General features: G+C 45.1%; 57 protein-coding genes and 1 tRNA gene (2 of these 58 cut by a window edge). 26 read left to right on the top strand and 32 right to left on the bottom strand.

The window, feature by feature from the left end; genetic code table 11:
• The 4 genes in view from ctaD to GMES_RS21680 are tightly spaced (at most 18 nt apart) and all read left to right on the top strand, a layout consistent with a single transcriptional unit that may run on beyond the window.
• Nucleotides 1-1005 carry the 3' portion of a cytochrome c oxidase subunit I gene (ctaD, locus tag GMES_RS21665; RefSeq protein ID WP_006994978.1) on the top strand. 594 nt of this gene lie to the left of the window's left edge, so 1005 of the gene's 1599 nt are visible here — the last part of the coding sequence; its start codon lies beyond the left edge, outside the window; it ends in the stop codon at nt 1003-1005.
• Nucleotides 1006-1023: 18 nt separating this feature from the next.
• On the top strand, nt 1024-1251 hold the full coding sequence (locus GMES_RS21670; RefSeq protein ID WP_006994979.1) for a hypothetical protein: 228 nt from the start codon (nt 1024-1026) through the stop codon (nt 1249-1251).
• Entirely contained in the window at nt 1248-1841 is a 594-nt protein-coding gene (locus GMES_RS21675) for a cytochrome c oxidase assembly protein (protein WP_006994980.1), read from the top strand. Before GMES_RS21670 ends, GMES_RS21675 begins: the two co-directional genes overlap by 4 nt.
• Nucleotides 1842-1852: 11 nt before the next feature.
• Nucleotides 1853-2734: a cytochrome c oxidase subunit 3 gene (locus GMES_RS21680; RefSeq protein WP_006994981.1), complete on the top strand. Its 882-nt coding sequence runs from the start codon at nt 1853-1855 to the stop codon at nt 2732-2734.
• 62 nt (nt 2735-2796) lie between these two features.
• On the opposite strand, the gene GMES_RS21685 is transcribed toward GMES_RS21680, so the two are convergent.
• Nucleotides 2797-3006, bottom strand: a complete 210-nt coding sequence (locus tag GMES_RS21685) for a DUF2909 domain-containing protein (protein WP_033184977.1) — start codon at nt 3004-3006, stop codon at nt 2797-2799.
• Between the two features lie 69 nt (nt 3007-3075).
• On the opposite strand from GMES_RS21685, the gene GMES_RS21690 reads away from it, so the two are divergent.
• Genes GMES_RS21690 through GMES_RS21715 form a run of 6 tightly spaced genes read left to right on the top strand, consistent with a single transcriptional unit; the run spans nt 3076 to nt 7503 of the window.
• Entirely contained in the window at nt 3076-3789 is a 714-nt protein-coding gene (locus tag GMES_RS21690; protein ID WP_006994983.1) for an SURF1 family protein, read from the top strand.
• Nucleotides 3773-4333, top strand: a complete 561-nt coding sequence (locus tag GMES_RS21695) for a redox-active disulfide-containing membrane protein (protein WP_006994984.1) — start codon at nt 3773-3775, stop codon at nt 4331-4333. The genes GMES_RS21690 and GMES_RS21695 overlap by 17 nt, the downstream gene beginning before the upstream one ends.
• A gap of 10 nt (nt 4334-4343) precedes the next feature.
• The gene (locus tag GMES_RS21700) at nt 4344-5321 is read left to right on the top strand and encodes a COX15/CtaA family protein (protein WP_039988021.1); all 978 of its coding nucleotides are present in this window, start codon (nt 4344-4346) and stop codon (nt 5319-5321) included.
• Between the two features lie 9 nt (nt 5322-5330).
• Complete coding sequence (gene cyoE / locus GMES_RS21705) at nt 5331-6248, top strand: heme o synthase (RefSeq protein WP_006994986.1); 918 nt, start codon at nt 5331-5333, stop codon at nt 6246-6248.
• Nucleotides 6245-6883 (top strand): SCO family protein, encoded by a 639-nt coding sequence (locus GMES_RS21710; protein ID WP_006994987.1) that lies wholly within the window; start codon nt 6245-6247, stop codon nt 6881-6883. The genes cyoE and GMES_RS21710 overlap by 4 nt, the downstream gene beginning before the upstream one ends.
• Nucleotides 6884-6885: 2 nt before the next feature.
• The gene (locus GMES_RS21715) at nt 6886-7503 is read left to right on the top strand and encodes a GNAT family N-acetyltransferase (RefSeq protein WP_006994988.1); all 618 of its coding nucleotides are present in this window, start codon (nt 6886-6888) and stop codon (nt 7501-7503) included.
• Here GMES_RS21715 and GMES_RS21720 read toward each other — a convergent pair.
• A complete protein-coding gene (locus tag GMES_RS21720) occupies nt 7500-8549 on the bottom strand; it encodes a polysaccharide deacetylase family protein (protein WP_006994989.1) in 1050 nt (349 codons plus the stop codon). The genes GMES_RS21715 and GMES_RS21720 overlap by 4 nt on opposite strands.
• Before the next feature lie 114 nt (nt 8550-8663).
• On the opposite strand from GMES_RS21720, the gene GMES_RS21725 reads away from it, so the two are divergent.
• Nucleotides 8664-10007, top strand: a complete 1344-nt coding sequence (locus GMES_RS21725; protein WP_006994990.1) for an MATE family efflux transporter — start codon at nt 8664-8666, stop codon at nt 10005-10007.
• On the opposite strand, the gene GMES_RS22565 is transcribed toward GMES_RS21725, so the two are convergent.
• Together GMES_RS22565 and nfuA are read right to left on the bottom strand one after the other, a co-directional pair.
• Nucleotides 9952-10230, bottom strand: a complete 279-nt coding sequence (locus tag GMES_RS22565) for a hypothetical protein (RefSeq protein WP_153811100.1) — start codon at nt 10228-10230, stop codon at nt 9952-9954. The genes GMES_RS21725 and GMES_RS22565 overlap by 56 nt on opposite strands.
• A gap of 12 nt (nt 10231-10242) precedes the next feature.
• Nucleotides 10243-10821 carry a Fe-S biogenesis protein NfuA gene (nfuA, locus tag GMES_RS21730; protein ID WP_006994991.1) on the bottom strand — a complete coding sequence of 193 codons (579 nt, stop codon included), beginning with the start codon at nt 10819-10821 and terminating at the stop codon, nt 10243-10245.
• Nucleotides 10822-10980: 159 nt separating this feature from the next.
• Here nfuA and GMES_RS21735 point away from each other — a divergent pair, with 159 nt between their 5' ends.
• Nucleotides 10981-13539: a M14 metallopeptidase family protein gene (locus tag GMES_RS21735; RefSeq protein WP_006994992.1), complete on the top strand. Its 2559-nt coding sequence runs from the start codon at nt 10981-10983 to the stop codon at nt 13537-13539.
• Here GMES_RS21735 and GMES_RS21740 read toward each other — a convergent pair.
• On the bottom strand, nt 13523-14188 hold the full coding sequence (locus tag GMES_RS21740; protein WP_039988023.1) for a ComF family protein: 666 nt from the start codon (nt 14186-14188) through the stop codon (nt 13523-13525). The genes GMES_RS21735 and GMES_RS21740 overlap by 17 nt on opposite strands.
• A 117-nt stretch (nt 14189-14305) precedes the next feature.
• Here GMES_RS21740 and bioH point away from each other — a divergent pair, with 117 nt between their 5' ends.
• From bioH to GMES_RS21755, 3 genes are all read left to right on the top strand, one after another.
• The gene (gene bioH / locus GMES_RS21745) at nt 14306-15082 is read left to right on the top strand and encodes a pimeloyl-ACP methyl ester esterase BioH (protein WP_006994994.1); all 777 of its coding nucleotides are present in this window, start codon (nt 14306-14308) and stop codon (nt 15080-15082) included.
• Between the two features lie 68 nt (nt 15083-15150).
• Nucleotides 15151-15414 carry a hypothetical protein gene (locus GMES_RS21750; RefSeq protein WP_006994995.1) on the top strand — a complete coding sequence of 88 codons (264 nt, stop codon included), beginning with the start codon at nt 15151-15153 and terminating at the stop codon, nt 15412-15414.
• A 34-nt stretch (nt 15415-15448) separates the two neighbouring features.
• Nucleotides 15449-16441 (top strand): putative metalloprotease CJM1_0395 family protein, encoded by a 993-nt coding sequence (locus GMES_RS21755; protein WP_006994996.1) that lies wholly within the window; start codon nt 15449-15451, stop codon nt 16439-16441.
• 73 nt (nt 16442-16514) lie between these two features.
• On the opposite strand, the gene GMES_RS21760 is transcribed toward GMES_RS21755, so the two are convergent.
• The 3 genes from GMES_RS21760 to GMES_RS21770 form a co-directional block, all read right to left on the bottom strand.
• Entirely contained in the window at nt 16515-16859 is a 345-nt protein-coding gene (locus GMES_RS21760) for a hypothetical protein (protein WP_006994997.1), read from the bottom strand.
• Nucleotides 16860-17149: 290 nt separating this feature from the next.
• Nucleotides 17150-19477, bottom strand: a complete 2328-nt coding sequence (locus GMES_RS21765; protein WP_006994998.1) for a Tex family protein — start codon at nt 19475-19477, stop codon at nt 17150-17152.
• Between the two features lie 356 nt (nt 19478-19833).
• Nucleotides 19834-20736, bottom strand: coding sequence for a LysR family transcriptional regulator (locus tag GMES_RS21770; RefSeq protein ID WP_006994999.1), 903 nt, complete (start codon nt 20734-20736; stop codon nt 19834-19836).
• Between the two features lie 128 nt (nt 20737-20864).
• Here GMES_RS21770 and GMES_RS21775 point away from each other — a divergent pair, with 128 nt between their 5' ends.
• Entirely contained in the window at nt 20865-21209 is a 345-nt protein-coding gene (locus GMES_RS21775) for a cupin domain-containing protein (RefSeq protein ID WP_039988028.1), read from the top strand.
• Nucleotides 21210-21371: 162 nt separating this feature from the next.
• A complete protein-coding gene (locus GMES_RS21780; protein ID WP_006995001.1) occupies nt 21372-22151 on the top strand; it encodes a hypothetical protein in 780 nt (259 codons plus the stop codon).
• Between the two features lie 434 nt (nt 22152-22585).
• On the opposite strand, the gene GMES_RS21785 is transcribed toward GMES_RS21780, so the two are convergent.
• The 5 genes from GMES_RS21785 to trxA form a co-directional block, all read right to left on the bottom strand.
• Nucleotides 22586-22661, bottom strand: a tRNA-Thr gene (locus tag GMES_RS21785).
• Between the two features lie 84 nt (nt 22662-22745).
• A complete protein-coding gene (locus tag GMES_RS21790; RefSeq protein ID WP_006995002.1) occupies nt 22746-23888 on the bottom strand; it encodes a 5-(carboxyamino)imidazole ribonucleotide synthase in 1143 nt (380 codons plus the stop codon).
• The gene (gene purE / locus GMES_RS21795; RefSeq protein ID WP_006995003.1) at nt 23885-24376 is read right to left on the bottom strand and encodes a 5-(carboxyamino)imidazole ribonucleotide mutase; all 492 of its coding nucleotides are present in this window, start codon (nt 24374-24376) and stop codon (nt 23885-23887) included. The genes GMES_RS21790 and purE overlap by 4 nt, the downstream gene beginning before the upstream one ends.
• Before the next feature lie 275 nt (nt 24377-24651).
• Entirely contained in the window at nt 24652-25917 is a 1266-nt protein-coding gene (gene rho, locus GMES_RS21800) for a transcription termination factor Rho (RefSeq protein ID WP_006995004.1), read from the bottom strand.
• 267 nt (nt 25918-26184) lie between these two features.
• Complete coding sequence (trxA, locus tag GMES_RS21805) at nt 26185-26511, bottom strand: thioredoxin TrxA (RefSeq protein ID WP_008303866.1); 327 nt, start codon at nt 26509-26511, stop codon at nt 26185-26187.
• Between the two features lie 101 nt (nt 26512-26612).
• On the opposite strand from trxA, the gene rhlB reads away from it, so the two are divergent.
• Nucleotides 26613-27878: an ATP-dependent RNA helicase RhlB gene (gene rhlB, locus GMES_RS21810; RefSeq protein WP_006995006.1), complete on the top strand. Its 1266-nt coding sequence runs from the start codon at nt 26613-26615 to the stop codon at nt 27876-27878.
• Nucleotides 27875-29386, top strand: a complete 1512-nt coding sequence (locus GMES_RS21815; protein ID WP_006995007.1) for a Ppx/GppA phosphatase family protein — start codon at nt 27875-27877, stop codon at nt 29384-29386. Before rhlB ends, GMES_RS21815 begins: the two co-directional genes overlap by 4 nt.
• A gap of 172 nt (nt 29387-29558) precedes the next feature.
• Here the strand turns inward: GMES_RS21815 and hemB are convergent, their stop codons facing one another.
• From hemB to tatA, 7 genes are read right to left on the bottom strand one after another with little or no spacing between them, the layout of a single operon-like run.
• Nucleotides 29559-30560, bottom strand: coding sequence for a porphobilinogen synthase (gene hemB / locus GMES_RS21820; RefSeq protein ID WP_006995008.1), 1002 nt, complete (start codon nt 30558-30560; stop codon nt 29559-29561).
• 49 nt (nt 30561-30609) lie between these two features.
• Complete coding sequence (locus GMES_RS21825) at nt 30610-32505, bottom strand: sensor domain-containing diguanylate cyclase (protein ID WP_006995009.1); 1896 nt, start codon at nt 32503-32505, stop codon at nt 30610-30612.
• 6 nt (nt 32506-32511) lie between these two features.
• Nucleotides 32512-33300: a TatD family hydrolase gene (locus GMES_RS21830; protein WP_006995010.1), complete on the bottom strand. Its 789-nt coding sequence runs from the start codon at nt 33298-33300 to the stop codon at nt 32512-32514.
• A gap of 1 nt (nt 33301) precedes the next feature.
• The gene (locus GMES_RS21835) at nt 33302-33886 is read right to left on the bottom strand and encodes a hypothetical protein (protein WP_006995011.1); all 585 of its coding nucleotides are present in this window, start codon (nt 33884-33886) and stop codon (nt 33302-33304) included.
• On the bottom strand, nt 33883-34683 hold the full coding sequence (gene tatC / locus GMES_RS21840; protein ID WP_006995012.1) for a twin-arginine translocase subunit TatC: 801 nt from the start codon (nt 34681-34683) through the stop codon (nt 33883-33885). The genes GMES_RS21835 and tatC overlap by 4 nt, the downstream gene beginning before the upstream one ends.
• Before the next feature lie 6 nt (nt 34684-34689).
• Nucleotides 34690-34989 carry a Sec-independent protein translocase protein TatB gene (tatB, locus tag GMES_RS21845; protein WP_006995013.1) on the bottom strand — a complete coding sequence of 100 codons (300 nt, stop codon included), beginning with the start codon at nt 34987-34989 and terminating at the stop codon, nt 34690-34692.
• Nucleotides 34990-35003: 14 nt separating this feature from the next.
• Complete coding sequence (gene tatA / locus GMES_RS21850) at nt 35004-35258, bottom strand: twin-arginine translocase TatA/TatE family subunit (RefSeq protein ID WP_006995014.1); 255 nt, start codon at nt 35256-35258, stop codon at nt 35004-35006.
• 145 nt (nt 35259-35403) lie between these two features.
• Between tatA and GMES_RS21855 the strand changes: the two genes are divergently transcribed.
• On the top strand, nt 35404-36324 hold the full coding sequence (locus GMES_RS21855) for a hypothetical protein (protein ID WP_081974737.1): 921 nt from the start codon (nt 35404-35406) through the stop codon (nt 36322-36324).
• A gap of 62 nt (nt 36325-36386) precedes the next feature.
• Here GMES_RS21855 and ubiB read toward each other — a convergent pair whose 3' ends face one another.
• The 5 genes from ubiB to prlC form a co-directional block, all read right to left on the bottom strand.
• Nucleotides 36387-38021 carry a ubiquinone biosynthesis regulatory protein kinase UbiB gene (gene ubiB, locus GMES_RS21860; protein WP_006995016.1) on the bottom strand — a complete coding sequence of 545 codons (1635 nt, stop codon included), beginning with the start codon at nt 38019-38021 and terminating at the stop codon, nt 36387-36389.
• A 3-nt stretch (nt 38022-38024) separates the two neighbouring features.
• The gene (locus tag GMES_RS21865) at nt 38025-38666 is read right to left on the bottom strand and encodes a ubiquinone biosynthesis accessory factor UbiJ (protein ID WP_006995017.1); all 642 of its coding nucleotides are present in this window, start codon (nt 38664-38666) and stop codon (nt 38025-38027) included.
• A complete protein-coding gene (gene ubiE, locus GMES_RS21870; protein ID WP_006995018.1) occupies nt 38667-39467 on the bottom strand; it encodes a bifunctional demethylmenaquinone methyltransferase/2-methoxy-6-polyprenyl-1,4-benzoquinol methylase UbiE in 801 nt (266 codons plus the stop codon).
• Between the two features lie 145 nt (nt 39468-39612).
• The gene (locus tag GMES_RS21875; RefSeq protein WP_006995019.1) at nt 39613-40320 is read right to left on the bottom strand and encodes a DNA-3-methyladenine glycosylase I; all 708 of its coding nucleotides are present in this window, start codon (nt 40318-40320) and stop codon (nt 39613-39615) included.
• Nucleotides 40321-40350: 30 nt separating this feature from the next.
• The gene (gene prlC, locus GMES_RS21880; protein ID WP_006995020.1) at nt 40351-42393 is read right to left on the bottom strand and encodes an oligopeptidase A; all 2043 of its coding nucleotides are present in this window, start codon (nt 42391-42393) and stop codon (nt 40351-40353) included.
• 266 nt (nt 42394-42659) lie between these two features.
• Between prlC and gorA the strand changes: the two genes are divergently transcribed.
• Both gorA and GMES_RS21890 read left to right on the top strand, forming a co-directional pair.
• Nucleotides 42660-44009, top strand: coding sequence for a glutathione-disulfide reductase (gene gorA / locus GMES_RS21885; RefSeq protein WP_006995021.1), 1350 nt, complete (start codon nt 42660-42662; stop codon nt 44007-44009).
• A 328-nt stretch (nt 44010-44337) separates the two neighbouring features.
• On the top strand, nt 44338-45138 hold the full coding sequence (locus GMES_RS21890) for an RMD1 family protein (RefSeq protein WP_006995022.1): 801 nt from the start codon (nt 44338-44340) through the stop codon (nt 45136-45138).
• 115 nt (nt 45139-45253) lie between these two features.
• Here the strand turns inward: GMES_RS21890 and secF are convergent, their stop codons facing one another.
• The 7 genes from secF to GMES_RS21925 all read right to left on the bottom strand — a co-directional run bounded on the left by secF (nt 45254) and on the right by GMES_RS21925 (nt 54625).
• Complete coding sequence (gene secF, locus GMES_RS21895; protein WP_006995023.1) at nt 45254-46240, bottom strand: protein translocase subunit SecF; 987 nt, start codon at nt 46238-46240, stop codon at nt 45254-45256.
• Nucleotides 46237-48063 carry a protein translocase subunit SecD gene (secD, locus tag GMES_RS21900; protein ID WP_006995024.1) on the bottom strand — a complete coding sequence of 609 codons (1827 nt, stop codon included), beginning with the start codon at nt 48061-48063 and terminating at the stop codon, nt 46237-46239. The genes secF and secD overlap by 4 nt, the downstream gene beginning before the upstream one ends.
• A 171-nt stretch (nt 48064-48234) precedes the next feature.
• A complete protein-coding gene (locus tag GMES_RS21905; protein ID WP_006995025.1) occupies nt 48235-48816 on the bottom strand; it encodes a hypothetical protein in 582 nt (193 codons plus the stop codon).
• Nucleotides 48817-49013: 197 nt separating this feature from the next.
• Nucleotides 49014-51188, bottom strand: a complete 2175-nt coding sequence (locus GMES_RS21910) for a glutamine synthetase III family protein (protein ID WP_006995026.1) — start codon at nt 51186-51188, stop codon at nt 49014-49016.
• Between the two features lie 472 nt (nt 51189-51660).
• Nucleotides 51661-52092: a 3TM-type holin gene (locus GMES_RS21915; protein ID WP_006995027.1), complete on the bottom strand. Its 432-nt coding sequence runs from the start codon at nt 52090-52092 to the stop codon at nt 51661-51663.
• A 47-nt stretch (nt 52093-52139) separates the two neighbouring features.
• Nucleotides 52140-53516, bottom strand: a complete 1377-nt coding sequence (locus tag GMES_RS21920; protein ID WP_006995028.1) for an N-acetylmuramidase domain-containing protein — start codon at nt 53514-53516, stop codon at nt 52140-52142.
• A gap of 221 nt (nt 53517-53737) precedes the next feature.
• A complete protein-coding gene (locus GMES_RS21925) occupies nt 53738-54625 on the bottom strand; it encodes a LysR substrate-binding domain-containing protein (RefSeq protein ID WP_006995029.1) in 888 nt (295 codons plus the stop codon).
• A 121-nt stretch (nt 54626-54746) separates the two neighbouring features.
• On the opposite strand from GMES_RS21925, the gene nhaA reads away from it, so the two are divergent.
• The 4 genes from nhaA to GMES_RS21945 all read left to right on the top strand — a co-directional run.
• Nucleotides 54747-55952, top strand: coding sequence for a Na+/H+ antiporter NhaA (gene nhaA / locus GMES_RS21930; protein WP_006995030.1), 1206 nt, complete (start codon nt 54747-54749; stop codon nt 55950-55952).
• Between the two features lie 113 nt (nt 55953-56065).
• Nucleotides 56066-56575 (top strand): hypothetical protein, encoded by a 510-nt coding sequence (locus tag GMES_RS21935; protein ID WP_006995031.1) that lies wholly within the window; start codon nt 56066-56068, stop codon nt 56573-56575.
• Between the two features lie 287 nt (nt 56576-56862).
• Nucleotides 56863-57237 carry a PA2779 family protein gene (locus GMES_RS21940; RefSeq protein WP_006995032.1) on the top strand — a complete coding sequence of 125 codons (375 nt, stop codon included), beginning with the start codon at nt 56863-56865 and terminating at the stop codon, nt 57235-57237.
• A gap of 25 nt (nt 57238-57262) precedes the next feature.
• Nucleotides 57263-57671 carry the 5' portion of a PA2778 family cysteine peptidase gene (locus tag GMES_RS21945; protein WP_006995033.1) on the top strand. 635 nt of this gene lie beyond the right edge of the window, so only the first 409 of its 1044 coding nucleotides appear in the window; its start codon is at nt 57263-57265; the stop codon falls past the right edge of the window.

A 57671-nucleotide genomic window follows, 5' to 3' on the forward strand; every position in this document is an offset into this window, starting at 1 on the left:
AAAATGCCGCTCTTTGTGTGGACGTGGTTAATAACAGCATTTTTGCTAATTGCGGTTATGCCAGTTTTAGCCGGCGCAGTGACTATGGTGCTAACAGATAAGTTTTTTGGTACTAGCTTCTTTGATGCCGCAGGTGGCGGCGACCCCGTGATGTTCCAGCATATTTTCTGGTTCTTTGGGCACCCTGAGGTTTACATCATGATTTTGCCGGCCTTTGGCATTATCTCGCAAATAGTGCCGACCTTTGCGCGCAAACGGTTATTCGGCTATGCCTCTATGGTGTACGCCACGGCATCTATTGCATTGCTGTCGTTTATTGTATGGGCTCACCATATGTTTACGACTGGTATGCCGGTCTTTGCTGAGATGTTTTTCATGCTAGCCACCATGTTGATATCTGTGCCCACCGGTGTGAAGGTATTTAATTGGGTAGCAACCATGTGGCGAGGCTCCATGAGTTTTGAAGTACCTATGTTATTTGCACTTGCGTTTATCGTGCTGTTCACAATAGGTGGTTTATCTGGCTTGATGCTGGCGATAACGCCTGTGGATTTCCAATACCATGATACTTACTTTGTTGTTGCGCATTTTCATTACGTATTAGTGACGGGGGCCATCTTCTCAATTATGGCGGCGGTGTATTACTGGCTACCCAAATGGACAGGAAAAATGTTTGATATTACGTTAGCTAAATGGCATTTCTGGTGTTCATTAATTTCTGTAAACGTATTGTTTTTCCCAATGCATTTTGTTGGTCTAGCGGGTATGCCAAGACGTATTCCTGATTATGCATTGCAGTTCGCTGACTTTAATAAATGGATAAGCTTAGGTGGATTTGCGTTTGGTTTATCTCAATTTATTTTCTTGGCGTTACTTATCAAGGCATGCCGCAAACAAGGCGACCCGGTAAGTGACCAAGTTTGGGAAGGGGCTGAAGGCCTAGAATGGGAAATACCTTCACCTGCTCCATATCATACGTTCGAAACGCCGCCTGTTATTAAATAGGCGGTACAGGAGCATATTATGTTGCCAGTCAAAAAGAGATTTTCCAAGACGCGACTTTTGAAGCGTTCTGTTGCACTTACTTTCGGCTTACTTGCATTTGGCTTTTGCAATAGCTTGCAAAGCGATGCGTATTTTCCTCTAAATGATACCGAGCATTTCGCATTACAAGGTGAATATACCAATGCGCAGTACGCTCAGCAGGGTCTGGCTCAGTCTTACTCAGGGATGTTCTGGCACTCACTATGACAGACAACAGGCAAGAGCCTAATACCACAGGTTCTGAAAAGCCGAGCGGTCATGGCAAGATGGTCATTAAATTACTCGCTATCGTGTTGGGGATGTTTGGCTTCGGTTTTGCACTAGTGCCCCTTTATGATGTGTTTTGTGACTTAACCGGGCTGAATGGTAAAACAGCTAACTCCGCGGCGGTTTATGAGGTTATGGAAATCGATGAGTCCCGCACAATAACCATCGATTTCATCACACGAACCAATACCGGCATGGCGTGGCAGTTTGAAGCAGAAAAACGTCAAGTCCGGGTTCATCCTGGGCAGATGAATGAAATTAATTTTACTGTTAAAAATCCGACTGCTCATCCTGTTGTCGGTCAAGCTGTACCTTCGGTTTCACCTGGTACGGCGGCGTTATTTCTAAACAAAACAGAATGCTTCTGTTTTGAGCAACAGGTTTTGCAAGCAGGTGAATCAGCGGTTATGCCCATGCGGTTTTATGTGGACCCACAGTTACCTGAAGACATTACCTATTTTGCATTGCAATACACCCTGTATGACGTCACGGCGACAGCAGGTGATATTGTAATGAATAGTAGTGAATAGGAGAACGAATAATGGCTCAGCCAGATTATGAAAAGTATTATGTTCCAGATAGCAGTCCTTGGCCGATAGTGGGAGCCGTTGCATTATTTTTAATTGCCGTTGGTGCAGGCAACTTTGTAATTGAACAAACCAAAGGCACGTCTGGTTACGGTGGGTATATTCTTACAGCCGGTTTTGCAACTCTGATATTTATGTTGTTTGGTTGGTTTAGAAATCAAATTCATGAGTCGATGAGTGGCTTGTATAGCGATCAATTAGGGCGCTCATATCGACAAGGGATGGCTTGGTTTATCTTTTCTGAAGTCATGTTTTTTGCAGCATTTTTCGGTGCGCTTTTTTACGCTCGAATGATTTCAATACCTTGGCTGGGTGGCTCTGGCAATAATGCTGCAACAAATGAAGTGTTATGGCCTGCATTTCAAGCAATGTGGCCGCTGGTGCAGACCCCCGGCGGCACAGAAACAGAAGCCATGGGCTGGTATGGCCTACCTCTGATTAACACCGTCATATTATTGATTTCGTCCGTTACTTGTCATTTTGCGCATGTGGCACTTGAAGAGAATAAACGTGGCCGCTTGAAACTTATGCTTGGTATCACAGTGCTGCTTGGGGCGATTTTTATGTCGTTGCAGGTTGAGGAGTATATTCATGCTTATCAAGAAATGGGGCTAACCCTACAATCGGGTGTGTATGGCAATACCTTCTTCTTATTAACCGGCTTTCACGGACTGCATGTGACGTTGGGTGCAATTATACTGTTTATCATGCTGCTCAGGATCTTCAAAGGGCATTTTACCCCTGAAAATCACTTCGCTTTTCAAGCGGGTAGTTGGTATTGGCACTTTGTCGATGTAGTTTGGGTAATGCTATTTTTCTTCGTGTATATATTGTAATTAAGGTGACGTATTCACAGGCTTAAAAAGGGGCTTGTGGATACGTCTTGTAAGGTAAAATATTAATAAGGACGCGGGTTAGGCTCAATAAGACCAGTGGCCACGGCGATAAGTATGACCACTACAATTGCCACCGAGGTTAATACGCGTCTTCCAATATATTTGCTCATATTCGCTTGTTTTGGTTCATTTTTAAGCATCACAGTCATAGCTTTAAATAAGTTATAAATCATAACGATAAGTAGTATTCCGATGATTATCTTGATTAGCACTTTGTTATTTCCTCTCGCTGTTATTTTTATTGTTGATTAAGCATGCTTAGGCTTATTAAGCGATTGCCTATGATTTCTACACTAGTGACTTTGTGCGCAGTTGTCATCATGTTTGCACTGGCTAATTGGCAATTGCACAGAGGGTTAGATAAAGCCCAGAGAATACAAAGTATTGCTTCTGTATCGAGTAACGCGTCATTGTCGCTCGAGAGGGTGCTCACTCTCGATAAGGATATTCAGGATTTACCAGTAAGTTTTACTGGCGCAATTGATCCTCAAAAGATTTTTTTAGTTGATAATCGTATCCATCAAGGACGCCCCGGGTTTGATGTCTATGGTGTAGCACAGGGTCAGACTCAAAACGTGCTGATTAATTTTGGTTGGGTTGCAGGTAACTCAATGCGCAATGATCTACCGCAAGTCATTTTGCCGAATACGTTATCGGGCGCACTAGGGAGAGTAGTTGAGCCAACTGACAATCCAATGATCACCGAAACAGCAACGCAAGAAGCAATATGGCCTAAGGTCATACAGCAAGTCGATATCCACTTTATAGAGCAAGTTATAAAGTTAGAGCTGCCACCTTTTGTGATAACGCTAACGGACAGCAGTGATGGTTTCATCCGCAACTGGCAACCAGTGGTTATGCCCCCAGAGAAGCATTATGCCTATGCTGTGCAGTGGATGGGTTTAGGCATCGCCGCTTTTTTAGTTTACTTTTTCGCACTTCGCGCACGTTTTCGCGCTGCACATAAGAAGGGATCCCATGAACAACACGAGTAACAAACGTTTGATTATCACGCTAGCTGTGGTTTTTATTTTGCCTGTGGTGTTAGCCAAATTGGCTCTAGATAATAATTGGTTCAATAAGGCAGCGACTAACAAAGGGGAATTGCTATCTCCCACATTAGACATGAGCGCTATTCAAGACAAAGCCGCGGAGCCTAAGTGGCAGCTGGTATACGTCTTACCTTCACAGTGCAGTATTGAGTGTGAAAATGCCTTGTACAGTGTTGAACAAGTATGGACAGCGCTTGGAAAAGAGCATGACAGAGTGCGTGCAACTGTCATTAGCACACCTGCTAGTGACCCCAGTGTCGCTAGGCGTTTGAATGAACATAGTGCTGTTAAGTTGTTAAAAACTAACGTGGAAAGTGTTAATAATGTGTTTAAAGGTGAGCCGGTAAATGCTATTTTCATTGCTGATACCTTGAATAACGTGATCTTGCGTTATCCACTTCAAGTTGAGCAACAGCAAGCCATTTTGCATAGTCGTGACATTTTATCTGACCTACGCAAGCTGCTGAAATTATCACGTATTGGTTAGAGGGTCGTTCATGAGGAAATTGGTGTTGGCAGGCCTTATTCTTGCCATAACTGTGATTGTGCTAGGTGCATACACACGGTTGACCGATGCAGGGCTAGGATGTCCAGATTGGCCAGGTTGCTACGGGCATTACAAAGTGCCAGTGGCGCAAGAGCAGATAAATGCTGCAGAACTGGCGTTTCCAGAACGACCTTTAGAGCCCCAAAAAGCATGGAACGAGATGATCCATCGCTACTTCGCGAGTGCGCTAGGCTTACTCATCTTGATCATCTTTGTGGTTAGCATAGTAAAGCGTGCTTATCATCGACCTATTAAGTTACCGTTTTTCCTGCTGTGCCTGGTTATATTCCAAGGCATGTTAGGTATGTGGACCGTCACCCTTAACCTTTTACCTATTGTCGTTATGGGTCACCTTTTAGGCGGCTTTGCTGTGCTGTCGTCGTTGTTTTTGCTTTACTTACGCCTACTACCATATCGCATACCAGGTGGTGATCAGCAAACGCGACGGCTAGGAAAGTTTGGATTGATAGGGATTGCCATCCTTACAGGCCAAATAGCATTAGGCGGTTGGACATCAGCAAATTATGCGGCGCTAGCCTGTACAGAAATGCCGATTTGCGAGAGCAACTGGTACGAGCGCCTAGATTTCATAGGAGCCTTTAGCTTGCCTGAAGCAGATAACTACGAGTACGGGGCGCACAATTATGCCCAGCGTATGACCATGCATATAGTGCACAGGGCCGGTGCTTTCATTACGTTCATTTATCTGTGTTGGTTGGCGGTTCGCATTTACGGTGTAGCAAGCTCTGGTTTGCTTAAAAAAATTGCCACTATCATGGTATTGGTTTTAGGCATTCAGGTTATTTTGGGCGTCAGCAATGTGGTATTCAGTCTACCGGTCGGTGTGGCCGTCATGCACAATGCAGTTGCCGCCGCACTACTACAAATTTTGGTGTTACTTAATTACACCCTCTATCGAAAAACATAGGAGAGACCAATGAGTAAATCTGTTGGTGTTGCACCTCATAACATAGTGAATAAATCAGGCCTTCACTGGCGTGATTATTACGAGATGACAAAACCTAAAGTGGTAATGTTGCTACTACTGACCGCTTTGGTTGGCATGTGTTTGGCGAGTGAAACTTGGATCAGTTGGAAGATACTGCTGGCAGGTTTGACCGGCATTGGTTTTTTATCTTCTGCAGCAGCGGTTATTAACCACGTAGTTGATCGTAAAATTGATGCGAAAATGGCACGGACCTCGAATCGTCCATTGCCTAAAGGCAAAGTTTCACCTCAGCGAGCGCTTGTATTTGCGGGCGTGCTAACGGTGGTGGGCTACCTTATCTTAGAATTATGGGTTAATCGCTTAACCGCTTTGCTAACGTTAGCCAGTCTCGTGGGGTACGCCTTTATTTATACCATGTATTTAAAACGCGCTACGCCTCAGAATATTGTTATTGGCGGGTTAGCTGGTGCAGCGCCACCTTTACTCGGGTGGACGGCGGTAACGAACGATATTCATGCGCATGCATTACTCTTAGTGCTCATCATATTTATTTGGACCCCACCACATTTCTGGGCGTTGGCCATTCACCGTGAAAAAGACTACGCTCGCGCGAAAATCCCTATGCTGCCATGCACACACGGGATCGAATTTACTAAAACATCCATTTTGCTGTACACGGTACTATTAGCACTCATTGGCGTTTTACCCTATCTGATTGGCATGACAGGCGCGATATATTTACTAGGCTCTAGCGCATTAAATGCTGGCTTCTTGTATTATGCATGGAAATTAAAATTCGCCAGTGACGAACACACCGCTATGAAAACGTTTAAGTTTTCGATTATTCATTTGATGGTATTGTTTGTGGTATTACTGGTTGACCATTATATGAGATTTACTTTTTGAGCAGATTAAATTTAGCGTTAATCGCCTTAGTGGCATTGATTGTCGGTATTGTGATTGCAGTGACTATAGCGCCCCCAAAGAGTGATGAAACGCAGTACATTAAGCTTTATCCACAAGCGAGAGCCTTGCCTGATTTTTCTTTGACTGACAGTAGAGGCCAACCACTAACCAATAAAAACTTGCAAAATCAATGGACGCTCGTTTTCGTTGGCTACACTTTTTGCCCTGACATTTGTCCCACAACACTGGCTGACCTGAGCAGCATTTATCCTGAGTTGCAACGTATTGAAGGGCCTTACCCGGTCAAGGTGGCGTTTATTTCGGTGGACCCAGCGCGAGATACAACAGAAAGGCTAGCGGAATATATCGATTTTTTTGAGCCTGAATTTATCGCTGCAACCGGCGAACATGCTGATTTGTTTCCTTTCGTTCGCGCGATGGGAATGATGTATGCCACTTCACAAAGCACAGACGACGAAAACTACTTGGTGGATCACAGCTCATCTGTGGTGGTGGTAAACCCGCAAGGTCATGTTGTGGGTCGCTTTAAACCAGAGTTCGCCCCAGGCAAAGTTGCAGTGAGCGACAGTAAACGCATTTTGCATGACATGACTATCTTAGCGACAGCCAAATAACTGTGCCTCGGGTACGTCAGGCAACAGCTCAAGACGCGCAAGAAGCGGTAGCCTTGATTATCTCTTCTGCGCCTGAAGCTATTCCCCTTCTATTTAACCAACAAACCCTGCAGCATCAATATTTTGCGCGCAGTTATATGAATCAAGCTTTTTTACATCAACATGGCCAATTTGGCTTTGGTAATCATTGGGTCATAGAGTTGCAAGGGCAACTTGCCGGGATAGGCTGTGCATGGCAACGTGAAATGGGGGCAATGTATGTGCAAGCTACTCTTGACAGCATGACACAGTATTACCAAGGTACTGATGTGCTTGAAGTGCTGAATAGATGCCAGTCTTTACAGCAAGTATTTGCTCGCCCTGCAGACGGTGAATTGTGTATTGGGCATATCGGTGTTGCAAAGGCGTTTCAGCGAAAAGGAATATGCAGTGAACTCCTAACTCATTTTGTAGAAAAGGCTAATGAGTTAGACAAACAATTTCTTACCTTAGACGTTAAGCAAGACAATGCGGCAGCTATACGTTGTTACCAAAAATTTGGCTTTGACATTGAGCGCTCTACTTTGGATAACAGCCCAATGAAATTGGGCACCTACCTGCATATGAGAAAAACGCTCTAATCTAACCACTCCCCCTTATCTGAGGCAATAAACCAAGGTTTTGAGTACCAATAATAACGTGAGGGCGCGCGTTTGCTCGGCGCTGTGCAGTTTATTCTGGAGCGGCCGGCAGGCAGTTTCTGTTTAAAATCCACTCTGACCAATGCTTGATTCACGGTGATTTTCTGTGCGTCACCCTGAAAAAAGCAGGTTATTTGTGCGTTGTTTATATCATCGCTTTGCACGCTGAATTCGAAGGTAAAAGGTTCGCCACTAACGAGTGGTGTACTTGGCGAGGGATCTTGTACTGGCATTGCAAGACTGGCCATTTTCACTTTTAGACGTGCCAAATTCGCGTAAATACCGGCTGCCGGGAAGCGCGGAAGCGCTGAAAAATCACTAAAGCTTGCAATAGCACCAGAGTGCTGAGCAAAGCTCACGTAACCTAATTGAGTAAGCTGTGTTTGTAGCTCAGGCGAGTATTCACCGTAAGGATAGGCTAAGAATTTATCTTGTACGTTTAAATTATCTTCTAGTAATTTTTCGGCTTGCTGAATATCGCTGAGACGGCGCGCTAGCCACGCTTCATCACTTTCATTGGTTAAGCGATTAAGTAAATGCTCATGACGCAAATTATGGTTGGCAAAGCTGGCACCTTGCTTAGTCATTGCGCGCATGGCCTCCCAGCTCAAGTGATAATTTACTTTACCAACCAAGTCAGGATTGATGAAAACTGTATAAGGTAAGTTGAGCTTAGCGAGTATCGGGTGACCGTTTTGATAAATGTTGTTAAAGCCATCATCAAAGGTCACCGCGATAGCGTTTTCCGGTAGAGACTGCTTATTTTGTAACGCTGTGACTATGTCTTTTAGCGGTAAAACATTAAAGTTTTCAGCCAAATAAGTCATATGCTCGTTAAATGTGTCAGGTGAGACACTGGTAGAAGAAGGTGTATCTTCGCTCACGTGGTGATACAGAAGAATAACCGCGTTGTCACTGGCTTGGGCATTGTTGATTGAGATGCAAAAACCAAGACAAACCATGACATAAAAAATGATACGATCCATAACGATCCCTTTGTGAGGCTTTGATTGGCGCTAGTGTAACATTGAATGCTTAGGGCATAACCGATGAGCAACTGCTTTCCGTTATTTATTTTTATCTATTAAGTGAGATTTTTCTTGGCTATATCTTCAGCTCATGAGCAACACCGTTTTTGGCATTTAGCCTCCCATAAACAGCTGATTCTGTTAGCGCTACCGATGATTTTAAGCAATATAACCACGCCACTTATTGGTATGGTTGATACTGCTGTATTAGGCCATATGGGCAGTAGTCATTATCTTGCTGGTGCAGCAATAGCCTCTCTGATTTTAACGCAAACCTATTGGTTGTGTGGCTTTATTCGTATGTCGAGTACTGGTTTAAGCGCCCAGGCCAAAGGCGAGCAAAACAATGAAAACAAGAGTCGAGTGTTCTGGCAAAGCTGCAGCGTAGCTTTGGTTATCGGTCTGGCAATATGGGCCGCGCAAACACCTCTACTGACGTTAGGAATTCATTTTGCCCAACCGGAAGCGCAACTTCTTAATGTTATACAACAATATTTCAGTGTGCGCATCACCGGGGCTCCAGCCGCTTTGGTCAATCTGGCCATCATTGGCTGGCTGATAGGCCAACAAAAAACTAAGCAAGTTCTTTATATTCAGATATTTGCCAATTTACTTAATGCCGGGTTAAGTATCTTACTGGTATTCGTGTTTGATGCAGGCGTTAAGGGCGTCGCGACGGCAAGTGTGGCTGCTGAATACAGTATTTTGATACTTGGCGTGTGGGTGGCGGTAAGAGGAATGGGCTTACAAAAGCCTCATTGGGGCTTATGGAGATGGTCTTCATTGGCGCAGTTGATGAGCCTAAACGGTTATAGTTTTGTGCGTAATTTAGCACTGCAATTGTGCTTGGCGTTCGTTATTTTTCAGGGTGCCAGATTTGGGCCGTTAACGGCCGCGAGTAATGCGATTATCATGCAATTTTTTGCACTAATAGCGCTAGGGTTAGACGGCATCGCTTACGCTGTTGAGGCGTTAACAGGTGAAGCTAAAGGGAAAAAAGACGCCAGTGAAATTAATCGGGTGGTGATGCGCGGTTTATTTTGGTCATCCGTAGTGGCCAGTGGTTACAGCTTAAGCTTTCTCGTATTTGGTCAACAGATCATCGCAATACTGACTGATTTGCCTGAGCTTAAAGACTTCACTGCGCAGTACCTATTGATCATCTGGTTGTTGCCCATCGTGAGTCATTGGTGTTTCCTACTGGATGGTGTGTTTGTGGGGCTAACTCGAGCAAAGGCAATGCAAAACAGTATGTTGCTTAGTGCCGCGTTTTTCTTTTTTCCTAGCTGGTGGCTACTACAAGAATATCAAAACTATGCTTTGTGGGTCGCACTTTTGTTATTAATGCTCGGGCGGGGCCTTAGTCTTGGCGGTTACTTTGCTTATCTTTATCGCGGTGGGCGTTTGATAAGCTAAACGCATTCTGCATGCGGTAAGCCAAAATACCTATATAGCCATACAGGGCAAACACACAGCCAATGCCAAGCCCTATAAGCCCTGGAATTTGCAGCCACACCCAATTTTGACTGCCAATGAGTATCAGTATTACTCCAGCAACAAAAAAGCCGAGGCCGTATTTAAAACGACCCCAGCTTTTATGTGGATCAGCGACTAATTTACTCAGCTGCTTTTTAAGCATGTTAGCAACTAATTAGTAGTAAGAGTGCTCACCGGCTTCATGTTCGGTAGCATCTTTCACTGCTGTTAACTCGCCAGAAAATTGGGCTAACATTTGCTTTTCAATACCATCTTTAAGTGTCACATCAACCATTGAACAACCGTTACAACCGCCGCCAAACTGAAGTATGGCTTCACCTTTATCGGTGATCTCCATCAGCATAACCTTGCCGCCGTGGCTGGCAAGTTGCGGGTTGATCTCCGCTTCGATCATATAATTAATACGCTCTTCTAGTGGGGCATCGTCATCAACTTTACGCGCTTTGGCATTCGGTGCTTTCAAGGTTAATTGAGAGCCCATTTGGTCAGTCACAAAGTCAATTTCTGCTTCACTTAAAAAAGGAGCACTTTCTGCATCAACAACAGCATCAAACCCATTAAATTCTAGGGTGGTGTCGGTTGACTCCACGGCGTCTGGTGGGCAATAAGAAACACCACATTCTGCGCTAGGCGTACCAGGGTTAACGACAAAAACCCGAATATTAGTGTCAGGCTCTTGTTTTTCAAGCAATTTACAAAAATGCGCTTGGGCTGTATCTGAAATAGAAATCATAAAAAAGGTCCTGTATTTGAAACATATCGGTATTGTATCAAAATTACTTGACTAAAACACTCAAGTAATAATCTTTGCTTATGTCAATTTCAGCTAAAACATGCGAACATTTCAGGATAACTTTTAAGCTGATTTTGATGTAACAAAAGGTGTAAGCGTATGAAGTGCGGCTGGTTTTGGGGTTTTATGTGTTCTGTTTTTTTGTCTGTCTCGGCGCAAGCGATCACAGATATCGAATATTTACCCGCCAATACGCAGTTTAACGATGCTATCCCTCGTCCTTCTCAAGTCCTTGGGGCTCCTGTGGGGGAATGGCATGTGCGCCATGACCAACTAGTAGAGTACATGCGCATTTTGGCTAATAAATCCGACCGAGTGACATTGCTTGAAACCGGCCGAACCCATGAAAATAGACCTCTGCTGTTACTGACCTTTACGGCAGCTAAAAACCAACAAAATATTGAATCTATTCGTAACAATCACCTTACTTCTTTCGGGCAAAAAAGTGACTCAGACGACCCACTTATTTTATGGATGGGCTACAGCGTACACGGCGATGAATCATCCGGTGCTAATGCTGCATTGCTGGTGGCTTATTATTTAGCCGCTGCGCAAGGTGAAGCTGTTCAGCAGTTGCTTGAAAATAACATAGTACTCATGGAGCCAAGCATTAACCCTGATGGTCTAGCTAGATTTGCCCAGTGGGCGAATGGCAATCGTGGCCAGCAGTTGGTGGCAGATCCAAATCACAGAGAGCATCAACAACCTTGGCCTAGTGGACGAACAAACCACTATATGTTTGATTTAAACCGCGACTGGTTATTGCTGACACACCCTGAATCACAGGCGCGTATTGCGCAATTCCAGCGCTGGCGCCCCCACGTACTTACTGACTTTCATGAGATGGGTACCAATAGTAGTTATTTTTTTCAACCGGGGATCGCGTCGCGCAATAACCCTTGGACGCCTAAACGCAACACCGAACTGACAGCCGAATTAGCCAAATTTCATGCAGCTGCGCTGGATGAAACAAAACAGCTGTATTTCACGCAAGAAGGCTACGACGATTTCTATTATGGCAAAGGCTCAACGTATCCAGACGCACAAGGCAGCATAGGCATTCTGTTCGAGCAGGCCAGTAGTCGCGGGCATAAACAGGAGTCTCTCAATGGTGAACTTAATTTCACTGACACCATTCAAAATCAAGTCACAACATCTCTTTCAACCTTCAAGGGCGCACTGGCCAGTAAAGCTGAGTTGTTGGCTTACCCAACAGAATTTACCGAACAAACTAACGAGCTGATAAAAGACGATAAAACGGTGGGTTACCTTCTTAGTGAATCACAAGATGCGACCCGTTTTTCTGACCTCAAGTCGATATTACAGCAACATCAAATCAGGTTTAATTACCTGGATAAAGAAATACGCGTAGATGATCTCACTTATCAGCCATTGAGCAGTATTTTTGTGCCGCTAAACCAGCCTCAATATCGCCTAGTGAAATCGCTTTTTTCTGAGCGTAAAAGCTTTAATGATAATAGTTTTTACGATGTATCAAGCTGGAACTTGCCACTTGCATTTAATATTCAATACTCCCCAGTTGAGCGAAAGTTGTGGCGCAAAGTGCCTGTTGCCAATGAGCCCAATAATCAGTCGAAAAACACTCTCCCAGTAAATACTGAGAACCCATACGCGTATGGGTTTTCTTGGGCCGACTCAAAAGCACCTAAGTTACTAAGTCAGCTGCTCCGCGGGGGGGTACAAGTTAAAATTGCAGGGTCTGATTTTGCTGCCGCAACCGATCAAGGCAATATTAGTTTCAGCGCAGGTTCGGTGTTGATCCCATTAGCGCTGAAACAGCCTGACAATCTATTGGCATTGCTTAATAGCGCTGCAAATGAAACGAGTATTAAAATTTGGCCTATCTTGTCAGGCCTAACGGCGCAAGGCATTGATATTGGTAGTCGTGAAATGTTCGCCGTTAAGTCCCCTCAAGTGTTGTTAGTTGGTGGTAATGGCACGTCACAATATGAAGTGGGTGAAGTATGGCATTATTTGGATACCGCCGTGGGTATGCCTGTCACTATCACTGATTTACCTCGCTTTTCTCGTCTTGATCTCTCTCGCTATAGTCACATCATTTGGGTTAGCGGAGATTATTCTGAAGTACCCGAGAAAACAGTTAGGTTGCTGGAAAAATGGTTGTCTGCGGGTGGGGTAATGATAGGCCAGCGAACAGCGGCAAAATGGTTTGCTGACAAAGACTGGCTTAAGGCATCATTTTTAAGTGAAGATGAAATCAAACGCGCGTTTTCAAAAAATGACTTAACTTACGCAGACAAAGACCAACTAGCGGCTAAGCAGCGTATTGCAGGGGCGGTATTCGATACGCAATTAGATACCAGTCATCCACTTACCTTTGGCTTTCCTCGCTCGCATTTACCTTCATTCAAAAACAGCACAGTCGTGATGCGTGCGCCTAAAACGCCGTTTATCACAGTGGGGCGTTATACTTCAAAATCCCTCGTATCTGGTTACGCTGCTGATGAGTTGCAAGAGCTTATTAATAATAGCGCTTCTATCGTGGCTCACAGTGTTGGAAAAGGTAAAGTGATTGCGTTTATCGATAACCCAAACTTTCGAGGCTATTGGCGTGGCACAAGGCGTTTGTTGAGCAACGCAATATTCCTGTCCAGTTTAATCAATGCTCCAGGGTAAGGCACATACACCATACATCCACTTGTAAGCTTGGATGATGTTTTTTTAACAATTGGTGCATGGCCTCAACGGTAGCGCCAGTGGTGATCACGTCATCCAATATGGCGATGTGTTGATAGATTAGGGGGCGACGAAGCGTAAAGGCATTTTTCATATTAGCTTTTCGCTGAGCACTCGAAAGAGACGTTTGCGTTTGCGTGGCTTTATGTCGAGTGATCACATCAGTAACTAACGGGATACCAGTTAAGGCTGAAATGAGTTTCCCTAACTCGATGCTTTGATTGTATTTGCGTTCTTGATACCGCCTCGGGTGCAGCGGAACTGGTATCAGCGCTTGAGGTAGTGTACAGCGGCTTCTCAGCGCATGGGCAACAAAAAGTTTGGCCAAAGCGTTGGCGTGCAGGATTTTATTAGAAAACTTTAAACCTGTGAGTAATCGCGACAAAGGCCACTGATAATCAGCTAGCGCTAACACGTTATTTGCCGTCAGGTGCTTCAAACCGCGCTTCGCTTTGGGCCAATTCAATAGATTGTAGTCGTATTTTTTACACTCAAACAAGGCTAAGTCATCCGTACAGTGATCACAAATAAGCGCGTCGCTGTCTTGCCTGCACAGCAAGCACTGTTGTGCTATTTTGACCGCTTGCATGCTTGTCACTTTTGTAAGTCCTAGCCGATTAAGGGCGAACACTTCTATGCCATCCACTTGATTTCACTTTTTTCATCTCTACACTGACATGCCAGTTTCTAAGGGTAGTAGATTTATATGCACACGACTTTGAAAACACGTACTGCAGGCAGTGGACCTAATCTCGTTTTACTTCATGGATGGGGAGTTAATAGCGGTGTTTGGCAACCAATAGCCACGCAGCTGGAGCAACATTTCAGCGTTACTTATGTTGATTTGCCAGGCTTTGGTGAGAACAATCAAATAATGCCTAAGCCTTACGATTTAAAAAACCTAGCTGAGTGTGTGGCGAATGTGCTCCCCCAGAACAGTGTGCTTGCAGGCTGGTCATTAGGTGGCTTGGTTGCTCAACATGTTGCATTACTTGAGCCTACGAATGTTAAACAGTTGGTACTGATAGCCACATCACCCAAATTTCTAAAAGGTAATGATTGGGCGGGGATTGATCCGAATATTCTGCAGGCGTTTTCGCAGCAACTGGTGAAAAACTTGAGCAAAACCATAGAGCGCTTTTTGGCAATACAAGCCATGGGCAGCGATTCAGCGAAAATGGATATTAGAAAAATAAAAAGCAGCATAGAAGCGTCGCCTCAGGCCGATATTGCCGCACTGACAGCGGGGTTAGATATCTTAGAGCATGTTGATTTAAGGGACCAAATAGCGGCTTTGAAAATGCCGATACATTGGATGTTAGGGCGCCTTGATAGCTTAGTGCCAGCAAAGCTTCAAGGGTTTGTACAGCAAAGCTTACCCAACAACCACAGCGTTACGGTTTTCCCCCATGCTTCACATGCGCCATTTATATCGCACACAGAGGATTTCATAGTTGATTTGATGGAAAACACACTCAGGTAAAAAGTCGCTGTTAAAATGTCGTTTTTTGGTTAATAATTAACCATGAGAGGTTAGAAGAGGTACTCAGTGTGGACATTTCAAATAACAGCAACATCAGCGGCGCTTTTGCCAGTGGTTTACAAGGTGTGCAGCGCGGCACAGAGCAAGTTACTCAAGCATCCAGAGATATTGCTAGCTTAAATGGCGATACGCAGCAGGGCAGCTCATCCAGTGCTAACTTGACTGATAGCGTGGTAGATCTTCAAACAGGTGCGATAGGAGTTGAAGCCTCAGCTAAAGTATTAGATGTAGCCAATGACACCATAGGCACTTTACTCGACACCTTTGCGTAGGCTCATTAACCAGTAGGTATCATTAAGATATAAAATGAACATTGTAACGCCTATCCCAACGGCGGTTGTTTTTACTACCGCCAATATCAACACTGAAGCTGCGCGCAGAGATAATACCCTGCGTGAAACAGTACCAGCGTTGACTGGGTCTGAAAATTCAGCTACAGAATCTGGGTTAGCCAGCGATCATGACAAAGTAAAAACCCCCGCACAACCCCTTGTATACGAGCGCCCTCAGGTGCAATCCCAAGGCGAACCTGCATCGGATACTCAGAAAAACGCTGATCAAGACAACGCCCAGCAAGAAAGCGCAGGTAAACAAGACGCTGAACAAGAACAACAAGCCCAACAAGAAAAAGCCCAAATAGACGAGCTGAAAAAACGTGATACTGAAGTACGTACTCACGAGCAAGCTCATGCCAACACAGGTGGCCAATACGCTGGCGCACCCAAGTATGAGTACACTACCGGACCTGACGGCAAGCGCTATGCCACAGGCGGAGAGGTGTCTATTGATGTATCAGTAGAAAATTCCCCTGAAGATACTATTCGCAAGATGCAGCAAGTCAAAGCTGCAGCTCTCGCTCCTGCTGAGCCCTCGGCGCAGGACTTAAGAGTAGCGGCTGAAGCCAGCCAAAAAACGTTTGAAGCACGCAAAGAGCTAGCAGAAGAAAAAAGTGAAGGTGTTGGCGTTGTTGCTCCAAACGACACGAAGAGCGCTACCCAAGGTGAAAACGTAAACGCGGCAGATAAATCGACTTCCCAATCAGAATTTGGCCCTGAGTTAGATGATATAGTGCGCGGCACTGATGAAGGTACGCCAATCCGCGACCTAGACACATCTGAAGTCGCTAAAGCCACCTTAAAAAGTGAGCAGTTAGGTGACGTTTTTGCCAGTGATACAGGCAATGCGTTTGCTAATCAGGCCAGCAGAGACGACAACACCTTATTAGCCGAGCGTGTTGTTCAACGGTATTACCAAGGAGTAAGTGAACCCAAAAGTTATGGCTTGAACTTCTCAGCCTAATTAACCACAGGGGCTTACCGCTAAAGCCACCGACCAAACTCTCTATAAACTGAATTCACAAACTTCGTTCATATTAATAACCGTAATTATTGGCGAATTGACGTATATCCTCCGGCGTTGCTGCTTCGTTGCACGTACCGAGAATATGCAGTCGGCTACTTGATTCGTAAGTGTCTATTTCGGTGTAGCCCTCACGGCAAAAACCCGTCTCGCTAAGCTTCGTTTCAAGTTGGGCAAATAGTTCATCGAGTAGCCTTTCTTTAGGATCGTCACCTTTGGTTTTGCTCTTGTTACCTCCCTTCGGTGGCGGGCCGCCAGTACCGCCATGCTCTGGTTTACCTCCAGCCGTGCCTTGGTTCGCGCTAATACTGAAATTAAACACTTTTTGGTTAGTATCTTTAATCATTGTAGCGAACATATCGGGCTCCTTAGGTTGCGGTTTAGGCTTGCTCGCGCAGGCACTTAATACAATAGGTATCACGAGTATTAAAGTAAGTAGTTTTTTCATCGTCATAATGGACTCACGTTATCAATTATTGGGGAGCACTTTTCTCTGTGTATGACGTAAAACAAGGATTGATAGTTTCTGGCAGGTATGTAAAAACTGTGTAAAGGTGGCTACTAATGAAAATAATAGGATTCATTTATTACAGACATAAAAAACCGGTGAACAGCGTCACCGGTTGTCGTATTCGCTTTTAACCTTTTCTATTTTTTCGCTTTAGCAAATGCATCGGCAAAGGCATTCCCCATCGCTTGATTAGCAGAAGCTGCTGCGGGTTTCTTATTTTGAGGCTTACCACTTGGCCTGTTGCTTTGACGAGGATTATTGTCACTGTTACCTCGGCTTTGATTCGGCTTGGTGTTGATATCGTCATTTAAACGCATAGTAAATGACACACGCTGACGCGCCACATCCACTTCCATTACTTTAACCTTAACAATATCGCCGGTTTTGACGATTTCCCGTGGGTCAGAAATGTACTTGTCCGTCATAGCTGATATATGCACCAGACCATCTTGGTGAACTCCTACATCAACGAAAGCACCGAAATTAGCGACGTTGCTCACAACACCCTCTAAAATCATCCCTTCCTTTAAATCATTAAGTGACGATACGCCCTCTTTAAAGGTGGCGGTTTTGAATTCTGGACGAGGGTCACGACCGGGCTTAAGTAGCTCACTGATGATATCAGTCACTGTGGGTAACCCGAATGAATCATCCACAAACTGCTGCGGCTCAAGCTTTTTCAATAGCTCAGTGTTACCAATTAAATCATTCACCGCACTGCCCGAGTTGCTCACTATGGCTTGAACCACAGGGTAAGCTTCAGGGTGAACTGCCGAGGCATCAAGCGGGTTACTGCCATTTACTATGCGTAAAAAACCAGCGGCTTGCTCGTAGGCTTTTGGGCCTAAGCGTTCTACTTTTAACAGGTCTTTACGACTACTAAACGCGCCATTGGCATCTCTGAAATTTACTATGTTGGTGGCAAGTGTGCGGTTTAAGCCAGACACATGGCTTAATAGCGCCGCTGAGGCCATGTTTAAATCAACGCCAACGGCGTTTACACAATCTTCAATAACACGGTCAAGTGAGCGTCCTAAATTACTTTGGCTTACGTCATGTTGGTACTGGCCAACACCGATAGCTTTGGGTTCAATTTTAACCAGCTCTGCTAGTGGATCTTGTAAGCGCCTAGCGATAGATACAGCGCCGCGAAGCGACACATCCATATCGGGTAATTCGTTTGATGCAAGCTCAGAGGCAGAGTAAACCGATGCGCCTGCCTCACTGACCATGATTTTGCTCAAACCCAGCTCAGGGTTAGCTTTAATGACCTCTGCGGCGAGTTTGTCTGTTTCACGTGAGCCTGTACCATTACCAATACTGATTAACTTCACTTTGTGCTGCTTACATAGCATACCTAGCGTACGTAGGCTTTTGTCCCACAAATTTTGCGGCACATGGGGGAATATGGTGCTGGTGGCTAGCACTTTACCTGTGGCATCAACGATTGCTACTTTTACGCCGGTGCGTAAACCGGGATCAAGACCCATGGTAGTTTTCGCCCCAGCAGGCGCCGCCATCAATAAGTCATTTAAATTTTTAGCAAACACCTGAATCGCTTCTTGTTCGGCTTTATCTTTTATCACACCGAACAATTCTGTTTCCATGTGCAAAGCAATTTTTACTTTCCAAGCCCACTGAACCACACTCGCTAACCACGCATCCGCCGCACGGTTACTAAAATTCAAACCCAGGTGCTGGGCAATAATGTGCTCACCGAATGAGCTTTTATCTGATTCTTCTTTTTGCGGGTCAGCATCCATTGATACTTGCAAAAAGTTCTCATTTCGGCCGCGAAATAAGGCTAGGCAGCGGTGCGATGGTATTTTGCTTAGGCGTTCACTGTGCGCAAAGTAATCTGAATATTTGGCAGCTTCTTTTTCTTTGCCTTTAACGACACTGCTTTTGATATGGGCGTTTTCCATTAAGTACTGGCGCACCTTTTGTAGCAATGCTGCATCTTCAGCAAATTTCTCCATCAAGATGAATTTTGCCCCCTCTAACGCTGCCTTTTCGTCAGCTATACCCTTATCTGCAGCAATGTACTTTGCTGCTTCTGATTCAGGGGATAAGGTCGGGTCGGCAAATATAGTATCTGCAAGAGGCTCTAAGCCTGCTTCGATGGCAATTTGGCCCTTAGTGCGACGCTTCGGTTTGTAAGGCAGGTATAAATCTTCTAATTCGGTCTTGTTGTCGCAGCTTAAAATACTGCGCTTAAGTTGGTCTGTAAGCTTGCCCTGCTCGTCAATCGTTTTGAGGATCACGTTACGTCTGTCATTAATATCACGCAGGTACACCAAGCGCTGCTCAAGTTGGCGAAGTTGAATATCGTCTAAGCCATTTGTGGCCTCTTTACGATAGCGAGCAATAAAAGGAACACTCGAGCCTTCATCTAACAAGGTGACGGCAGCTTGTACTTGAGTGGGTTTTACCTGAAGTTCACTCGCGATTTTTTCAATGATCATGTAACGGCCCTATTTTGGCGAAGTTATGCAGATTTAACGTGTTTAACAAATGGCTTAACAAGGCGATATATGGCCTCGACGGTAAAATACCAGAGTCGCGACACATTATTACCGATTATTTTTGAAATTGCAGAGCTGGGCTGTAGCGTAATGATATAAAAGCTCGCGATACTGATTTTAAATTTTTCAACAATTGTTGAACATTTACTTTAAGCCAGAATGAAAAGTTTGGCTTCTATGCTGTTATTTTAACACCCGTTCAAGGTGGTGATCCCTCGTGGTGAGAATGCCGCTCAATTTTATTTCCTCTTTATTTGCAGCGACGGTGACGATTTTATGAACTTGCGTTTACACCTTTAGGCGTGAGTAACTATTTTTGCTTTCAAAAAATCGATAAATACTCGAGTTTTTACGGGTAAATAGGAACATTTTTGATAGATCAACCAAGCCGCAGTATCGAACTCTGTTGCGGTACATGCATAATCTGGAAACATATCGATTAAAAGCCCACTTTTTATCTCATCTTGGCACAACCAGTCTGGTAAAAGAGCGGGGCCAAGACCCGCGACAGCGCAAGCGGTCATGGTCAACCCATGTGATATCAGTAAATGACCAGTGACAGGCACGTCGAATGTATTATTGTGCGTATCCCGAAACTTCCACGTGCTGCAATACCCCGGCATTGAAAACAATAGGCAATCAAGTTTACTCAGGTCGCCAGGGCCTTTTGGGGTACCAATGGTTTTAAAGTAGGTAGGGCTTGCACAAACATGAAATCGTCTTGAAACCAACTTGTGTGCGGTGAAATTATCCCCCGGTTGTTGCCCGAATCGGATAGCCACATCGATTTGCTCTTTGACAAGATCCACGTGGCTGTCCATGAGTAACAATTCAAGCGTAAGGTCTGGGTACAAGGCACGAAACTCTGGCAAGATCGGCGCTAGCACTCGTTGCCCGAATGAAGTACAAGCGGTTATACGTAAAGAGCCATTAGGCAGGCTAACCAAATCTAGTGCGGCTTCACTGGCTCGGTCAAACTCACCAATTAGATCTTTCACCCGAGAAAAATATTCACTGGCCGCTTCAGTAGGTGCAATCTTGCGGGTTGTTCTTTGGAATAATCGAAAGCCCAGCTGTGATTCTAAACTCGCTACCGAGCGAGAAATAGATGATGGGTCAACGTTGCGTTGACGAGCTACGGCCGCAAAACTTCCGTGCTCCATTACATCTACAAAAACCCTTACGTTTTCGAAATCCATTCGTGCGCTCTTTACACTAAAGTGATGAGTATAGGTGCCTTTATCTAATTAGCGACTATGGCTAAGCTCAAATACATGTCATGGCGTTGTTGTCTGCCATATATGCTACAACATTTAGGGAAAATATGATGAGCCTACGATTTTACAGTGAATTTTTTAACTCCACCGAAGACGTACTTAACGATGTAATCAAACAGGGAACATGGCCAACAACATTTGTTTCTGGACCATCAGAAGGGTTGCACGAACACTGGCATGCCGACGAGGTACACGCATATATCATGGAAGGCGAGACAGATTTCTTGGATGCCAAAAGCGGTATGCGAACCCAAGTCAAAGCGGGAGATAAAATAGTGATCCCCGCTAAGGCATTGCATGCAGAGGGAGCAGTGATGGAACGGGTCGTATATATTCTCGCCCTTCCAAAACCACTGCCGCCAGAAGAGTTTCTGGCCATGCATGGCTCTGCATAGAGTGGAGTCGACTAAAGCATGCGGTTCATTTCTTCACTGTGGGTGGTTACGATAGCACCGACTGTGTCTGCTTATGTGTCCTTTTTGACTGTTGATGTTTCACCGCGTGTACTTCTAACCTTTTTATATTTTACCTTAATATCATCGTAAGGAAGCTCAAAGATGAGAAAGCCAATATATGCACCAACAGTATTCGGAAATAACTATTATGCAAAGCGACTAGTAGCAGTCTGCACTACTTTAATGTGTTTCTGCATACTCGGATGTGATTCTTTAATAAAAGATGTTAAACCGCTCAGTTCTGTGACTAAAGCTCTCGATCATCTTGAAGAGTTACCTCCAAGGGTTGCAATACATAATTTACAGCCAATGTTTAAAGTGGAAGCTATTGGATTCACAGCAGTAGACGAAACCGGTTGGGATTGGGCTGGATCCGATGAAATTTACGCTGTTTGGCATAGCAATGTGATCGTTTCGACGCTTATTCAAGGTGATGTTGATAGTGGGGATTCTTTTGATTTTCATTCTCTACAAAGTTGTATTTATCCTATCGCAGGGGACACGCTAATAATAGATGGTCGATATGGGGGAGAGGATTCAGGTTGGATTTGCAAGGAGGAGGGGGCTGCAAGTCCAATACAGTTCTCTGTTGTTTTTTACGAGGATGATAGTCCGTGGACACATATTCCATTTTGTTTTTCCGGGAGTATTGTTAAAGGCTGTGAAGACCAATTCGTTGGAAAATATAATGGTGTATGGAATACTCAAGAATTGTTAGAAATTCTACCTGGTATAGGTGATATTCAAAATTTCACAGTTAGGTTAAATCCTTGTGAGGGGCCTGCTGTATGCGGAGATGATAATTTTTCTGACTATGACTTTCATTTTCGTATAGTTAGAATGGCTGATAAAGAAGTACTGAGACAACATTCACTCCAGTAAGCTTCCATGAGTTTACCCCTTTGAAGCAACAATTTCGCATGGATTGAAATAGAAATTAAGCCGAGAGCGCACATTTCGCTTTAGGCTTCTGAGGTATTCATTCAATTTGTTGATACCGTCGCTACTTTTGCTTTTGTACTGACTCCAATTTTCTATGTTTTCAATCGAATTACCAAATGACCAGACTGGTGGATCCCGTGGCTTTAGAAACACCACTCCTGTCGGGTGAACGATTCGCCATTGAGGTGGAGCTAGTTCGCTGCAAGGGATGGCCTGTCATATCCAGCATTGATTCTGTTACACGAAGATTATATTTTAAGTGTACGCAGTATTTAAAGTGGCTGAAAGCCATAAGTAAACGTAGCGAATAGAATATAAAATTTAAGTACCCGAAGGGCATAAACAAACAGGGAAGTTAACACGAAGAAGGGGAATGGTGCCGACTACCGGAGTCGAACTGGTGACCTACTGATTACAAGTCAGTTGCTCTACCAACTGAGCTAAGTCGGCACACTAGATTCCCGCTCTAGGCAGCTATGTGCTAGAGCGAGGCGACATTCTATTGATTCCACTTTTGTTGTCAACCAAAAGTTATTATTTTATCTGTAAAAGGCGCTCTGCTTCACTATTCAATGTCGGGAAATAGCTTTTCGGTAACCACTTTTGCAGTTTCTGCATCGCTTGGCCCAGGTCAGCGTAATCATTGCCAGTGATATTGATGTGGCCCATCTTGCGCTTGGCACGTGGGGTTTTCATATAGCCGTGTAAATGGGTTCTAGATACACTGAGCATGTCTTTTGGCGGTAAGTCACAACCAATTACGTTAAGCATCACGCTTGGTGCAAGCACTTGGGTCGAGCCTAACGGTAATTCACAGATAGCCCGCAAGTGATTTTCGAACTGACAGGTATCTGCACCTTGCATGCTCCAATGCCCTGAGTTATGAACACGAGGAGCGATTTCATTGACTAGCAACGAGTCACCCATCTGGAAGAATTCCACTGCCAATACGCCAACGTAATTTAGCTCGCTAGCGAGGGCGGTAAAAATCTGCTCTGCTTGAGTTACTAATTCAGGAGTGATGGCCGGTGCAGGTGCAACACAGGTATGCAACTGGCCTTGATGATGTAGGTTTTCAACTAAAGGGTACAGAGCGACCTGGCCGTTCTTACCGCGCGCGCCCACTAATGACACTTCACGCTCAAAGCTGAGCATCTTTTCAACCACTAAAGGCACTTTCTTTAAATCAAGTTCGGCTAGTGCTTGCTTGATTTCAGGCAGTTGCTCTTTACTGGATAGGCGCCATTGACCGTAACCGTCGTAGCCGTCGCGGCTGGCCTTAATGATCAGCTTCTCGCCTAGTTGTTCAACGGCTTGTTCGAGCTTAGCCGCGTCATCCACAATCATGTAAGGGCAGTTGGCGATATCGAGCTTGTCGAGTAAAGCTTTTTCTTTGACTCTATCGGCGCCAGCAGCTATTGATTCAACGCTCGGCATCAGCTTTCCGCTACGATTGACTTGTTCAAGTAAAGGCTCTGGAATATGTTCAAACTCAACGGAAATCGCGTCTGCGGCTTCGATAGCGGTTTCAAGGTGAATGGCCATCACCTTTTTATCTATTGGGTTAACTACTTTAAGAGTACCCACATCTACAGCTCGTACTTCAATCCCTAAAGGCACACCTGCTAGGGCCATCATTCTGGCGAGTTGGCCTGAGCCTAAAATCAGCACATTCATTCAGGCAGTTCCAGTGCGGGTTGGGCTAAAACGTCAGCCGTTTGTTTTTGTCTAAATTGAATAATCGCATCGCGAACGGTTTCGTCATGTAAAGCAACCACCTGCGCGGCAAGTAAGCCAGCGTTAGCTGCGCCAGCTTCACCTATAGCTAAGGTACCTACAGCGACGCCTTTGGGCATTTGTACGATTGAGTACAAAGAATCGATGCCACTTAGCTGACTAGAACGCACAGGCACACCAAATACTGGTAGGTGAGTATGCGCGGCTATCATGCCGGGTAAGTGCGCAGCGCCGCCAGCGCCGCCAATGATCACTTGGTAACCTTTGTCGGCTGCAGTTTCTGAAAATTCTGTTAACAGGGCTGGGGTGCGATGAGCCGACACCACTTGGGCGTGATAACTTACGCCTAAGGCATCTAACATTTTTGCCGCTTGGGCCATGGTGGGCCAATCAGACTTTGAACCCATAACAATCGCAACTTGAGGCATTTTCACTCCCACTAAATTTCGGTTTTATTTGATGCAGCGGACTTGAATAAGCAGATGAAATCTCATGCTGATAGACAAGATATTGCTGACCAGTAAATTTCGGAAACGGATTGTAGCTCAATTCAAACAACGAGTCCCGCTTGAACGTAAATTGAACAACATTCTGTGTTTTTGTATCGGTTTTTATTTTTTTCAGAAGATAAAGCACCGTAAAAACAAAAATCCGCTGCGGGCGAACCTGCAGCGGATTTTAAAAAACGTATTATGCTGTGATGCTAGCTTTTTTGTTTGCGCATCGCAGTGAAGAACTCATTATTGGTTTTGGTCATAGACAGCTTACCAATTAAGAATTCAATTGCGTCAATTTCTGACATTTCATGCACGATTTTACGCAAGATCCACATTTTTTGTAATTCGTCTGGGGTGGTCAGTAATTCCTCGCGACGAGTACCTGAGCGGTTGTAATCAATCGCTGGGAAAACACGTTTTTCCGCAATTTTGCGGTTCAGGTGTAATTCCATGTTACCCGTACCTTTAAACTCTTCGTAGATAACTTCATCCATTTTAGAGCCGGTATCGATAAGTGCAGTAGCGATAATGGTTAAGCTGCCGCCTTCTTCGATGTTACGCGCAGCACCAAAGAAACGCTTAGGCTTGTGTAATGCGTTAGCATCAACACCACCAGTAAGTACTTTACCTGATGATGGGATAACGGTGTTGTACGCTCGGGCTAAACGCGTGATTGAATCAAGTAAGATAACCACATCTTTCTTGTGTTCAACTAAACGTTTGGCTTTTTCAATCACCATTTCAGCCACTTGTACGTGACGACTCGCAGGCTCATCAAAGGTAGAAGCAACTACTTCCCCTTGTACAAGGCGTTGCATCTCGGTCACTTCTTCTGGGCGCTCATCAATCAACAATACCATGAGCAAACATTCTGGATGATTTGCTGCAATCGATTGGGCGATGTTTTGTAGTAAAAGCGTTTTACCGGCTTTAGGCGGTGCAACGATAAGACCACGTTGACCACGGCCGATTGGAGAGGCTAAATCCAGTACGCGAGCAGTAATGTCTTCGGTACTGCCGTTGCCTCGCTCCATGACTAAACGCTCATTGGCATGCAGTGGCGTTAAGTTTTCGAATAAGATTTTGTTACGGGCGTTTTCAGGACGGTCAAAGTTAACTTCGCTGATCTTCAACAGGGCGAAGTATCGCTCGCTGTCTTTAGGTGGGCGAATTTTACCTGAAATGGTATCGCCGGTGCGTAAGTTAAAGCGACGTATCTGACTAGGTGATACGTAGATATCATCTGGTCCCGCCAAGTATGATGCGTCGTTAGAACGCAAGAAACCAAAGCCGTCTTGAAGTATTTCTAGGACGCCGTCGCCGAAAATATCTTCACCACTTTTGGCGTGGGTTTTCAAAATTGAAAATATAATGTCTTGCTTACGAGCGCGAGCCATGTTCTCTAGGCCCATTTTTTCGGCCAGTCCAACCAGCTCACTGATGGGTTTGTTCTTGAGTTCCGTTAGGTTCATATTGGTGGGTCTTTTCATGCTTGAAAGTTTTGCCATATCAGCAAAAATTGATTGAATGGTTCAAAGGTATTTACTTATAAAAATCTCTGATTGGTGCGAAAGTACAGGTCTGTTCAGGTGTGAACAATGAAAAGTTAGCACCAAAATCACGGTACGTCTAGTGAAAATAGTGGTTTAAAAGGTATTACATTGAACAAAACTTTGCACAAAGAGTATACAAGAAATAAAAAAGCCCGATTTGGTCGGGCTTAATTTTTCAGCACATAATTAGATGTTTTCGTTTAAAAACTCTTCTAATTGGCTTTTAGATAGTGCGCCGACTTTAGTTGCAGCTACATTTCCGCCTTTAAATAAAAGCAAAGTAGGGATGCCACGAATACCATACTTAGGTGGTGTTTCGTTATTTTCATCGACATTCAGCTTGCCAACTGTTAACTTGCCGTCGAATTCGTCAGCAATTTCATGCAAAATTGGCGCAATCATCTTACACGGACCGCACCATTCCGCCCAGAAGTCAACTAGTACAGGACCAGTAGCATTGATAACATCTGCCTCGAAACTATCGTCCGATAACTGGATAATTTTGTCGCTCATTCTTTTCTCCGTCATTAATTCTAGCGCCGATATAATTCAGCGTGATCGTGATTGTTATATAGAAACTGTTTTTTAATGCAAGCACTGATAAGCTATAAGCTATGCAAACAACTCATTTAACCGAAACACATTTCGCGGACTTGCCAATCAATGAGCAAGTCGTTAAGGCGTTATCCGCCGCAAACTTTAGTCACTGCACGCCCATTCAAGCGTTAAGCTTGCCCCCTCTATTAGAAGGGAATGACATAGCAGGTCAAGCGCAAACCGGAACCGGTAAAACTATCGCGTTCTTGGTGGCAACTTTTCATTACTTGCTAAGTAATCCGCAGCCCACTAAAAAACAACCAAGAGCCATTATTATGGCGCCAACCAGAGAGTTGGCCGTTCAGATCTTTAACGATGCTGAACTGCTAAGTCAACACACTGGTTTGTCTCTCGGTTTGATTTATGGGGGCGAGGGTTATCAAAGTCAACGGGAAAAACTGGAAGAAGGTGTAGATATTATTATCGGCACTACCGGCAGGATCATTGACTACTACAAACAGAACATTTTTTCGTTAGCGGGTATTCAAGTCGCCGTACTTGATGAAGCTGATCGCATGTTCGATTTGGGCTTTATTAAAGATATTCGTTATCTTTTCAATCGCATGCCTAAGCCGACAGAGCGTTTAAGCATGTTGTTCTCGGCGACGTTGTCGTACCGAGTACAAGAGCTAGCTTATGAGCACATGGACAATCCTACGCATGTACAGGTCGAGCCTGAGCGCAAAACCGGCACGCGTATCAAAGAAGAGCTCTTTTATCCTTCTGATGAAGATAAAATGGCCTTGTTGCTTAGTTTGATGGAAGAAGAATGGCCAGATAAAGCCATTGTTTTTGCGAACACTAAGCACAGCTGTGAGAAAGTTGCCGATTGGCTACAAGCTGACGGTCATCGAGTGGGTCTATTAAGCGGTGATGTTCCTCAGAACAAGCGCTTAAAAATCCTTGAAGACTTTACGTCTGGCAAGCTAGACATACTGGTTGCTACCGATGTGGCCGCTCGAGGTTTGCACATTCCTATGGTTAGCCATGTGTTTAACTATGACTTACCCGACGATGCAGAAGATTATGTGCACCGTATCGGCCGTACCGGTCGTGCTGGTCAAAGCGGTAGCTCAATCAGCTTTGCTTGTGAACGGTACGCGTTAAACTTGCCTGCGATTGAAACCTACATTGAGCATGCTATTCCGGTAACAGAATATCAAGCTGATGCGCTACTGCGTGATGTGACACCACCTAAGCCTCGCCATAAAAAGCGAATGCAGAATGGTCGCAACCCACAGAAGCGCCAATCATCAGGCTCGCGTAACCGTAGGAAGCCATGATTACATCTACCCGATTACCGCAAAATCACCCCGAAGAGCTATATGCAGCCGTTGATTTAGGTTCAAATAGTTTTCACTTAGTGATAGTTCGCGTGGTAGCGGGTAGTGTACAAATTATTGGTAAAGTGAAGCAAAAAGTGCGTTTAGCCGCAGGGCTAGACGATAACATGATGCTTGACGATGAAAGTTTAGAGCGCGGCTGGCGCTGCCTCGAAACGTTCGCAGAACGTCTGCAAGATATTCCCCGAGATAATATTCGTGTGGTGGCAACCGCCACGTTACGTCTAGCTAAAAATGCAGACGTTTTCACCACAAAAGCGCAGCAAATCCTCGATCACACACTAAGCGTTATCAGTGGTGAAGAAGAAGCCCGGCAAATTTATTTGGGTGTGGCATACACCTCTGCCAATCAAGGTAATTCTCTGGTTATTGATATTGGCGGCGCGAGTACCGAGATCATTGTCGGTAACGATATGACACCCATTCATCTGGTTAGCCTCAATATGGGCTGCGTGACGTTTAAAGAGCGTTACTTTGCAGGTGATGTGCTCAGCGAGGAAAACTTTGCTGCAGCGATTGGTACAGCCAAAGCGATGGTCGATGCTGTTGCAGATAAGTTCCTATGTTTTGATTGGCAGCAGTGCTTAGGCGCATCTGGTACACCTCAAGCGATTACAGAAATTTTAGTTGCCCAAGGGATTAGCGATGCCATTAGGCTCGATTATCTATATAACTTGCGCCAACAATGTATTGATTGCGCAACGCTCGACAACTTAATAATTGATGGTTTGGATGAATCCAGACGGATTATTTTCCCCAGCGGCTTAGCCATTCTCATCGCGTTGTTCGAGTCATTATCTATCCGCGATATGCAGATATCGGGGGGGGCACTGCGAGAAGGTCTTATCTATGGCATGTTGGAAAACATTCAGCAGAATGACCGCCGTATGCAAACGATTCACCAGCATATGCGACACTTTCACATTGATTCAGAGCAAGCGGAACGGGTCACTGATGTCGCCCTGACGTTGTTTAAGCAACTTAGTGAGCAAACTGATGTTGACGGTATCGATGGCGAGGCGATGCTGGTTGCGGCCGCTATGTTGCATGAAACGGGCTTACACATTGAATACAAATTACATCACAAGCACGGTGCTTATATTTTAGGTCACGTGCCTATGGTGGGGTATACCAATTTACAACGTGATGGCATAAAAACCTTAGTATTGAATCATCGTCAGCAAATATCACCTGAAGTATTCGATCAAAACCACAGTGAAACCCGGGGTATTATGCGTAGCCTAGTAAGAGTGCTGCGTCTAGCCTGTATTTTGTCGATACGCCGTAAAGATAACCTTCTACCGCAATTTCGCTTAGAGGTAGAAAAAAATGACTGGCGCCTAGTGTTCCCCGATGGCTGGTTGAAAGCGCATCCTTTAATCGATGCAGAATTGGCTAATGAGAAGTGGCAGCAACACAAAATGGGCTGGCACCTTACCTGCGAGTAGTTCTATTTCCAACGCGCACTTTACCTTGGCTTTCCAACAGCGCTTCTGAAAAGTGTGCTTCTCGACAGAGTTTCTCGCAAAGGTCATGTACGTACATCTTTACCTGTTTATACAAACAAAAACGCTGGCAAATCTGCCAGCGCCTTTAGCAATCACTCAAACGTTTATATCGCTACTTATCCCGCGCTAATATTTGCGCGGCCTGCTTGGCAAAGTAGGTCAAGATGCCATCTGCGCCAGCGCGTTTAAAGGCTAATAAAGATTCCATAATCACTGACTCTTCGTCTAACCAGCCTTGCATGAATGCCGCTTTGTGCATGGCGTATTCGCCACTCACTTGGTAAGCAAAAGTCGGCACAGCGAATTCGTCTTTACAACGACGCACTATGTCTAAATATGGCATACCAGGCTTCACCATAACCATGTCTGCGCCCTCGGCAATATCAAGGGCGATTTCACGCACTGCTTCGTTGGAATTCGCAGGATCCATTTGGTAGCTCTTTTTGTTGCCACCTTTGATATTGCCAGCGGAGCCGACCGCATCGCGAAATGGACCGTAGTAATTGGACGCATACTTAGCGGAGTAAGCCATGATGCATGTGTTGATATATCCGTGGCTCTCCAGTGCTTGACGAATAGCGCCGATGCGGCCATCCATCATGTCTGATGGAGCAACAATGTCTGCACCCGCCTGAGCGTGGGATAATGCCTGCTTGATGAGCACCTCTATTGTTTCATCATTAAGTACGTAACCCTCTTCGTCCAGCAGGCCATCTTGCCCGTGGGACGTGAATGGGTCTAGGGCTACATCCGTTATAATGCCCATATCGGGTACAGCAGCCTTTAAGGCGCGCACGGCATGCTGGGCTAAACCATCAGGGTTAAATGCTTCACTGGCGCATTCTGATTTGCGCTCAAGGGGCGTTACAGGAAACAGCGCAAGCGCTGGAATGCCCAGTGCGTGTAACTCTTTTGCTTCTTCAACCAACAAATCGACAGACAAACGCTCAACGCCCGGCATTGACTCAATCGCTTCACGCTGATTTTTACCCTCTAAAACGAATACTGGATAAATAAGATCTTTGGCGCTGAGTTGGTGTTCGGCCATTAAGTCTCGGGTGAAAGTGTGGCGACGCATGCGGCGCATGCGTGTGTGAGGATAGATTTCGGCCATGTTAGATGTCCTATAAGGTTAGGTCTTATTAAATTCGAGGGAATTACATTTATTCAGAGGTCGGCAGCTGCTGCGCCACGATGCAATTTCGCCCGTTATTTTTAGCTTGGTAAAGTAACTGATCCGCAAAGCCGATTAACACATCTTCACTCTGTTGGGGATCCATGATGGCACTGGCTAAGCCAATACTTACCGTTAAATTAACAACCACCCCCGCGCTGTAAACGGGTGTATCTTGGATATCGAGCCTTAACTGTTCGAGTAAGTCCTGAGCGCCTTTAATATCGGTGCTTGGCAAGATGACAGAGAACTCTTCTCCGCCATAGCGACATACATCATCACTGGGGCGTTTAAGAGCTTTTTTCAAGCGCTCAGCGACAAACTTAATACATTCATCGCCCACTAAATGGCCATGTTCATCGTTTACGCGCTTGAAGTGATCAATGTCAATCATAGCCACAACAAGTTCGGTGCGCTCACGGCGGCTTCGGCGCACTTCAGCTAAATATTTTTTGTCAAAATAGCGCCGGTTACGAATACCCGTTAACGCATCTAGTGTGTTTTTTTCTTCTAATTCGCGGTTAATTTCTGATAATTCCCGAAGGGCAATCTCTAACTCTAACGTGCGCTCTTGCACGCTATACTCTAGCTCTTCTTGGGCGTTGTTTTGCTGCTCGAGCACTTCGTCTTGCACTGCACGCATATCTCGCTCTTTACGCAGGGCTTCCCGCTGAGCTCTATACAACTGTCGGCGCTGGTGATTGACGCTTAAGGCTAGCATAAGAGCCAATAAGAAGGTTTCAATGATGACACCTAGCATCAGCAAGTAGTTAGATGAAATAGACAAGGTCAGCACATTGAGGTGGTCAAGACAGGCAATTAAAGAGCTGACCAACAGTGATGTCCAAGCTAGTGTGTAAAAGCGCGCTAAATGGACTTGCTTGTACCAACACCAAATACCTACTGCGTATATGAACAAACTGATTCCGCAAAGTGCAAATAAGAAGGGTTCCAAAAACCATGATTTAGGAATAAACAAGCCCGCGATTAAGCTCAGGGCAAATAGAATGGCTAAAGCATTTAAAATTTTGTGCAAGCGCGGGCTAACACTTTTTATATCTAGCAGAATATTGGTAAATACGATCGCGTAAAAGACAGTGGCGTTCGCCCAGATGGACACACTGTTTTTTTGCATCCAGGGGCTGTCGGACCAAATATATTTGTATCCAATACCTTGCATCGCAGCGAGCAGCAGCGCAAAGCTGAATACATAACCCGCATAAAGCAAAAACACAGGCTGGCGGCTGATCACGAAGAAAAACAAGTTACTGATCCCCATGGCGAACAATATGCCAAAGAAAAGTCCTATCAGGATGCTGTGCTCTCCATTGAATACTAAAAACGCAGACTCAGCCCAAAGATTGATTGGCACTTGTAACGTACCGTCACTGCTAAGTCGCATAACAACTCGTAAGTTTTGATCAAACTTAGGGATGGAAAACAAGAACGTTTCGTAGGGCATACTGCGATATGAAAATGGCAGAGTGTCGCCCGTTTGGTAATGATCGAGAAGTTCGCCTTCTTCAATAAACCACACAGAGATATGATCAATGAGTCCATTGTTCAACTCAAGCAACCAATGTTCATTAGAGCGTAAATTGGGTATCGTAAAACTCACCCAATGGGGCGTGTCTGACATGGGCAAGCCAAGCTCAAAATCATCAACTGCTTTCCATTGCTGGCTGTTTGCATCTGGGAGTGTATTGATTTTGTATTGCTGTTCAGTATCGGTGAGAACTGTTAATTGGCTATTCGGCAGTGATTCTGGTGTTTGCAGCTTAATTGAAAAAACCGTGACCAAAAAAAGTAAGATGCAGGTAACTGACATCAGCTGAATGGCAGCACGTTGAGTCAACACGCTGTGAAATAATGTGTTTATTGCCACAGCCACTTAACCTACAGCCAGTAAGTCATGGCTGTTGCGCAAACTAGCGTCCGCCAGTGCAGTTAGCGGCGTATTCATTAACTCCGTTAGCGCTTTGGCAATAACGGGTAAATAGCAAGGTTCATTCTGTTTAACCCCAGTGATCTTGTCGCTACCCAGTTTCTTAGGTTTTAAATAAGGAGCGTCAGTTTCTAATATGAGGCGCTCTATTGGCAGATGCCTAACTGCTTCTCTTAAATCACCGCCACGTTTTTCATCGGTCACCCAACCCGTTATGCCAATATAACAACCTAGCTCAAGGTACGCCTGCATTTGCTCAGTATTGCCCGTAAAGCAATGCACTAGCGCGCCACTTAACTGCTTATGGTATTGGTGCAGTAATTTATACTGGGCGTCAAACGCATCACGCTCGTGTAAAAAAACCGGAAGGCCGGTTTCACAAGCTATAACCAGTTGTGCTTCAAATACCGCGAGTTGGATATCTCGCGGTGAGAAATCACGATTGAAATCAAGGCCGCATTCACCAATCGCTAACACTTGAGGGTGCTCAGCAAGAGTTGTGATCTGCCGTCGGTAATCGATAGCGGCGTGCTGTGCATAATGAGGGTGAATACCCGCGGTACTAAATACTTGCCCAGGGTGCGCATCAGCGAGCTCAGCAGCTTGTTGACTGATGCTCACATCGGTGCCCGTAAGCATTATTTGTGTGACGTTGGCGTTAGCTGCTCGCTCAAGCATAGGAGCCAAGGTAGTTACATCGCTAGGTACGTTTACGCCAACGTCAAACCATTGCATCTTACTTTGACCGCTTCACTCGAATACGCTTGTTGCTTGACTCTTTGCCTAAGAAGTAAGAACCCAGCGCCCCTTCTTCGACATAAACCTCCTGTCCCGGTTTTAGTCTCAGTGATGTGCTATTAGTTTGACGCCAAACCTGTCCTGTTTCTAAGGTGATGATCAGTTTGCCGTAGGGGTTTTTTTGCACTGATGTAATTACTGAGGTTATTTTTTCAATTTTTTCTTGCGGCTCTATCACCTTCGACAAACCAAAGCGCTTCACTTGATCGTCGCGGCTGGCATAGTCATCCGCTGGCGGGCGTTTCTCTGTGCTAACGCTGACTGGAGGAGTTGTTGGTGATTTAGTTGGAGTTGTGACAGGTGGTGTTGCAGCGTTACTGTTTGGTGTACTTACCTTGGTGACATGCAGGTCGTTCTTGATGTTTTCTTCTGCATATTTAACAGCAAGTTTGTCGTAGCAGGCAAGGCGTACAGCATTGTCAGTTTGAGCGCGACAAGCCTGTAACTGACTCACAATATCTTGCGCTTGAACCGTGGTGATACTGCTGAGCAGCAACCCAAGGCTAATAATAACATTCTTCATGATTGTTCCTGTTCCTTCTTTTCTTGTTCTTCTTTTTGCACTTCAGTCAGTTCGTCCCTGTACTCGTCATCGTCAGCGTGCTCTTTGCGCTTCACGTACATGCTGCCGACTAAAATGCCGACCTCAAACAATATCCACATGGGTATTGCCAGTAATGTTTGCGAGATAATGTCAGGCGGGGTCAGCAGCATACCTAAAGTAAACACACCGACAATGACGTAAGGGCGCTTTGCTCGCAATGAATCTGGGGTACTAACACCTGTCCAGCACATCAAGACGATTGCCACGGGGATTTCAAAAGATAGACCGAAGGCAAAAAAGATCTTCAACACAAAATCTAAATAACTGCTGATATCAGTGTTAATTGTCACGCCCTCAGGGGCGACACCGGTGAAGAAAGCAAAGGCAAGAGGGAACACCACATAATAGGCGAACGCCATACCCGAATAGAACAACAAGGTACTGGAAAACAACAGAGGCGCCACTAAACGTTTTTCATTACGGTACAAACCGGGGGCGATAAAGGCCCAAATTTGATACAGCACAACTGGGATAGCGATAAAAAATGACAGCACCAAGGTGAGTTTAAACGGTGCAAAAAAGGGTGATGCAACATCCGTGGCAATCATTTCTGCTTGATCTGGCAGGGTGTCAAGCAAAGGGGTCGCTAGCCAGTGGTATAGGTCTTGGGCGAAATAGACCAAGCACAAAAACACCACAAACACACTCAATACTGCTTTTAACACTCTGCCACGTAATTCAATTAGGTGGGCAATTAAGCTATTTGGATCTGACATCCGTGACTACTTTTTTTCGTATGGTTTTTGAACAGACTTCGCTGCATCTCGCAGTTCATCTACGGATTTTTGCAATTCAGGTGATAGATTCTCTAAACCTTGTTGCTCAGCTTTTTTCAGGTTTTCGTGTAATTCGTGAATTTTAAACTGCTGCTCCACTTCTTGCCGAAATCCCGTCGCCATGCTCTTAACACTGCGCACAGTGCGCATAGTCGAGCGAATTGCGCCAGGCAAACGCTCAGGGCCAAGGACCAGCAAGGCTACCACGCCAATAACGAGTAATTCGAGAAAGCCAATATCAAACATGGGTCATGCTCGCGTTATTCACTTTTAGCCTTAGTGTCTGATTCACTTTTGACATTCTGGTGCACAGTCTGGTCATTCGCTTTGCTGTTATCTTCGACTTTTTCATCGGCTTTAAAGTCTGCGTCCTTGTCATCATCTGATACGGCTTTCTTAAAACCTTTTACCGCAGAGCCTAAGTCTCCGCCCATATTACGAAGTTTTTTAGTGCCAAAAAGTAAAACGACGATCACTAAAATAATGATTAACTGCATTGGGCTAATACCGAACATAACAAACTCCTCTTAAATATTTGGACCCATTATACGTAGCAAATTAAAAAGGTCACTGGATTTGATTAAGCAAACATTTCAATGCACAGTAATAACTAACTATACAGGGAGTACGGCATTGAATTTTAAATACCTGATTTTGCTGATGTCGTTTGCTGCACTTCATTGCCAAAGTGCCCAAGATGAGCAAGGTGCAGCGCAAAAAGATGAACCAGAGCAGGCTTATCCCTGGCTTGATGATATGCATGAAAACATTGCGCAATCGGTGCAAGATACTGCGATTTGGTTTGATGATTTCTTTTTTCTCGATGGTGTCATGCATCAAGAAGTCGCTCAAGCAGAAGCGAGAATTCGTTTAGGCTGGGAACCACGAACTCGAGAGTTAAACCAATTTCAAAATCGTTTTCGGGTGCGAGTGCGTTTACCCAATTTAAAAAACCGCTTAGATATAGTTCTGTCAGATTATGACGATGAAGCTGCCTTGGGCAATGAGCGCTTAGGGCGCGACGATAGTTTCGGTGATTCAGATCGTCTTAATCTAGCGCTTCGCTGGCGCTCTCGCCCGAATAGCGGATTTTCACATCGCATTGGCGTTGGGCGTGGTCTGCAAACCTTTGTAAAGAGCCGTTACCGTAACCATTATTCACTGGCGACAGATACGCTATTGCGTATTGAAGGTTCGGTTTACTATTACAGTGATGATGGCTTTGGCAGCCATTTTTCATCCAAGTTTGACTACAGCGCCAATGTCGACACCTTGTATCGCTTTGACAATAATTTTTATTATCGGGATCGAACCAAAGACTGGTTATGGCGCCACAGCTGGCAAAGCTTGCATCAATTCAATCGAAAAACCGCCATCATTACTGGCTATTATATTGAAGGGTTAAGTAGGCCAAACTATCAGCTAAACGAACATTACGTGAGCATGCGCTGGCGACAAAATGCGTTAAGAGAATGGTTATTCTATGAAGTTGAGCCATTTGTCTTGTGGCGTAGGGACGAACATTTCTCGCCCTCTTATGGCTTGGCATTGCGAGTTGAAGGATTCTTTGGGCATTCATGAAGAAGGCGTTTGCTGAATACAAAAAAGGCACCAAAAGTGCCTTTCATCAAGTTTTATAGGGTCTAATCAGGCACTCTGCAGCGCCATGCAATTAACCAGCTTACTAAACCGAGCGCGGTGACACTCGCCGGTATCCACCAATGCTGAATATAAATAGGCATCAAGCTAGACACTACCAACAACGTTGCCCCAATAATGGTAAAGACTAATCTGCGCTGTTGTTGTTTCACCTGCCACTGCTGCTTTTCGAACTGCAACTTTTGTTGTTCAGGGTAGCGCTTGATTTGGCGCATAGAGTCATACAACAAATCAGGAATTTCTGGTAACTTTTCGGACCAAAACGGTAAATTCGCCGATACCTTGTTGTACATGGCTTTTACGCCAATTTGTTCACGCATCCAATTTTCTAAAAAGGGTTTGGCGGTTTGCCATAAATCTAGTTGCGGGTACAGCTGGCGACCTAAGCCTTCGATGTATAACAAAGTCTTTTGCAGCAACACCAATTGCGGCTGAATAATCATATTGAAGCGTCTAGCGGTATTGAATAACTGCAGTAGCACATTACTGAATTCAATTTCAGCCAGAGGCTTTTGGAAAATGGGCTCGCACACGCGGCGAATCGACGCTTCAAATTCATCAATACTGGTGGTGCTTGGCACCCAACCTGAATCAACGTGAAGTTCTGCTACTTTACGGTAATTACGATTAAAGAAAGCGATAAAATTCTCGGCTAAATAGCGTTTATCTTCGCTATTGAGCGTGCCAACAATACCGTAATCTATGGTGATATATTGTGGGTCGTCAGGGTTATCAAGGGCGACAAATATATTGCCTGGGTGCATGTCAGCATGGAAAAAGCTGTCTCTGAATACTTGGGTGAAAAACACTTCCACCCCGCGTTCTGCAAGCTTCTTCATGTTGGTACCACGGGCTTCTAACGTAGCAACATCAGAAATAGGAGTGCCGTAAATGCGCTCCATTACCATCACATTTGCATGGCAGTAATCACTGTAAATATGTGGCACGTACAACGCGGTAGAATCTTCAAAATTACGTTTAAATTGAATGCCATTGGCGGCTTCGTTGAGTAAGTCTAACTCGCCAACGATCGTTTTTTCGTATTCTGCGACGACTTCAACCGGGCGTAAGCGTTTTCCATCTGGCAGTAGTTTTTGTAATGCATTGGCAAAAGTGCGCATAAGCTCAATATCAGCATGGATCGCGGAGCCTATATTTGGGCGAATCACTTTAACGACGACTTCTTCGCTGTGACCAATCAGTTTAGCTGCATGCACCTGTGCAATGGATGCTGACGCTAAAGGTTTTGCTTCAAATTCACTAAAGACTTCGTTTAAGTCGCTGACACCAAGCGCATGACGAATAATTCGCTGAGCTACCGCGCTGTCAAAAGGCTCTACCTGGTCTTGCAGGATGGCTAATTCATTAGCAATGTCCTGGCTTAGCAAGTCTTTACGGGTAGACAACATTTGGCCAAATTTAATAAATACTGGCCCTAAAGACTGCAGCGCTAAACGAATACGGGCGCCGGGGGACTTATCTTTGTGCTTGTTACGCAACCAGAAAAAGCCGAAGCGCCCTAATTTAGCGTACCAAGGCAGCCATTTGTCGGGGATAAGTTCATCTAAGCCGTGTTGTAAAAAAACTTTATTGATTTGGTATAAACGAAGGATCCGCACGAGTTATTGGTCATCCTGTTGTGAGGCGATGAGGTGATCGATTCGCGCTTCAAGCCTATCGCTGGCGCTACGTAGGTGATTTACCTGATCACAAAAATCCGCAACTTCGATTTCGCTAACCGCGACGGCTTCAGGTTTGGTTAAATGTGCACTGAGCTGGTCAGCGAGTTTTTCCACTTCTTGTTGAGCCGTGTTGAATAACGCTTTTACGCTACTAAACGTTTGATGAGCAACCACGTCACCTGTGTATTTAGATAGCTGTTCTTCCCAGTCAATATCCAGCTCTTTCATAAGATTGCTAAATCCTTGGGCAACATCGATATCACCGTCTAAATCTAGCTTTCCTTGTTGAATCAGCTGGCTGATTTTACTGCTGTCACTTAATTCGCTAAGAGTGCTTAAACCAAGGGTGATATGGCAATCTGCTGCAGCATCAGCGGGTAGTTGCTGTTGATTTTGCTGCAATGCGCTGACATCAATTTGCTCAGAAAAAGTAAACAGCAAAGTCCAAGGCAACTCATTAATGGTGACCTGCAGTTGCTTGCCCGCTAACTTCTTCAAGCGAGGTTTACAATCAGGATCGAGCTGCAAAAGTTGGTTAAGGGTTAACTCAACGCCTGCGCTTATCAGCTGACCGACTAACATCTAAAATTTAAACCCGCGGTGTAGAGCCACTATACCGCCTGTTAAATTGTGATAGGTCACTTGCTCAAAACCGGCTTCTTGCATCATGTCTTTCAGCACATCTTGCTCTGGGTGCATGCGAATCGATTCCGCTAAGTATTTGTAGCTGTCACCGTCGTTGGCTACCAGCTCACCAATTTTAGGCAGTAAGTGGAATGAATAAGCATCATAAACCTTGTTCAAGACTTCGCTGGTCGGTTTTGAAAACTCCAACACCAACAACCGCCCGCCGGGTTTTAAAACGCGGTACATAGACGCCAAGGCCTTGTCTTTGTCGGTCACGTTGCGCAGCCCAAAGGCGATAGTAATGATATCGAAACTGTTATCAGGAAAGGGCAGGGCTTCGGCGTTAGCCTGTACGTATTTCACATTACTGACAATGCCTTTGTCGCGCAGCTTGTCGCGGCCTACCCGTAGCATGGCATCATTGATATCGGCTAACACCACTTCACCGGTGTCGCCTACAATGCGTGAAAACTTGGCTGTTAAGTCACCTGTGCCACCGGCTAAATCAAGTACTTTGTGGCCCGCTCTTGCACCGCTACAGTCGATGGTAAAGCGTTTCCATAAGCGGTGAATACCCATAGACATAACGTCGTTCATGATGTCGTATTTTGCGGCGACCGATTGAAAAACCTCCGCAACCATAGAGGCTTTGGCGTTCTTATCGACTTGTTGAAAACCGAAGTGGGTTTTTTCTGATGATTCTGGGGCTTGCTCGTGGCTGGTATCTGAAGCCACGTGATGCTCGCTAACGCTCATGTCAATTCCTTAATAAACTCTTGGCGCTAGTGTATCGAAATTCACAGTGCCAATCTAAAAAAATTACAGCGTTATACGTCTAAGTCGGCGCAAAAGATTATTCACCGACACATGCGCTATTCCCTAGCGTTAATACGCTAGCAGATCAGGCTGCTAAATTGTCTCCTACGCTGATAGCAATAAGTGTACTCAGGGCTTGCATAGAGCGGCCACTTTGCGCCTGTAACTGATTAAACGCGGCTTGGATCGCGCTTAAGCTACGCTTGGATGTCACCCCACCAGAAATAATATCCCGCTGGCTAAAGTAACTCGTGACATCGCGAGTCAGCAAAAAGGTATCTTTACCTAATGCACGCAGCGCATAGGGGCCTGTATTGCCACCTAAGCGAGCGCCATTTTTCTTCAAATAGGCCCACAGGCCAGTGATATCAGTTGCTGGCCAGTTAGCGACAAACTGCGCAAAACTGTCGTGATCTCGGCGCACAGAATCGATCATAATTGCGTTGTCGCGAATGGTTTGCACTTTTTTATAATTGCGGATGATGGCTGGATCTTGAGCGCGCTTTTCAAGCATTTCATCTGGCATAAGCAGTACTTTGTCGATATTAAATTCGAAAAACAAGCGTTCGAACTCAGGCCATTTGTTGCGTACCACTCGCCACACAAAACCTGATTGAAAGACCTTTTTGCTAAATTCAGCTAAGAACCGATCGTCACCCAACCGGGCGATGTCTTTATCGGCAAGAGGGTCACTAAGTAAACTTTCAACGGCGTCAGGGCCGCCTTTTCGTTCGCAGGCTCGTTGGTAAATGGCCTGATAATGTTCCAAATTGGCTAAAACGTTGTCGCTCACCCTGACTCCTAAAATTAAAAATCTACTTGTTTACCCTTCAATACCGCTGTGGCGCAGCAAGGCATCAACTTTCGGCTCACGGCCTCTAAACGCAACAAACAATTCCATGGGCTCTTTACTGCCGCCCTTTTCAAGAATGTTGCTCAAGAAATCTTGACCTACCTGTTGGTTAAATATGCCTTCTTCTTCAAATCGGCTAAATGCATCTGATGACAACACTTCAGCCCATTTGTAGCTGTAATAACCTGCTGCATAACCGCCAGCAAAAATATGCCCGAAACTATTCTGGAAGCGGTTAAACTCAGGTGGAATAACCACAGCTACTTTACTACGCACGTCATCTAGCAAGCCTTGAACTGAGGTTTTCTGCTCACTGTTATATTGCTCGTGTAAGCTGAAATCAAATAAGCTAAATTCCAATTGACGCACCATCTGCATAGCTGACTGGAAGTTTCGTGCCGCTAGCATTTTGTCCAATAAGTCTTGGGGAAGTGGCTCGCCGGTTTCGTAATGGCTTGAGATAAATGCCAATGCTTCAGGCTGCCAGCACCAGTTTTCTAAAAATTGGCTGGGTAACTCAACAGCATCCCATGCCACACCGTTGATGCCTGATACGCCAGCAACGTCGATTTGGGTCAACATGTGATGAATGCCGTGGCCAAACTCATGGAACAAGGTAATTACTTCATCGTGAGTAAATAACGCAGGTTTGTTGCCTACAGGGCCACTGAAGTTACACGTTAAGTAAGCCACTGGTAATTGCACTTCGCCATCAGGTTTGGCACGGCGCGTTTGGCACTCGTCCATCCAGGCGCCGCCACGTTTGTGTTCGCGAGCGTACAGGTCTAAATAGAAGCTGCCGCGTAAATCACCTTTTGCGTCCTTAATATCAAAGAAGCGCACATCTTTGTGCCAAGTGTCTACACCATCACGTTCGCTAATTTGTAAGCCATATAAACGTGATACCACTTCAAATAAGCCATCCACTGCTTTATGGGCAGGGAAATACGGTCGCAGGGCTTCATCTGAAATGGCGTATTTCTGCTCTTTGAGTTTTTCGCTGTAATAAGCCAAATCCCACGCTTGAAGCTCAGGCTTGTTATATTGGGTTTTAGCAAATTCTGCCAGCTCGGTTAAGTCCTGTTGGGCTTGCGGTTTAGAGCGCTGTGCTAAGTCTTGCAAAAAGCCTTTTACCTGACTGGTAGATTCTGCCATTTTCGTGGCTAAAGAGCGTTCTGCGTAATTGGCGAAGTCTAATAAGTTGGCGAGCTCTTGGCGCAGTGCCATGGTTTCATCGATGAGTGGGCCGTTGTCCCATTGACCTGCATTTGGCCCTTGGTCAGACGCACGGGTAGTAAATGCGCGGTACATTTCTTCGCGCAAAAGGTGGTTATCTGCATGCATCATCACAGGTAAATAGCTAGGGATATCAAGGGTGAACAACCAGCCATCCAACTCTTTACTTTCAGCAAGTTGTTTAGCGGCGGCCAAGGCCGACTCAGGTAAACCGGCTAACTCAGTTTCATCGGTGATATGTTTTTGCCAGCCTAAGGTAGCGTCCATCACGTTGTTGCTAAACGTTGAGGATAAATCTGACAAGCGGCTCTTTATCTCGCCGTAACGCTGTTTTTTGTCGTCATCTAAGCCTACGCCTGATAACTCGAAATCACGCACTGTGTTTTCAATGACTTTACGTTTTGCCTCATCCAATTCAGCGAACTCTGCACTATTTTGAATGTGCAGGTAGGCTTGATATAAGCCCTTATGCTGACCAACCCAGGTGCCATATTCAGATAACAAGGGTAAGCAAGCGTCGTGCGCTTCACGTAGTTCGTCATTGCTAACCACTGAATTCATGTGTGAAACCGGTGACCACATGCGACCAAGTTCATCGTCTTTGTCTTCTAATTTAGCGGCGAAGTTGTCCCAAGTGTAAGTTGGCTGGGCAAGCAAGGTTTCTATGGTTTGTTTAGCATCTTCAATCGCTTGCTCAACAGCAGGCTGAATTTGCTCAGGGCTAATTTCTGAAAAACGTGGTAATCCAGACAAATCTTGCAACGGGCTTAGGGCCATAATGAACTCTCAAGTAGAGGGAATAATGACTAGTAAGTAAGGCAGTTAATACCCGAATTCAAGTGTTTGAATGGATCTAGACTAAAATCAATGCGTTTATAGGCTCTTGAGTGAAAGCAGAATTGTTGCAAGTTATTCTCTGTTTGATAGGTCTATAATGCTCAAGTTTATTATTTTCGATTAACCCGATTAAAAAATTCATTTGTCTTTAATCAGACGAACCTTATATCGTGTAGTTACAGCTAGTTAATTTAGGATGAGTAAAAATGGCAGATTTTGATTATATATGTATTGGTGGCGGCAGTGGCGGTATTGCTTCAGCAAACCGAGCATCTAAGCACGGCAAAAAAGTAGCGTTAATTGAAGCACGCCATATTGGTGGCACGTGTGTTAACGTAGGCTGTGTGCCTAAAAAAGCCATGTGGTTTGGTGCTCAGGTCGCTGAAGCCATTAATCATTATGCCGCCGATTACGGTTTCGACGTGACGGTGAATAAATTCGACTGGAAAAAACTAGTAGACAGTCGCGAAGCATATATCAAACGTATCCATGCCTCTTACGATCGTGTGTTGGGTAATAACGACATCACGGTGATCAATGGTTTTGCTCGTTTCGTGGATAAAAATACCGTTGAAGTCGACGGTAAGCAATATACTGCTGACCATATTCTTATTGCCACTGGTGGTCGTCCTGTTACGCCAAGCATTCCAGGGGCCGAGTTAGGTATCGATTCTGACGGTTTCTTTGAATTAACTGAACAACCTAAGCGCGTTGTTGTAGTGGGTGCGGGTTATATCGCCGTTGAGCTAGCTGGTGTATTACATTCTCTAGGTAGTGAAACCCACCTAGTGGTGCGTAAGCATGCCCCACTTCGTTCATTCGATACGATGCTGAGCGAAACACTGGTTGAGATAATGGCCCAAGACGGCCCAACTTTACATACTCATCGCATACCAGAGAAACTTGAAAAGAACGAAGATGGTAGTTTAACGCTAACTTTCGAGTGTGGTGAAAAAATCGAAGCGGATTGCGTCATTTGGGCTATTGGCCGTGCACCAGCAAACGACAACATGAGGTTAGACAAAGCGGGTGTGACGGTGAATCAACGTGGTTATATTGCCGTTGATAAATACCAGAACACCAATGTTGATGGCATTTACGCGGTGGGCGATAACATAGGTAAAGTCGAGTTGACGCCAGTGGCCGTTAAAGCGGGTCGATTACTTTCGGAGCGTTTGTTTAACGGACAGAAAGACGCACACATGGATTACACCTTGATCCCAACCGTTGTGTTCAGTCACCCAGCTATCGGTACTATGGGCTTAACTGAGCTTGAAGCTGAAGCCGAATTTGGCAAAGATAATGTCAAAGTTTATAACTCAAGCTTTGCGGCTATGTACACGGCGGTGACCAGCCACAGACAAATGACGCGCATGAAGCTGATTTGCGTGGGGGAAGAGCAAAAAGTCGTTGGCTTACATGGTATTGGCTACGGTATGGATGAAATTCTGCAAGGCTTTGGTGTGGCGATGAAAATGGGCGCAACCAAAGCGGACTTTGACGCTTGTGTGGCCATTCATCCTACTAGCGCTGAAGAGTTCGTTACTCTTAACTAGTCACGGTGTTATCCGCTTGAGGTGTAGTTAAACACTTTTAAAAGGATAAACGAAGATACTACCTCAACGCCCCTGTTATTTTTGCTAACAGGGGCGTTTTTTATGAGCCCAATTTGTAGACTGTAAAGCAGCTTGAGTCGCTCTTATAAACGCGTGTTGAGCTAGTTTCATGGGGGTGAAATCTACGATTTATCAGTGGGCTTTCAGACAAAAAAATCATCTTAAAAATATTTTCAAATTGCACAAAAATTCTACTGTACACGGATTGAATTCGGCCTTACATTAGCGCCGATTTTCTCTTACTGGCCATGGGCCTACCGGATACACTGTGAAATTTAGTAATAATCGCATTTCAGCCATTTACTTAGGTAATGAAGAGTCGATTTTAAGTTCTGAACAAGATTGGTTAAATGCAGAGCGCGGAGCGCGTTATCGTGACGCGGTGCATATTGCTTTACCTGGCGGTGAAGTATGGTTATTTGACTACGGTATTGCAGTATTTTGGGGTGTGGATGAAGACGAACGTTTAGCGTTATTGCATCGATTAAGTTTGGCTGAAGGTTTATTAACTGCCGCGAGCCAAGAGCATTTTCGCTTTGTGTTAAATGCACCTGAATCTCGTATCAGTCAGGATACCGTGAGTTTGGCCCAAGATGATCATTTGTCGCGTTTGGCGGTGAGCCATGCGTTAGCTCAATCGTTAAAGCTAAATGAATATGAAAGTCAGGCACAACAAACAATCCAAGACCACGCGCATATTCCGCAAACATTGGCTGAAACCGGTAAAATTAAATTATCGAGACGTAATATAGCGAAGATCCGCGGTAAGTTGTTCAGTACTAAAAGTGATATTATTTTGCATTATGGTTTGCTTGATACCCCTGAATTTTTCTGGGAATACCCAGAGTATGAAAGCACCTACAATTTGGCCGCACGCTATTTAGAAATTCATCAACGGGTGGAGTTGCTGTCTAAAAAGTTAGCCACCATACATGAATTATTCGACATGCTTGCGGGTGAGCAGAATCACCAACATTCATCGTTCTTAGAATGGATCATTATCATTCTAATTGCAGTGGAAATTGTGATGTTTGGCGCAAAGGAATTGCAGATACTCTTAGGCTTATGAGCCAAAAAAGTGAATTATATTAATGATGTAAGCCCGCTAAAGAGCGGGCTTTTTTATTAATTATTAACCAAGCAGGTTAACTGTCAGATTTGAAACTTTTTTCTACGAGCTAGGTTTACGGTTCATCATTAAGCAACAACTCTTGGGCTCTGTGCTGATAAAACTCAGGGTTTAAGCCGATAAGCTGCGGGATCGTTGCCGATACAGCAATAGACGACAACGTACCAAATACCACGCCAGCGAACAGCCCAATAGCGAAGCCTTGTAGTGGCTGACCGCCGAATATCCAGATGGCGCCAATGGTAGCGAGTGTAGTACCAGAGGTGATTAGCGAGCGCGTTAGAGTCGATTTTACCGCTGTATCGACTATGTCACTCATGCTCATGTTGGTTTTCGCGCGCATCACTTCACGTAACTTGTCACCGATAACAATAGAGTCATTCAGCGAGTAACCAATGATGGCCAGCACGGCTGCCAATACTGTCAAATCAAACGGTAAACCCAGCCAGGCGAATAGCCCTAAAACCACCAGTACGTCATGCACTAATGCCATGAGCGAGCCACAGGCTAAGCGCCATTCGAAGCGCCATGTCAGATATATCATCATGGCAATTGCAGCGACTATCAAAGCCAATCCGCCATTATCAATCAGCTCAGAGCCTACTTGAGAGCCAATATAAACCGAGTCTTGTGGGCTGATGTCATAGCCTGATTGCGCGGCGAAGTTGTTAAGCCAATCTTTGTCGATGACATGGTCGGCACCATCAGCTTGGCGAATCGTCCATTGGGTGTTTGCCCCACTACTATTTAACTCAAAATCGCCAGTTAGATGCGTGGCAAGCTGGTCCTGCATTTGCTCTTTATCAATACTTTGCGAAGTAGTGAACTCAGTCATGTAGCCACCAGTGAAATCTAACCCGAGGTTCAGCCCTTTAAAGCCTAGGCCAATAGCCGAAAGCAGCATTAATGAGATGGCGAGGTAAAAACCCGCCAAACGTAGCTTACTGAACATGGCCATTGGTGAATGGACTCCCGTAGATTGGCTGATTGTGTTTGTCGCTTCTTGCATACTCGTTTCATTTTTCAATGTGTTTGCGCTCATGATCTTAGCTCCTTGTGTTTGACGGCTATTTGCGGTTTGACCAATGAAGTCAAGACATGGGCGACGAATACGCCGGTAAACATACTGGTTAAAATGCCCAAACTTAAGGTCATCGCAAACCCTTTGACCGGGCCATAACCGATACTTAACAATATGAGAGCGGTGATCATGGTCGTGACGTTGGCGTCCAAAATGGTGGCAAAAGCTTCTTTATAGCCCGTTTCAATTGCCAAAAAGTTACTTCTTCCGCGTTTTCGCTCTTCTTTTATGCGCTCGAAGATCAGCACGTTGGTATCGACCGCCATGCCCACAGTGAGCACCAAACCAGCGATGCCGGGTAGGGTCAGTACAACATTGGGCAATAGCGCCATTAAGCCTAATAAACACACTAAGTTAAGCACCAAGCTGGTATTGGCGATAAGCCCTAATTTGCGGTACCACAAACCCATAAAGACCAACGTGATACCTAAGCCAATGGCGAGCGCCATGATGCCATTGCCAACGTTTTCCTGACCTAATGACGCTTGAATAGTGCGTTGCTGCACTATGGTGATTGGTGCATCTAATGAGCCTGCTCGCAATAATAAAGCGAGATCAGAAGCCGCTTGAGGGCTGTCTAAATTGGTGATGCTAAAGCGGTTGCCTAACTGACTTTGAATGGTTGCTACACTAATAACCTTGCTGCTTTTGACCATCTCATCCGCACTGTTTTTATGGTATTCAGAGAATATTGTGACCATAGGATTGCCAATATTGTCTTTAGAGAAGTCAGACATCTTCTTACCACCGATGCCGTCAAGCGCTAGGTTTACTAGTGCAATGCCCATATCATCGCGCCCTGAGGTCGCATTTTCGATATTGGAGCCAGTAAAAATGGGCTTAGGTGCCAAGCGTAAACGCCGACCATTTTCATCAGTAAAGGTTTTGGCTCCCACTGTGCCGCTTTGGGCCATTTCATAGAAATCCAGCGATGCGGTGGCACCGATAATCCGCTTAGCTTGCTCAGGATCTTTCACCCCGGGTAACTCAATACGTATTCTGTTCTGCCCTTGGCGCTGGGTAACCGCTTCTGTTATGCCAAGCTCTTCAATACGCCCGCGCAGGGTGGTTAGTGCTTGGGCCATAATTTCATGATGAAAGGTAGTGACACTTTGATCTGAAAATACTAGCGTGCCATCCCGATCGTCGCTTGCGGTATAGGTTATTCCGGGCAGGCGCTGTTGTAACTCATTTACTACCGTTTTGACTTGGCTTGCTTGGTGAGTAAGAAAGTGAAGGTTAATCTTCTCTTGTGAGTCGGCTAGCTTCACGCTCATACCGCGCAGACCATTATCGTGAATAAGCTGCAGCGCTTCGTCTTTTGCATTGCCTAAACGTTCTTGGTCGGCCTTATTAGTATCAACCTCAAGCACAAATAACACGCCGCCGCTTAAATCTAAGCCAAGCTTTATGGGTGACATTCCCATACCTTGTAACCATTTTGGTGCGGCTGACTGGCTGCCTAAACGCACTTGAAAGTCGTCGCCTAAGGTCGTTTTAAGTTGGGTTTGCGCTGCGAGTAAGGCATCGTCATCTCCGTCAATGACGATTTTACTACTCGATTCGCTATTGATGATTTGCTCTACGTTGATGTTCTGCTGTTGGACTACATTGCGTAACGTTTGCGTATTGGGCAATGACTGTGTTGGGTTAACTGCGCTGACGAGTAAGGCGTTGTGGTTGCCATAAAACGTCGGAATGGCATTTAAGCCTAAAATGATAACCGTGACGATTATCACTAAAATTTGCCAAGTGTACTTGGGCTTTGCGGTTGTTTTTCGCATGTTCGTTCTCTTAAATAACCTAACTGATTTGGCTGTGTGATGTTGCAGCGCAAGCCCGCTAGGAGGCGTTAGCGTTTTGACACGCGAACGCAAAAAAATCTATTGCTTAAGCGCTCATTGGCGCTTAAACAGCATAAGAAAGTGATGCCCGTAAGAGGGCGAGAGAACGATTTAACTAAGGTAGGTAATGGCGGCAGTATACTGAGAGTTACCGTCTTTCCAGCCTGCAAGGCGACTGTGGCTATTTGACACATCAGCGCGTAAATACCAAGGAACGGAAATGTGTGTGGTTAATGGCGCTAAAAAGTGTTTTAGGCCTAAAATTTCAGGTAAAAATTCATATACCAATACAAAGCTTGGTTCGTTTTGAAACACGGATCCAAACGCGCTCGCAGCTTGACGCTCAAAAGGCGGTAAGCTGACATTGTGATTAAATCTAACTTGAAATGTCGGTTTTTTGCTCCCTGACAAACGATCTTCATCGGTATTGTCAGGCAGTTGGGGGGATTTTGACCGTTTGGATAACGATATGTCAGCTAATAGTGCCTGACCTAAGGTTGAGCTGTGCTGTAGCACACTATCGTTTACGACAGTGTCACTTTCAGAAATTGCTTGTGAATATGCACCATCACTCACTAAATTTAGCGGAGCACTGATATTTTCTGTGGCGCAGGCAGGGCTTGTTATTGCTGCAAACAGAGCAATAGCAATACTGAATATAAACGCGCGCCAAACCAACATAAAATCAAACATTCTCCATAAACAGAAGTCGCGCCATGATAAAGGTGAGTAGAATAAAGACAAGTAATAAAGTGTGACAAAATACGTTGATATGCGGTGAACTTGCGCAAGCAATAGAAAAGGAGCCGAGGCTCCTTTTTTTATCTAATAGTTAGCTTATTTAGCCACTAGTCATTAAGACGTCTCATCGAACGCAGTTTAGCTTAGGGCTACTTAATAAATAGCATCTCTTGATACTTAGGTAGCGGCCATAAGTCATCAGCTACCATGCCTTCAAGTGTATCTGCGTGTTCACGTACTTTTAGCAACAATGGGCACAAAGTTTTCGCGCTAAACGACATGTGTTCTTCCGTGCTCGCAAAGTTATGTTCTGCTAGTGCTACTTTCAGCTCTTTTACCGCACTCATCATGCCATTGGCCTGTTCTACCGCTTCGTTTAAGTCGGTGTTCTCTAAACTTAAACTTAGACCTGATAAGGTTTGACTTACATCAGCTAAGTGGGTTAGATGCTGAGTCACCGCAGGGTATATTTGCGTGGTGGCCATATCAATAACCAGTTTGGCCTCTACCTCAAGAGATAAAATATATTGCTCAGCGTACACTTCAAAGCGGCTAAATAGTTCGTCTTTTGACAACACGCCTGTGTTAACAAATAAATCGATCACTTCTGGCGCTTTAAATTCAGGTAGAGCATCGGCACTGGTGGGTAGGTTTTTGAGGCAGCGAACTTCTACCGCTTCTTTATGCCATTCTTCGCTGTAGCCGTCGCCACCAAAAACTACATTACCGTGCATTTCCATTAACTCTTTTAGCACCACAATAACCGCAGCAGTTTTATCTGTTCCGTTGGCGAGTGCAGCCTCAAGCCTTTCAGCTATCCAATCTAACGAGTCGGCAAGCATGGTATTCATAGCGACCAGTGGCCCAGAAACCGACTGAGACGAGCCTACCGCGCGGAATTCAAAGCGGTTTCCGGTAAAGGCGAAAGGAGAGGTACGGTTACGGTCCCCTGGGTCACGCTCAAACTTTAATATTTGCGACAAGCCTAGGTCCATCAAACCACCTTTGGCTTTCTCAAGTAATTTACCGGCTTTGATGTCGTTGAAAACGCTTTCTAATTGGTCGCCTAAATACACCGAAAGTATGGCTGGTGGTGCTTCATTTGCACCTAAGCGATGGTCATTTGATGCCGAAGCAATAACCGCACGCAATAAACCGCCGTGTTTGTGCACACCGCGAATAACTGCGCCACAGAACAGCAAGAAGTTTAGGTTATCGTGTGGTGTACTGCCTGGGTCTAGCAAGTTGCCTTGGGTGGCGTTGCCGACTGACCAGTTCACGTGTTTACCAGAGCCATTGACGCCAGCGAAAGGCTTTTCATGTAGCAGGCACAAGAAACCGTGCTCTTTAGCCGTGCTTTTCATCAATGTCATCATTAATTGTTGATGATCAGCCGCCACGTTTGAGGATTCAAAGTAAGGGGCTATTTCAAATTGCCCTGGCGCCACTTCGTTATGGTGGGTTTTAGCCGGTATACCTAAGCGATAAAGTTTGTCTTCAAAGGCTTGCATGAAGACCTGAACACGGGCTGGAATAGCACCGAAATAATGATCATCAAACTGCTGGCCTTTAGCAGGAGCTGCACCAAATAAACTGCGCCCTGCAAGTAACAAATCTGGACGCAAGTGGGCGAAATGCTCATCCACAAGAAAGTATTCTTGCTCTGCACCACAGCTAGCGTTTAACGGTGCAATCGTTTCCTCGCCCATAAGGCTAAGTACTTTGCGGGCAGCTTTATCCATGGCGGCATTTGAGCGCAACAATGGGATCTTTTTATCCAGTGCTTCGCCAGTCCAAGAAATAAATACGCTAGGGATCATCAGCGTCGCGCCGTTAGCAGTATGCATAATGTAGGCAGGGCTCGTAGGATCCCATGCAGTATAGCCACGTGCCGCGTTAGTCATGCGCAAACTACCATTAGGGAAAGATGAACCGTCAGGCTCTCCCTTAATCAACAAGCTACCCGTAAACTCAGTTATGGCAGCGCCTTCAGGATTAGTAATGATGAATCCATCATGCTTTTCGGCTGTGATGTTAGTCATAGGGTAGAAGACATGTGAAAAGAACTTTGCCCCTTTGCTGATAGCCCATACTTTCATCGCTGAGGCGACCACATCCGCGGTAGCTGGATCGAGTGGCGCACCAGTCGTGACGGTATTTTTAATCGCTTTGAATGCGTTTTTTGACAGGGCTTCTTCCATTTTTGCCAGGCCAAATACATCTGTCGCCCAAATATCGGTAAGAGGTTTGGTTTTGCCGCACTCTTTTGGTGCTCTGTTAGTGATTTGCGTAATAGCGTTAAGACGTGAAGCATGACCCGACATAAGTGTTCCTTGTTGATAAATAATGGATTGTGAGCGCAGCGGCGGTGAGGCCAGTGTTATGCGTCTTCTAGGTATAACTTCAGCTATACAATAACTGCGCCAAAAACTGCTGTTTTAGCAAGCAAAACTGAAAATATCTGACATGTTAACAAAACGGCTTGTATAACAAGCAATAGTGCCGGTCAAAGCCTAATCAGAGCGCAGAAAACAGAGCTTAGCAAGCTGAGCGAAGGGCAACTAAGCGCCATCTCATCCTGGGGTTGCACTAATGCGGTGCTTGAGAATAAGGTTTATCTAATATTGCCTTTTTTTGGTGCAGGTGGAGATGGAGATATCAGATTAAGCCGAACATGCAAAACGTGACGCGATGCTTCGCTAATGAAATGAATTGAAGAAAGGTGAAAAAGGAGCGAACACATCTTACATGTTCGGCCCACAGGATATAGCGAGGTCGCCCTCGTTGAGGCGTTAACTAACCTTTTGCCGATGAAGCTGCTTTGCCATCGGCGGGTCTGGCTTGTAAATATTGTTGGGTGATTTTCTCAGCTGAACGACCCGCAACATAACCGCCTAATCCTATTTGTAACAATGTCCAAGCCTCATCAGCCAAAGGGTTGGGCAACCAACCGAAACTGTCTAGTACTACCAAAGCTAAAAACGTGAGCATAGTGATAGGACGCCAGTTACGCTGGATCCAAGATTGCCCAGTAGACTCAGCGGTGATGATCGCGGTCTTGCTTTGTAGCAATTGGTTTTCATAGTCTATGACCTTGGCTAACAGTTCGTTTTCGACGGCTTTAATTTGGCTTTGTAACTGCAAGCGCTCTTCATCACTGGTGTGCAAATCGTCAACTAACTTTACGGCGGGTTCAAATAAATTACTGATAAATGAAAATACGTTCATGTTACTACTCCTCGCGTTTTTCCGTGGGGGGATTTGTGGTGCTTGGGTTATGCATTCGGGTGTAATTTGGTAAATGCGTCGTTGTGGTTTTTTATCAGCCGGCCGTACAAGGCTTTTTGACCGCTGCCGTTGTATAAGGCTGCAAAGTTCTCGAAGGCATGGTCGCGTAAATGCTGATGCATGATGTGGTCAAAAAACTCAAATAAGCCGTGTATGTGCGCGGGTATGCCTTGGCAAAATGCGTTGAACATCTCGACTACAGATTGATAACCAATACGTTCATAATGGAAGCCCATGATTTGCGGTGCTCCCATACTGATCGATAACATGGCGGCATTTTCGTCTAAACTGCGTGCAAACTCGAATACCTGCCACTCTTTCGATTGCACTCCATGAAAGTTCTGCCATGGATCACTCGGGTTCGCTCGCCATTGATGCTTAGTCCAAACTTTTTTAGGATCATAAGAAAAGTGCTGGCGATACTGCTGAGGGTGGTACTTGCCCCAATATTTCCAAAATTTGTGATTCTCAAACCGAATAATCAAACGGTCACTGTTGTTTTGCTCAAAACCCTTACCTCGACTTTCTACGCACAAAACAGCGACCGCGCAGGCCACATCAATATTCTTTTCAGCACAGAGTGTGGTTAGCAGCGCTCCCCAGCGATTCCAGGTGGCAGCCACGGCACGTTGCTCTTTGCTACCAGCCACTGTGAGAATAAGATTTGGGGTTAATTGTTCTGTCGGCTCTAGAGCTGTAGCAGTAGGGAGCCCATTATCGAATAATTCTTCATGTGTATCTTGGTGATCGTTTTGTTTTGCAGGAGTGCCATCGTTAACTATCGGCGCAACTTGCAAATAGGCGCTGGCCACATACCCGCGGTTGCCATTAAAGCGTATTTGCGACCAAGTCTGCTGATCTCCTTCCACCCAAACGAGGCTATTAGCAGCGAGTTGACCAAAAATGCTGGCTTGATGATGTGGAGCACTGCGCACGTTCAATGCACTGGCAGTGACATTAGCGTAATAGCCGTTATCGGCGTACACCAAGTCGACGTGTTTTGCGAACGTGTAAGCCTGGTGCCCATTAAATTCAACTTCTAACCAATCACCCACCACAGCTAGGGTTTTAATGGAAGCGCCGAGGGCAACACTGGCTAGCACAGTTGCACCTGCACGTGGTTCTTGACGAATATTGAGCAGCTGCGTATTTACTGTGCCTGTTAGACGGGTTAAGTCATGTACGGCTTGCAGATAGTGACCGGATACAAAGCCGAATGTGCCACCGAAACGAAATTGCACCCAACCATGTTGCATGGTGGTGGTGACAATAACCATACCCCGCGTAAGCTGTCCGACGACGGCGCTGGTGGTTGAGGGTAAACTTCGTACGTTAAGCAAATCAGCGCTGACAGCATCTAGCATAGGGAGATCTCCCATGTCAGCGATGTTGAATGTGGTAAGTTCGATTGTGAAGTGAATATTCTGCGCTTAAAAGGGAACATGATGGTGCCTCCTGCATATCAATGACCTTCAACTAAATTGATAGCAGGTTTACCCAGTTAAGCTAGTTTTTGTACGAAAAATATACAGAGTGTTTCTGTAGCATTTTACGCTGTGCGCCGGATTGCTAGGTGGCAATGTCTTTAACGAGCTGCGCCTTTAATGACTAAAGGTGATAATAGAGGGTTGGTGACTTTTCGTTCTGGGGAGATCAGATACAGATGTTCCGTGATCAGATCAGTGCGACCAATAACCCGTACCTTGTATTGTTTTTCTATATGATGCTCTGCGGAAGTGGGTGCACAAAATACCCCGTAGCCGCGTTGAGCAAATAGTTTCATTAGTGCGCCGTCGTCAAACTCAGCTGCAATCTGTGGATTGATATTGTGTTTGGCAAACCAAGCAAGTATCGATAGCTTTTGGGCTGATTTATCACCGGGTAATAAGAATGGTTGGTTATCTAGACATTGGGGGAAGTCAAAGAACCTCTCTGCCAAGTCCTGTGCGACAAAAAAGCTTAATCCACTGCGAGCAAGTAAGTGGTTATAGGCTTTAACATTACTGGTATTGAGTAATGGTTGGTCAGATAAAATACCGTCAATCTTACTCAGTGCCAGCTGTGCGGTAAGGCTGTTTAGATCCCCTTCTTTACATACTAGGCGCACATTCGGATGGGCTTTTAAGCAACGTTGAAACATTTCAAATGCAAGAATTTTAGGCAACACATCGGTCACCCCTATGGACAACATGTGTTGTTGGTTTTGCTTTTGGTTCCTCACTGAAAGCAGTAACTCATTACCCATATTGAAGATGTTTTTAGCAAAATTGTAGGTGAGTTGGCCTTGGCTATTAACCTGTAGGCGTTTACCCACTCTGTCAAACAAGTCAAAACCGAAGTATGCCTCAAGGGTACGAATTTGTTCGCTGATGGTCTGTGGAGTGAGGTGCAGAACGCTGGCTGCCTTTATAATGCTGCCTTCAGTCGCTGTGATGTAAAAGTAATATAAGTGCTGGTAATTTAATTGATTCACGTTCAGAACTCACTTAGTTGTTATCAGGAAAAACCTGATCGAAACGAAGATGAAAACGACTATATCTAACTGAGGCCTCTGCGTATATTAATTAAGATTATCTTCGTTTGAGGGGGGAGTCATGCAGTCTTATCTCGGCAAATTAATTCAACATGAAGCAGCCGGTGGCGTGTTACTGGTGATAGCTGCAGCCATTGCCATGGTCCTTGCCAACTCACCTGCATATGATTTTTACAACGGACTGCTGGAAATCCCAGTCAGTATCCGTTTTGGAGCCTTTGAAATCGCCAAGCCGCTGTTGCTATGGGTTAACGATGGTTTAATGGCGATATTCTTTTTTTTAGTCGGCCTAGAAGTAAAACGCGAAGTGCTCGGCGGGCAGTTATCATCTGTTTCTCAAATAACCTTACCTGCTGTTGCCGCAATAGCAGGTATTGTATTCCCTGCACTCATATACGTTTGGTTTAACATTGACGATCCGGTCGCTGTTAACGGTTGGGCTATTCCGTCCGCTACTGACATAGCGTTTGCTGTTGGGGTATTCACCATCTTCGGCAAGTTTCTGCCTTTGAGCTTAAAGCTGTTTTTACTCAGCGTCGCGATATTCGATGATATTGGGGCAATTGTCATCATCGCTTTGTTTTACTCACAAGATCTTTCAACCACGTCGTTAATCGTGGCGTGCGTAGGCTTGCTAACGCTATTCTTGCTCAACAGGTTTAACGTGCGTCGCCAAGCTGCATATGTCTTGATAGGCGTAGTGGTGTGGGCTGCAGTACTTAAATCAGGCGTTCATGCAACGTTAGCGGGTTTCGCGCTGGCGTGGTTTATCCCCCTTAAACTTAAGAATGAAGATGGTCACCCAATGCTGCCGCACCTAGAGCACAAGTTACATCCTTGGGTGGCATTTTTTGTGCTGCCTATTTTTGCCTTTGCTAACGCTGGGGTATCGTTATTTGGTGCGAGCATATCTGATTTGTTAAACCCCATTACCTTAGGCATTGCAGTGGGGTTATTTGTCGGTAAGCAACTAGGCATATTTGGTGTGTGCTGGGTAACAGTTAAGGCAGGATTAGCCAAATTGCCTGAAGGGGCTACTTGGGTGCAATTATATGGCGTGAGTTTGCTGTGCGGTATCGGTTTTACCATGAGTTTGTTTATCGGCAGCTTAGCGTTTGAAGAGCAAGGTTTGGCTTATCAAACGAGTGTGAAAGCAGGGGTATTACTAGGGTCGTTAGTCTCAGCTGTGCTGGGCGCTGTGTTGTTGGCCAGAAGTAATGCGAAATCAAAAGAGCGTGCTGAGCGAGAAGCTGCCAGAGACGCTTAATGACAGTGACCTGCAGGGTTATCTAAAGATTGCCGAATTAGGTCATTTAACCAGGTCGCTCAATAAGGTCACCCAATACAGTACCTAGGCAGTGCGATAAATAGGAGAACGTTATGTGTAAATTTTCGATATCCAAAATATTCAGCATGCGCGTATACAACGCCGTATTCTTGGCGTTGGGTTTTATGCTCATCCCTCATTCACTTTTGGCTTCGACCAATAATACTAAGCTAGGCGTCTGGCAAAACTGCCAGAACCTAAAGCATCAGTCAGAACAGCGCGAGTCTGAACTATCCCAAGTCGTTGACTCAACATGTTATCAATTTATTAAGGGGTTTCTGCACGGTGCCGTGCTGACAGACACTCAAATTATGCGTGGCCTAGAGAGCGAAAGCGATATGAATAGCTTTTCTAAGCGAGCGATTCGCACGCGACTGGGCAGCTCACGGGCTACTGATGCAGATACCTATTTAGCTCAATTTTGTTTGCCTAACGCAGATGTGGATCCCGAGGTGGTCATGTCTATAGTGAGTGCGTTACCAAATAAAATAGATGCGAGCAAAAGTGTCGCTGAGGAGATTTACCAAGCAATCAAAACGACCTATCCCTGCCAGCAACGTTAATTTCTGGCTGTCAGTTTTTAAGAGGGCCGACATAGGGCGTTTGGAGGTCCGTGAACTTATTACATCCAGTTTGCAGCTTTTCCCTTCTTCGTTGGTTATTTGCGACAGGATACTTTTATTCCTCTACCTGCGTTTAATTTAAGTTATTGATAAAAAATGATTTATTTTTTTGGTTAAACTTTTTTTAGCGATGGCATAAGACTTGTAATGAGCTAGTTCAGTTTCACAAAGTGAGTGGTAAGTGCAACGAAATGCTTAACTCACCTCAAAATTATAAAGAGAACTCAATGACTAAAATTATCACATTAGCAACCGCCTTATTTTTGACCCTATCGTTAGGAACCGCCTCTGCAGGTGTTTACAGCTCAAACGATGTACTGAATCAAGCCCATTATCAATTCAATAAGCAGCAAGTGTTATCAATGGTTGATAGCAGCGAAGTACAGGCTCAGCTAGTGGCTTTAGGTGTAAGCACCTCTGACGCAAAGAGTCGTATCAACAATATGACGCAAAATGAATTAAACGCATTGAACGAGCAAATGAACAACATGCCAGCTGGCGGTATTGTGGGGGCTATTGTGACCGTTCTTGCCGTGGTTGCTTTGCTTGATTTACTCGGCGTAACAGATGTGTACCCGTTTATTCGCCCAATTAACAGCTAGAACGTATTTATCTCGAGATATCCATATGTTTTATAAAGTTAAGGCTGGCATTATTGTCGGCCTTTTATGTATGTTGTGTGCTTGTCAAAACGCACCGCAAACAGAAAAGCTGTTTGCTCAGAAAAATGACTTTGCAGCAACGCATCTCATCAAAAATGTGCCCTTTTACCCTCAGCAAGCATTCTATTGTGGCCCAACGACATTAGCTGAGGTGTTCAATTACTACGGCGATGAAAGCACTCCAGAGGAGATAGCGCCGAACCTATTTGTTCCTGAATTAGAAGGCAGCTTGCAGCTTGAAATGGTCTCGGCGAGTCGTCAACAGGGCTTACTTGCTTATGCTGAAAAAGGTAATTTAAAGACACTGTTGGGCTTAATTCGTGATGATGTGCCTGTAGTGGTGCTGCAAAACGTTTCTGTAGCACTGTTGCCTA

Origin of the sequence: Paraglaciecola mesophila KMM 241 (genome assembly GCF_000315015.1) — a bacterium.
Classification (GTDB): Bacteria; Pseudomonadota; Gammaproteobacteria; order Enterobacterales; family Alteromonadaceae; genus Paraglaciecola; species Paraglaciecola mesophila.

Coding starts and splice junctions, on each gene's coding strand:
- GMES_RS21670 (WP_006994979.1), top strand. CDS start 1,024: ATGTTGCCAGTCAAAAAGAGATTTTCCAAGACGCGACTTTTGAAGCGT.
- GMES_RS21675 (WP_006994980.1), top strand. CDS start 1,248: ATGACAGACAACAGGCAAGAGCCTAATACCACAGGTTCTGAAAAGCCG.
- GMES_RS21680 (WP_006994981.1), top strand. CDS start 1,853: ATGGCTCAGCCAGATTATGAAAAGTATTATGTTCCAGATAGCAGTCCT.
- GMES_RS21690 (WP_006994983.1), top strand. CDS start 3,076: ATGATTTCTACACTAGTGACTTTGTGCGCAGTTGTCATCATGTTTGCA.
- GMES_RS21695 (WP_006994984.1), top strand. CDS start 3,773: ATGAACAACACGAGTAACAAACGTTTGATTATCACGCTAGCTGTGGTT.
- GMES_RS21700 (WP_039988021.1), top strand. CDS start 4,344: ATGAGGAAATTGGTGTTGGCAGGCCTTATTCTTGCCATAACTGTGATT.
- cyoE (WP_006994986.1), top strand. CDS start 5,331: ATGAGTAAATCTGTTGGTGTTGCACCTCATAACATAGTGAATAAATCA.
- GMES_RS21720 (WP_006994989.1), bottom strand. CDS start 8,549: ATGGATCGTATCATTTTTTATGTCATGGTTTGTCTTGGTTTTTGCATC.
- GMES_RS22565 (WP_153811100.1), bottom strand. CDS start 10,230: ATGCTTAAAAAGCAGCTGAGTAAATTAGTCGCTGATCCACATAAAAGC.
- nfuA (WP_006994991.1), bottom strand. CDS start 10,821: ATGATTTCTATTTCAGATACAGCCCAAGCGCATTTTTGTAAATTGCTT.
- GMES_RS21735 (WP_006994992.1), top strand. CDS start 10,981: ATGAAGTGCGGCTGGTTTTGGGGTTTTATGTGTTCTGTTTTTTTGTCT.
- GMES_RS21740 (WP_039988023.1), bottom strand. CDS start 14,188: ATGCAAGCGGTCAAAATAGCACAACAGTGCTTGCTGTGCAGGCAAGAC.
- bioH (WP_006994994.1), top strand. CDS start 14,306: ATGCACACGACTTTGAAAACACGTACTGCAGGCAGTGGACCTAATCTC.
- GMES_RS21755 (WP_006994996.1), top strand. CDS start 15,449: ATGAACATTGTAACGCCTATCCCAACGGCGGTTGTTTTTACTACCGCC.
- GMES_RS21760 (WP_006994997.1), bottom strand. CDS start 16,859: ATGTTCGCTACAATGATTAAAGATACTAACCAAAAAGTGTTTAATTTC.
- GMES_RS21765 (WP_006994998.1), bottom strand. CDS start 19,477: ATGATCATTGAAAAAATCGCGAGTGAACTTCAGGTAAAACCCACTCAA.
- GMES_RS21770 (WP_006994999.1), bottom strand. CDS start 20,736: ATGGATTTCGAAAACGTAAGGGTTTTTGTAGATGTAATGGAGCACGGA.
- GMES_RS21775 (WP_039988028.1), top strand. CDS start 20,865: ATGAGCCTACGATTTTACAGTGAATTTTTTAACTCCACCGAAGACGTA.
- GMES_RS21780 (WP_006995001.1), top strand. CDS start 21,372: ATGAGAAAGCCAATATATGCACCAACAGTATTCGGAAATAACTATTAT.
- GMES_RS21790 (WP_006995002.1), bottom strand. CDS start 23,888: ATGAATGTGCTGATTTTAGGCTCAGGCCAACTCGCCAGAATGATGGCC.
- purE (WP_006995003.1), bottom strand. CDS start 24,376: ATGCCTCAAGTTGCGATTGTTATGGGTTCAAAGTCTGATTGGCCCACC.
- rho (WP_006995004.1), bottom strand. CDS start 25,917: ATGAACCTAACGGAACTCAAGAACAAACCCATCAGTGAGCTGGTTGGA.
- trxA (WP_008303866.1), bottom strand. CDS start 26,511: ATGAGCGACAAAATTATCCAGTTATCGGACGATAGTTTCGAGGCAGAT.
- rhlB (WP_006995006.1), top strand. CDS start 26,613: ATGCAAACAACTCATTTAACCGAAACACATTTCGCGGACTTGCCAATC.
- GMES_RS21815 (WP_006995007.1), top strand. CDS start 27,875: ATGATTACATCTACCCGATTACCGCAAAATCACCCCGAAGAGCTATAT.
- hemB (WP_006995008.1), bottom strand. CDS start 30,560: ATGGCCGAAATCTATCCTCACACACGCATGCGCCGCATGCGTCGCCAC.
- GMES_RS21830 (WP_006995010.1), bottom strand. CDS start 33,300: ATGCAATGGTTTGACGTTGGCGTAAACGTACCTAGCGATGTAACTACC.
- GMES_RS21835 (WP_006995011.1), bottom strand. CDS start 33,886: ATGAAGAATGTTATTATTAGCCTTGGGTTGCTGCTCAGCAGTATCACC.
- tatC (WP_006995012.1), bottom strand. CDS start 34,683: ATGTCAGATCCAAATAGCTTAATTGCCCACCTAATTGAATTACGTGGC.
- tatB (WP_006995013.1), bottom strand. CDS start 34,989: ATGTTTGATATTGGCTTTCTCGAATTACTCGTTATTGGCGTGGTAGCC.
- tatA (WP_006995014.1), bottom strand. CDS start 35,258: ATGTTCGGTATTAGCCCAATGCAGTTAATCATTATTTTAGTGATCGTC.
- GMES_RS21855 (WP_081974737.1), top strand. CDS start 35,404: ATGTCGTTTGCTGCACTTCATTGCCAAAGTGCCCAAGATGAGCAAGGT.
- GMES_RS21865 (WP_006995017.1), bottom strand. CDS start 38,666: ATGTTAGTCGGTCAGCTGATAAGCGCAGGCGTTGAGTTAACCCTTAAC.
- ubiE (WP_006995018.1), bottom strand. CDS start 39,467: ATGAGCGTTAGCGAGCATCACGTGGCTTCAGATACCAGCCACGAGCAA.
- prlC (WP_006995020.1), bottom strand. CDS start 42,393: ATGGCCCTAAGCCCGTTGCAAGATTTGTCTGGATTACCACGTTTTTCA.
- gorA (WP_006995021.1), top strand. CDS start 42,660: ATGGCAGATTTTGATTATATATGTATTGGTGGCGGCAGTGGCGGTATT.
- secF (WP_006995023.1), bottom strand. CDS start 46,240: ATGAGCGCAAACACATTGAAAAATGAAACGAGTATGCAAGAAGCGACA.
- secD (WP_006995024.1), bottom strand. CDS start 48,063: ATGCGAAAAACAACCGCAAAGCCCAAGTACACTTGGCAAATTTTAGTG.
- GMES_RS21905 (WP_006995025.1), bottom strand. CDS start 48,816: ATGTTTGATTTTATGTTGGTTTGGCGCGCGTTTATATTCAGTATTGCT.
- GMES_RS21910 (WP_006995026.1), bottom strand. CDS start 51,188: ATGTCGGGTCATGCTTCACGTCTTAACGCTATTACGCAAATCACTAAC.
- GMES_RS21915 (WP_006995027.1), bottom strand. CDS start 52,092: ATGAACGTATTTTCATTTATCAGTAATTTATTTGAACCCGCCGTAAAG.
- GMES_RS21920 (WP_006995028.1), bottom strand. CDS start 53,516: ATGCTAGATGCTGTCAGCGCTGATTTGCTTAACGTACGAAGTTTACCC.
- nhaA (WP_006995030.1), top strand. CDS start 54,747: ATGCAGTCTTATCTCGGCAAATTAATTCAACATGAAGCAGCCGGTGGC.
- GMES_RS21935 (WP_006995031.1), top strand. CDS start 56,066: ATGTGTAAATTTTCGATATCCAAAATATTCAGCATGCGCGTATACAAC.
- GMES_RS21940 (WP_006995032.1), top strand. CDS start 56,863: ATGACTAAAATTATCACATTAGCAACCGCCTTATTTTTGACCCTATCG.